The following is a 57,671-nucleotide window of genomic DNA, read 5'->3' as shown; positions in this document are numbered from 1 at the left end:
TAATAGATAATCATGCCAAATGCCATTGATATAGCAAGGACAACTAGTTTTTTAATATGTTTATCGAGAAACGCGTAAACTTTCTCATGATATAGCCATGCGTAAACTCCAAAAAATATATAGAATTGATATGCAAAAATGTTGATGCTGACTGCCTTGAACCAGTAGGGCCATGAACTAGTATCAGTTTGGCTCATACCGAACTTAACCCAAAAGTCTGTCAATAATTGGATGATAAAACTGATTGATAGAATCAGCGAGTGAAAATTTGTAAAACGCTGGAAAATATAGACTATTACGGGAAATAACAGATATAATTGCATCACGAGCAACATGTAATAAAGGTAAAAACTGCTGCCATGCATAACAATTGTAAAGTATCTACTGCCAAATGAGTTAAGTGAATAGTTCGGATTACCAACCAGTATCATTAGAATCATTAAGAGAGCATTCCATGATAGATAAGGCCAGATACTACCACCAAATCTTTTTTTAAGGAATTTTGACCAGTCATTTTTTTTAAAGTATGTCAAAGTTAAAACGACACCACTAATAAAAATAAAACCCATTCTGGTATAGTGAAACATGACACGGACACTGCGTACAGTGTAGTAGGCATCACCGTCTGTCATTGCTGAAGTGAATTGATTAACGGTATGGTTAAATAAGACCCCTAGCGTAAAAAAAATACGCATAAAATCAATTTCATATAAATGCTGACGTTTTTTTGCAGTAGTAGTATTAGCCAAAATAAACCTCTTTTCTAAATAAATATATGTGAAACATGAGTTACATATATATTCTAGAGGAAACATGAGACTTTTTTTGAAATGATATTTGCTTGTTTTTCAAATAAAACATGAATTTTTAGAGAAAAAATGTGTGACACAAGTCGGTAAAATTTGATTATTAACGCGAAATTACGAATATCGCATGTTCTTTGCTATAAGTAGTTCAAAGTAAAACGGAGAATTTTGACGTATTTAACACGTTTATCCGAAATAAATAAGGGGTTAGGCCAAAAGTTGAATTTTGGCCTAACCCCCTGGTAGCTATTACACATAAATGTATTCTATCAGTTCTATTTTTGTCTAACTACATTGAAACACTCGTGCTAAATGCCATGCTGATACTATTTTTTAGACGTTAATAACTTTGTCCAAGAATGCCTTTGTTCGTTCATTTTGTGGATGATCGAAGACATCTTCAGGCTTTCCTTCTTCTACGACCACACCATCGGCCATAAAGACAACACGATCGGCCATTTCTTTTGCAAAGCCCATTTCATGGGTAACAACGACCATTGTCATCCCTTCCTTAGCCAGTTTCTTCATTACTTCTAAAACATCGCCGACCATTTCAGGATCAAGAGCTGATGTTGGTTCATCGAATAACATAATATCGGGATTCATTGCAAGTGCCCGTGCAATCGCAACACGTTGCTTTTGTCCACCAGAAAGAGATTGCGGTTTAGCATCGTATTTATCTTCCAAACCAACAGTTGCAAGCAATTTTTTTGCTTGTGCAGCAGCATCTTCCTTTGAAAGCTTGCCCAATTCAACGGGAGCCAGTTCAATATTTTGGCCAACTGTCAAATTGTTGAAGAGATTAAAATGCTGAAAAACCATTCCGATATTTTCGCGTGCCTGATCAATATTGGTCTTGGTATTACTAATATCCTTCCCATCAATTGATACTTTTCCGGAAGTAGGGGCCTCAAGCCTGTTCAGACAGCGTAAAAGTGTACTTTTACCTGAACCTGATGGTCCAATCAGCACAACAACTTCATTATTAGCAACTTTGAAATCAATACCTTTTAGAACATGGTTATCACCAAAACTTTTATTTAGATCTGATATATCTACTTTTAAATTTGCCATTAGTCATTAATCCTCCGTTCAACCCACTTAGATAGTAATGTTAGCAATGTGATAATTAAGAGATAGATTACTGCAATGATTGCCCAGACTTTGAATCCTTCAAGGTTACGAGCAATAATAATCTTACCTGTCTGAGTTAATTCTAGAATTCCGATAATTGATAGAATCGAAGTATCCTTCAAGGTAATGATAAATTGATTGATGAATGAAGGAATCATTATTTTGATACCTTGTGGCAAAATGACTTTGCGCATTGCTTTGCCAAAAGGCAATCCTAGACTTCTTGCAGCCTCCATTTGTCCACTGTCGACGGCATCAATCCCACCTTTAACAAATGCGGCAGTATAAGCTCCTTCGTTTAACGTCAAGGTTATAATACCAGCTACAAAGGCTGGAATCTTGGTACCAGTCAAACTTGGTATACCATTGTAAATGAACAAGGCCAGCACTAGCAACGGCAACCCTCTGAAAATATAGATAATTGTTGTAGAAGCGCCACGTGCAAATTTATTGGGTAAAACGCCAAGTAATCCGACAAGAATCCCAAAGATTGTTGCACAAATGATAGAAACAATTGTTAACTTAAGTGTTTCCAAAATACCGTTTAAGATGGCTTGTTGGTTTTGACGCAAAAGACCTAAGAATGTTCTGTCTTCAGAGTTTGATTTACTTGTCTTGCTTGTGGCTGTTTTACCAGTATACTTCTTGATAATTTGATCATATTTGCCATTTTTCTTTAGCTTAGCCAAGCCAGCATTGAACATCTTTAGTAATTTTTGGTTTTGGCCTTTTTTTACAGCAAATCCGTATTGACCAACATCTGCAGGTTTTGTGACAACTTTTAGTCCTAAACCTGTTTTAACACCATAATTAAGTACGGCACTGTCATCAAAACATGCTGCAGAGTTTCCTGTTTTAACATCATTATAGACATTATCAGAATCATCAAATGTAACGACTTTGAATCCATATTTATCTTTAATTGAGTTGGCATATGAGGCACCTTGTGTACCAGTCTTGACGGCAACCGTTTTGCCTTTCAGCCCCTTAAGACTTGTGATTTTGCTACTAGGGGCAACTGCCATGACAATTCCAGATTCATAGTAAGGTGTTGAGAAATCAAGAGTTTGTTTACGTTCATCGGTAATCGTCATTCCAGCGATCACACCATCAATCTGTCCAGAGCTGAGAGACTGGACGGCGGCATTGAAACCAAGTGGTTTTATATCGACTTTAAAACCTTCCTCTTTAGCAATAGAGCGGATTAATTCCATATCAATTCCTACATATTTGTTATTGGAATTTGCATAAACAAATGGTGGGAAGGTAACATCTGTACCAATTGTATAAGTGGTCTCAGCGTGCACTGTAGGAGCTTGCCATGCAAACAGTCCTAGTGACGCAAAAAATAACGCAAAAAAAAGCTTTAATCTAATTTTCATTTAACTTTCCCCTATCTTTCGATATTATATGCCAATTATATCACATACATGTAATTAAAAATAATTGTAACAAATTAATCGTAAATAAAAAGGTGTGAAATTACATTATTTAGAACTGTATTGTGTACAATCATTTGTTTAACGAACCAGTTATGACATTATTAGGGAAGGAAAAATTGTGGCTGCGAGGCGCATAGCGAAGAATGTTTAGAATGTTATAATTTTGATGATTGCAGATCGGTAGAGATTTACTTTTCATTTTACAAATGTAACGGTTAAAGCAAGTCTATTTTTAAAATGATAAAGCACTTGACTTTTGATTAGAATAAAGTAATAATAATTGACAATTAATGACAGAAAGGATGACTGTATTATGATTTTAAACATTCAAAAATGGCAACTTTGGCGTAGCTAGAGCAAGTTGAGTGTTTTTGGTGGACATAGACTTGCTTAATTACTTTGTAGTTTTAAGAGAGTCTATGCCAAATACAGTTATTCAAGGACTGATGGTGCATAGTTATGTGCTGTCAGTCTTTTTATTTGAACGGGACTCTCTTTTTATAAAAATAAAAAGGAGTTTTTATTATGACAAACAATGGTTATTATGGAATTTTTGGTGGACAATATGTACCTGATGATGTTGCAAAAGCACTGAAACAACTTGAAGATGCCTATCTGAAATATAAGGATGATGAAAAGTTCAGAGCGGAGTTGGCATATTATTTAAAGGATTACTCTGGACGTGAAACACCGCTTTACTTTGCTGAGTCATTAACCGAGAAATTGGGTGGAGCAAAAGTATATTTAAAGCGAGAAGATTTGAATCATTTAGGAGCTCATAAATTAAATAATGTGCTAGGACAGATACTTCTTGCAAAGCGAATGGGTAAAACAAAGGTTATAGCCGAAACGGGTGCGGGACAGCATGGTGTAGCAACCGCAGCAGCGGCAGCAAAATTTGGCATGGATTGTGAGATATTTATGGGAGCGGAGGATGTCCGCAGACAGAAACTGAATGTTTTTAGAATTAATTTATTAGGAGCCAAGGTTCATTCGGTCGAGGAAGGTAATGGTACCTTGAAAAATGCAGTTGATGCTGCTTTTGGTCATTATGCACAGCATTTAGATGATACTTTTTATGTATTGGGTTCGGCTGTTGGACCATATCCCTATCCAGCAATTGTCAAAGACTTTCAAAGCGTTATTAGTAAGGAAGCCCGTAAACAGATTTTGGAGAAAGAAGGTCGGCTCCCAGATGCAATAATTGCTTGCGTTGGCGGTGGCTCTAATGCCATTGGAGCATTTGCGGAATTTATTGATGATCCTGAAGTTAAGTTGTTTGGTGCTGAAGCGGCTGGTAAGGGTGTCAATACACCGGACAATGCAGCTACGATGACAAACGGAACAGTTGGTATTTCTGATGGGATGAAAACGTATGTTTTGCAAGATGGAAAGGGAAATGTGTTACCAGCATACTCAATTTCTGCAGGACTTGATTATCCTGGAGTCGGACCGGAACATGCCTATCTTAAGGATACGAAACGTGCACAATATGATGCAATCACAGATCAGGAGGCAATTGATGCATTTATTCTGTTATCTAAGACTGAAGGAATAATCCCAGCATTGGAGAGTTCCCATGCAGTTGCTGAAGCTGTGAAAATTGTTCCTAAAATGAGAAAAGACCAAATTGTGATTATTAATATTTCTGGACGTGGAGATAAAGATGTTGAGCAAGTTGCACATTTTTTGGGAATTGAATTATAGGTAAAGGGAAAAAGTGCTATTGTGAAATAATCATTTAAGCATAATTTTAAATTTTACAAATTGAGAATTTTTTTATTATTATTAAGATTTATTTCAATTTATCATTGACAAGCAATGTAAATGGCGTTAAATTATTCTTAAATTAAACGGAAGGAGTTCTAATCATGAGTAATAGTATGTGTAATAGTTTCACAATTGAATTTGCCCTACTACTATGACCCAGGACTCTGACATTATTAGTCGAGTCCTATTTACCGTTGTAGGAATGGGGCTCGAGAGAAAGGCGTCTCATTCTAATTGAATGAGGCGCTTTTTTTGTCCGAGTAAAATTAATTAAAAGCAAATGAGAGGAATAAAGTAAATGAAAACAAAAAAAATTGCAGTTTTACAAGGTGATTATATAGGACCAGAGATAATGAGCGCAGGACTTGAGGTATTGGAAGCTGCAAGGCAGGGGACGGATTTTGAATATCAAATACATAAATATAATTTTGGTGGGGAGGCAATTGATAACTGTGGTGAGCCATTACCACAAAGTACAATCGAGGGATGCAAGAGTTCTGATGCAATCTTATTGAGTGCAATTGGCGGTCCTAAGTGGGACAAAGCAAGTGTCAGACCAGAAGCAGGATTATTAGCGATCAGAAACGAACTGGGATTGTTTGCGAATATCCGTCCAACTAAGATCAATCCAATTCTGGCTAGAAAATCTCCAGTCAAAGAAGAAGTAATTCAAAATACCGATTTTGTAATTGTTCGAGAACTGACGAGTGGAATATATTTTGGAACTCCTAGAAAAAAAGATGAACATAAAGCAATTGATACTTCAAGTTATACGGTGGAAGAAATCGAAAGAATTATGCATACAGGTTTTGAAATGAGTATGCACCGCAAGAAACATGTAACTGTTGTGGATAAGGCAAATGTTCTAGCTACCTCGAAGTTATGGCGTCAAGTAGCACAAAAAATGAGCAATGAATATCCGCAAGTTGAAGTGGATTACTGTTATGTTGATGCTGCAGCAATGAAAATTATTACGCAGCCAAGTTCCTTTGATGTAGTTATCACGGCAAACTTGTTCGGAGATATTTTGAGTGATGAGGCATCTGTTTTAACGGGATCACTTGGAACAATTCCTTCCATGAGTACTGGAGTTAATGGACCGAGTTTATATGAACCAATTCATGGTTCGGCACCAGATATTGCTGGTAAAGGAATTGCCGATCCAATCTCAATGATTCAAAGTATCGAAATGATGCTACGCGAGTCATTTGCTGAGTACGAGATAGCCGATAGAATTGCGAGGGCAGTTGAACAGACTATTGAAACAGGTATTGTAACCCCTGATCTTGGAGGTAAGGCAACGACTAAGAAAGTCATAAAACAAATAATTGAAAATTTGAGAGGATGAATAAAATGGGAAAAACATTATTTGATAAGCTTTGGGAAAAACATGTAGTTAGTGGGGAAGAAGGAGAACCGCAATTAATCTATGTGGATCTGCACCTTGTACATGAAGTTACATCGCCACAGGCATTTGAGGGGTTGAGAACGAACAACCGGACAGTAAGACGCCCAGATCGAACATTTGCAACGATGGATCATAATGTACCAACAAAAGATATTTTCAATATTAAAGATCAGATTTCACGCAAGCAAATTGAGACACTTCGAGCAAATTGTAAAGAATTTGGACTTAGATTGGCAGATATGGGGAATGAAGATCAAGGAATTGTTCATGTGATTGGACCACAACTTGGACTAACACAACCTGGGGAAATCGTAGTTTGCGGAGATTCACATACTGCAACGCATGGAGCATTTGGCTCAATTGCATTTGGAATAGGAACTTCTGAAGTTGAACATGTTCTAGCTACACAAACAATTTGGCAGCTTAAGCCTAAAACAATGGGAATCCATTTGTATGGCAAATTGCAAGAAGGTGTTGCTGCAAAGGATATTATCATGGCCTTGATTGCACAAAATGGTGTCGATTTTGGGACTGGGTATGCGGTTGAGTTCTTTGGTGAAACGGTAAAGCAGTTATCAATGGAAAATCGGATGACTATTTGCAACATGGCAATTGAAGGTGGAGCAAAGATGGGGATGATGCGCCCAGATCAAACAACTTTTGATTATCTGAAAGGCCGCAAATATGCACCTAAAAATATGGATAAAGCGGTTGAATACTGGAAACAATTCTATACGGATGATGTTACCGACTACGATACTGTAATTGAATTTGATGTTAGCACACTAGCACCCTATGTTTCGTGGGGAACTAATCCTTCAATGGCAGTTCCAGTAAATGCAACTTTACCAAAAATTACAGATATGAATGTTCAACGAGCATATGATTACATGGACTTAAAACCGGCAATTAAGGCAACTGATATTCCAATTCAGTGGATTTTTATTGGATCATGTACAAATGGCCGTTTAGCCGATATTCAAGAAGCTGCACGAGTCATGAAGGGGCATCACATCGCTGAAAATGTAACTGCGTGGATTGTTCCAGGATCAAGAACAGTAAAAAATGAAGCTGAAAGGTTGGGGCTTGATCAGATTTTTAAAGATGCAGGATGCGAGTGGCGTGAACCAGGGTGTTCGGCATGTTTGGCAATGAATCCAGATAAAATTCCAGTGGGGATCCATTGTGCCTCAACAACTAATCGTAACTTTGAAGGTCGGCAAGGAAAAGATGCAAGGACACATCTTGCAAGTCCAGCAATGGTTGCAGCTGCAGCAATTCATGGACATTTTATTGATATTCGCCAAGAGGAGGCAATCTAATATGGAAGCAATCACAATACACAAGGGAACGACTATCCCTTTGATGAACAACAACATTGATACAGATCAAATTATTCCAAAACAATTCTTGAAGAACATTTTAAAAGTTGGTTATGGTCAGCATCTCTTTCACGACTGGCGCTTTCTAGATGATGGGACACCTAATCCAGATTTTATTTTAAATAAGGAAGAACGTAAAAATGCAACTATTCTAATCAGCGGTGACAACTTTGGTTGTGGTTCTTCACGTGAACATGCTGCATGGGCTCTCAAAGATTGGGGTTTAAAAATCATAATAGCTGGTGGTTATAGCGACATCTTCTTTATGAATTGTACAAAAAATGGAATATTGCCAATTATTTTGCCGCAGAGTGCTAGGAATACTTTGGCACAATTAGCACCTGATGATGAGATTACAGTTGATCTGCCACAGCAAAAAGTGATCTGTCAAGATAACGTGTATTCATTTGAGATTGATGCAACCTGGAAACAGAAGTTTATTGATGGAATAGATGACATTGAACTAACACTGAAACAAGAAGAAAAGATAAGAAACTTCGAAAAAAACATGCCAGTGTTTGAATAAAGGGGGAAGTATATATGGAAGAAGCAATCAATTCACAGAATATACAAGATGATAAAAAAGCAAGGCAATTAAAGATAAGAATGAATCAAATACAGCCAACAACAACCTTTTATAAGATTTTCGTTTTAGTTTCAGCCGGTATGTTTCTAGATGCGATCGATGTCTACTTAGCGAGTGGAGTAAGCAGCTACTTGTTGGAGACAAATTGGTCAACACTGAAACTTAATTCAATTTTTCTGGCAGTTGGTTTCTTCGGCTTGTTTTTGGGATCGGTTTTTGCAGGAGTAGTGGGTGACTTTTTTGGCAGGAAAAAGGCATACCAGCTTAACTTAATAGTTTTCGGTTCTTTTACCTTGATTGGGTCATTTGCACCCAACATGTACTTCTTGATTGTTTGCCGCCTGATTGCAAGTATTGGATTAGGAACTGAGATTGTTACCGGATATGCAATGATTAATGAATTTGCACCAGTCAAGAGTCGTGGAAAGTGGTGTGCAATGACCTCATTCATTGCTAACTGTGGTGCACCAATCACAATGCTGATGTGTACCTTGTTGATTCCCCATTTTACATGGAGAATAATGTTTATTATCTCTGGAATATCTGCTTTAATCTTATGGTATTTTCGGCGTAAATTACCTGAATCACCTCGTTGGAGCATTGCGCATGGTCGAATGGAAGAAGCTCAAGGCGTTATTAATGAGATTGAAAATGAGATGGAAGATGAAGGAGTAGGCAAAGCTCAAATTAATTCCAAGATAAATAGTACCTTGGTTGCTGATGAAATTAATAGCCATTTTGGACGCAATCTCCTTGTTGCAATTTTTGCCGTTTCAGCAACAATTGTCTGCCAATATACGTTTACCTCTTGGGTACCAACACTTTTGGTCAAGCAAGGAATTAATATCGTTTCTTCATTAGGGTTCACAACAGTAATGATGATGGGAGCCCCGGCAGGTGCATTTTTAGGATCACAATTAGTTGATAGGATTGGTAGAAAGCCAACAATTGTTACAGCATTTATCTTAGCAGCAGTTTTAGGAATTATTTATTCACGTCAGACTAGTCCAACAATTGTTATGATACTTGGATTTTTATTGACCACTTGTTTTTATGTGCTGATGGCATCTGTTGTTGGCGTTTATGTTTCAGAATTATTTACTACTAAGTATCGTTTTCGTGGTGCAGGAATTGCGAACGGAATCTCTAAGTTAATAACTGTTGGGATGCCAATTGGTGTTGCATGGCTGCTGAGTATCTCAAATACGATAATGATCTTTACCGTAATAAGTAGCTTTGCGGTCATTGCAGCAATTATTGTATACTTTTTTAGACCTGAAACTAATAATCAAGAAGTGGACTAATGTTTTACAGTCCCTGCTAAAAAGTACCCTCTTTATTTCTTTAACTATTTGTTTTAAAATACTTAATTGTGACTAATAGTTAGTCGATTTTAGATTAAGTGAGGAAACCTTTTTTGTGTTCAGAAATAGCTACAATCATGAATAAGCCACCAAATGATAATTGTTTTACGTCATAAAACAATTAAATTTGGAGGAATAAGCATGTCTAATAATTTTTTACAGTCCAAAAAGAACTACATGAGTTGGCCGGTAATCGCACTTTTAGATTTCGTGACCATCATTAGTTTTGAAAACATTTTTTACCCTTTTCAGAATCAAGGACTTTCTGTTGTTGTATCTTGGATCTTCCTACTATTTGCCTATGTAATACCATATGAACTAATTGTCAGTCAGCTGAGTCTTACTTTTGACAATCAAAGTGGGGGGTTAGCTTCCTGGGTAAGACGAGGTGGTAATGATACATTAGGGTATTGGACTTCATGGATGTACTGGATTCAAAGTGTTCCCTATATAGTGGATGTTTCTAATTCGGTAATTGTTTCATTTAGCTGGATGATTCTGGGAAACAATACCTTAGGTGATAAGATGTCTACATTTGAATTTGGCTTATTGACTTTTGCTATAATACTAATATTTATCTTATTAGAAAATGCGATTAAAAATTCTTTAGAAATATTGTCACTAATTGGTGGCGGTGCAATGTTTGTTATGTCAATGTTGTTTGTTTTGTTGGCAGGTTATGCATTGATGCATGGCACGCGTATCGCAACACAGCCATTTAATTGGGGAGCATTCATGCCAAACTTTAGTTTGAAATATTTCTCGACTACAGGATTACTGATTTTTGCAATGTCTGGTGCCGAACTGGCGGCTCCATATATAGTACAAATGCGTGATCCTAAGCACGAATTTCCTAAGGCAATGTGGTTACTGGCATTAATGACGGCATTTTTAACTATCTTTGGAACATTGTCATTAGCAGTCTTTTTCGATGCGAATGCAATTCCACACGATTTCAAGATGAATGGTCCATATTATGCTTTTTCAATGCTCGGTGCAGAATTGGGATTAGGCAAGCTTCTAATGTATATCTTTGCAGTCGTACAAGCAATCTTCATGATGGCACAATTAGCGGTTTTGTTGGATGCATCAAGTCGTGTTTTTGCAGGAGATGTAGCTGATAGGTTCATGCCAAGTTGGTTAACCAAGAAAAATAAAAAAGGATTACCAGTCAATTCATACCTGATGACTACAGGATTGAGTTTGTTCTTGTTATTATTGACGGGAACATTACCAAATATTAACACTATCTATAATTGGTTGTTAAATATCAATGGAATAGTTTCACCATATAAAACGTGCTGGGTGTTTTTTGCATTTTTAGCAATTAGATGGCGTGATAAAGAATTTCATTCAGATTATATATTTATTCGGAATCGTAAACTTGCATTAACTGTTGGCGGATGGTGTTTCTTATTTACGTTTGTATGTGCCACATTAGGTTTCATTCCGCAGGATGCTGATTTCGGAACTAAGTCATTCGATCACCAATTGATAATGAACTTTATCACTGTCTTTGTTTTATTTGGGGTCGGATTCTTGCTGCCGCATCTTAGGAAGCGTGAACTCAATGACAATGAGTAATTGGATTTAAAATAAGAGATTAATTTGTTCACTATTGATACTAAAATAAAAAAAGGATTGATAATGTTAGCTCATGCTAATTTTTATCAATTCTTTTTTATTAAAGCCATTGCTTATTTTTTTAATTTTCTAAAGAGTTTCCACCAAATATAAGTTAGGCAGCTAAACCATGTAATTATAACAATATACATAACGGGTAAGAACCAATTGCCAGCGTTATAGCTGACAACTAACTTATTTTTACCCTTTTTTTGTCTCACAACAGGTGTACCAATCTTTATCAGATGATACTTGTGTTTTTTGCCTGTTATTTTTTGCCCATTCAAAATTAGTTTGGTATTACGGTATTTTATTATAGGTACACTAATCGTCTTTCTTTTTTTAGCGTACCAAGTAACAACTAACGAATTACTGCGAACCCTTTTTATAAAATGGGAATTAGCAGAAATAATATAGCGACTATACAATGCGTAATTTTTTTTGGTATTGTTATGATAACTTGGTAAATAATCAGGAGTCTTTTTCTGAACAAGCTTTAGTATTGAATTAAGATCTGTCGAATAGAGTGAATCGTGAATCTTTTTATCATTTTCAGAATTAAAAACAAGCATACCTAGATTCTTAAGAGGGGAACTACTGGTCGTCCAGTACTCATACTTTTTATTTGCAAAGGTAGTTGTTTGAAAAAGGCCCACAAGAACAATTAGCAATAGAATGCTATAAATTTTATTATTATTACTCTTGGATAGGTGATTTGACAGAAAGTATGCAAACAAGACACAGGCAAAAATCGTCACAATTACAAAAAAGCGGAAAGGAAATTGAAAAATTTCGAGTGGCCTTATTTTGTATTTAATTATCAAGTACCAAGGGAAAATACTGGTAGAAAGAATTGAAAATACGAAAAAATTGATACTGCAGATTTTAGCAAGCGGTGTATGACTATGCCACTTCTTTATGGACAGATAAAGCAAAAATACTATTATTGCCGTAAGTGGCAGCGAAGTAAAAAGCCAATAGCATCCGATTTCTGTAACAGAGTATGAATACATTTGTTTATTTATAAATGGCAATACTAGGTTATTCGAGTGACTAACAGCGAGTAAAACGGTCCATATATTCATTGTCAGCAACAAAAAGATAAAAATAGCGATACAGATTTTAAAAATATCTTTTTTTGGCGTTGATGATTTTAATAGTCCATAAGTAAAAAAGGGAATGTAGGTTATCACCAAAAGAATAGTACTTAGGACATGAATTTGGAGAAGCAATGAGACACACAAAGCGAGTTGAATACTATTTATCTTGTGGTCAGTGATGTACTTGAATGCCGGGATTAAAGCAAATGGGATGACTGCAGCTCCCCAGCTTGTGAATCCTTGGCGAAATGTCCAATCTTGAATAGAAAAGGTCGTTAAATAAAAGCAAGCCATCGGAACTGCTACTCGAATTTTTATACGAGCTGTGCGCATTAAATAATACATAGAGAAACTAGCAATTATATTTAGAACAAGGCGCGAAAAGATTTGGTAGTTATACCAAGTTCTTGATAATAGTAATAATATTCCCTGTAAATAAGCAAAAATTGGACCATATAAAGCATTAACAATTCGGCCAGATTGTTGAAACCCGTATGTAGAGATGAAGTATTGAAAGTTACCGTTTTTTATTTGCATAGCAGTATCATAAAAACGGTTGTAATGAAATAGAAAATCCGGACCTAAAATTATTCCACCGGAAAAACATTGTGGGAGAACTAACAGTATTGAAAACGAAATTAAACATCCAACTACCAATAGATGTTTCTGAAAACTTTTCATAAGAATTAAGCCTCTTTTAAGTTATTAGATTGTCCTAGCATGGAAATTATATGAAAAAGAACGGAAAACGGCAAGTAGCAAAATTAATAATTAATTGTTATTTATAGTTATTACGGACAATTTAATTTTTAAGTGAACCATTAAGGCATAATTTGTTATTTTATTTAAGATATTAAAAATTATTGTCCAATTGAATGATTGACACTCTTGCAAGAAATCGCTACGGTAAATATGTGTGAATTTATGAGAATTTTAGAAAGTGTGGTGAGGGAAATGTCAGATAGTCATAGGTGTAATGTAAACGATGATGAAACAAAAGCTAATGGTGCTGATGATTACGAACCCTCGCAGCATAAGCGCCTAAAATAATTCAATTGGGGAGAAATTATCAATGAAGAAAAATATGGAGCAAAGACTAAAATGTCTTGTAGATCAAAAGGAATATGACTTAGTAGATGGAGTTTTTCTAAAAGACTTAGATGGTTCTCTAAGAGCGCTGATAAGAAGAGACTATCCTAAAGCGGCCGATAGCCAATTTATCTGTAGTGAGCATTTAGTGCAATATCGTGTGAAAAAAATGGATCAGATGATTGCAAAAGATTACCGACAAAATGACAAGTTAACTAGAAAATTAACACGTGTGATGGAAAATGATGCCTATCAAATGGTAGATGTACGTGAACAACTAGAACATTCTTTGACTTTTGGACAAAAAATAGCTGATGGAGTTGCACATTTTGGTGGTAGCTGGGCATTTATTTTAAGTTTTGTTGGGATTATGATTTTCTGGATACTCTTAAATGTATTTCATTGGTTTGGCGTACATTTCGATTCATATCCGTTTATTTTGCTGAATCTGTTTTTAAGTATGGTGGCTGCCATCCAAGCACCACTGATAATGATGAGTCAAAATCGCTCATCTGAGTATGACCGGATGGAGTCGCGTAATGATTATCAGGTTAATCAAAAGTCAGAAGAAGAGATTAGAGTCCTGCATTCAAAAATTGATCATTTGATTCAGCAAGATCAACCTAACTTGCTGCAAATTCAGAAGATTCAAACGGAGATGCTGGGTTCTATTGAGTCACAAGTAAGTGAATTAAGAAGATTACAACAGTATTTTGAAGAAAAAGATAAAAAAGAATAGTATTAGCTCGGATTATGAAACACGGGGATAAATAGAGGGCTGGGTCAAAATATAATTTTTGATCCAGTTTTTTTTGTGTTAAAGAGTCAAAAGATAAAAAAATTTGCTTATTAAAAGTTCTAATGGTAATATGTATCGTATACGATATAAAAGAAAGGGAGAAACATGAATAAAAAAGATATTTTTTATGATGAATTGTGCCTATCCATTTATACAATGAATCGTTATTTTCACCAATTGTACCAAATAGTTTTAGGTGAGTATGAGTTAACATACCTGCAATATATGGTTTTATTGAATATAAAACAACAGGGTAAATGTACTTTAGTTGTGATTTGCCGCAATTTAGATTTGGATACAAATACCTTAACACCAGTTGTTAAGAAGCTAATGACAAAGAAATGGATAAAACGCGAGAAGTCTGTTTCTGATGGACGAAGTTTTGAACTGTTTCTTACTAGCAATGCAGAACAGAGGTTTGAACTGATTCAGATTGAGATTGCAAAAATTCAAGCAAAGTTGATAGGAAATGATCAACAGCAATTTACAAAAATACTGGGTCAGGCACACACTCTGAATAATCGAGTACTAGAACTTATTGATGAATTAGCAAACAAAAAATAAAAGGATGATAAAATATGGAAGAATTTGATATTATTTTTATTGGTAGCGGACATGCAAACTGGCATGCAGCAGTTGATTTACAGAAAAAAGGTAAGAAAGTTGCAATAGTTGAGAAAGATCTAATTGCTGGCACATGCACTAACTATGGCTGTAACGCAAAGATTTTGTTAGATGGAGCAGCTGACCTGATTCATCAATCACAGGCATACGCAGGCATGGGCTTAAAAGGTGATCTGCATGTTGATTGGCCAGAACTGATGGCATATAAACAAGCAACTATTATTCCAATCCATTTAATGCTAGCACAGCAATTTAAAGAAGTTGGGATCGAAATCTTTAATGGAACAGCTTCTTTTCTTGATCAAAATTCTATTAAAGTGGGCGAGAAAATTTTGAGTGCAGCAAATTTTATAATTGGAACCGGACAAGTCCCAAATCGGTTACCAGTTGAGGGCAATGAATTGCTGAATGATAGTCGTGAATTCCTGGACTTGCCAGAATTACCAAATCGGATAACTTTTATCGGGGCTGGAATTGTTTCATTAGAGTTTGCGATGCTTGTTAAAGCCGCAGGCACAGAAGTTTCCATTATTGAATTTGCTCCTGGAGCTCTTCGTGGCTTCAACCAAAAATATGTGGGCAAGCTGTTACAGCAAATGAAAGAACTTGGGATAAAAATTTATTTTAATGAAGCCGTCCAAAAAATTCAAAAAAGTGATAACCAGCTAATAGTCTCAACAGTATCTGGCCTGAAGATTAGGACTGACTATGTGCTTGATGCAACTGGCAGAGTTCCAAATATAGGTGGGTTGAACCTTGAAGTTGCTGGAGTAGAGTACAATAAGGCTGGAATAGTTGTTGATGATCACTTACGAACATCTGTACCACATATTTTTGCTAGTGGGGATGTCGTTGATAAGCAGATTCCCAGATTAACTCCAACAGCAACTTTTGAATCTAATTACTTGGCAGGTCTCTTATCAGGTGAGAATACTGAATCAATTAGCTATCCTGCTATTGCAAGTGTCGTTTTCACTCTTCCGAGAATTGCACAAGTCGGATTGAGCGAGATGGATATAGAAAACAAAAAAGATAAGTATCTCATTAAGGAGATACCCTATGGTAAACGGCTACGTTTTCAAACTAAAAATGAATCTGATGCAGAAGCTACCTTGATATTTAATCAGGATTCTTATTTAGTTGGGGCGAGTGTTTACGGTGACGAAGCACCAGAGCTAATTAATGTCTTAGCAATGATAATTGGTTTAAAACTGACTCAAAATGATTTGAACAAAGCAATTCTGGCATTTCCGAGTCAAACAATTGGGTTGATTAGCATGATGGTACCTTACTTAAGAAGATCCAAGTAGAATTAACTTTTCAAAAGGTGCAGTATGAACGCCTTTTGAAAGAGTTTACAACACATCAATAAATTAAATTATGAACATATAATCAGCAATGCAGACAGGATCTAATTAATTTCCTACAAAGGAGATTAAGTAGATCTTTTTTTGTCATTCAAGCTAAATAAATTCCGCATGTTTAGGTGGAGTAAAAAACTTTCACAACTAACTTGCAACGAAACCGTATAGTTTCTTTAAAGAGTATGAGTTAGAGAAAACTTAATTATCAACCAGATAAATTATTATATGGCATTTATTATGGGTGATGAATGCGCTGCTGATAATCTTCGCGAAATTGGCGAGGAGTCCGACCACGCTCGTTGCGAAAATGGCTATAAAAACTAGTTAAATTTTTGTAGCCTAACTCGTTACTGATTTCATCAATATTTTTATTTGATAGTGACAACATACGAGATGCCATTTCCATGCGTAGTGTTGTCTTCAAATTTGAGAAAGATTGTTTAAACAGTTTTCGACATAAGCGTGAAAAATAGTTTTGCTGATAACCAAAATGAGTTGCGGCACTTACAAGAGTTACATCATTGATGTGTTGAGTCAAATACGTGAAAATCGCTCCTGCTTGTGCATCTGGTCCAGCATGACGAATAGGGCCTTGGGGGAAAAAGGAATCTGTCTTCGAAACTTTTTGATGGTGTTTGCGTGATAGTTCAGTATATAACAAGCCCAGTAAGTTTTCTCGCTGGAATGTCAGAAATTTATCCGGTGAATAATTTTCTATAGTAGCAATTATATTCAAGTACTCATGAACAATTTTAGTTTCCAAATGCCGAAAAACTATATACTGATTTTGTTGTGAATCAACAGCGTTCATTAAATCATGAATCAGTGGATTATCGCCTACCAACATCATGTTTAATGGATTAGGTATTTGTAGCCATTCATCAAAGATTCTAATTTCAACAGGTTGATCGGTGGCTTTAAATATTAACTGATCTACTTGTTGAATCAAGATCAAATCAAATGGACGTAAGGGAATCTCGGTCGTACCTAGTGTTACTGCGCAAGTTGCTAGACATTCAACCATTTGCATGTGAACTTTAAAACAATTAGTTGCACTGCTTGTAATTGAGGGTAGTTCTAGTTGCTCAGATACTATCCCATCAATCTTTAAAGCGCTTTTAGTTGTATAGATTGTGGCCATTTTAAATCCCCTCTTTTTCATAAAAGATATATTCACCATAAGATTAAGATATATTTTCTACTGATATTGTGCAATACTTCACTATAAAATATAATCATAACTTAATGTAGGAGTGATTAATTATGACCAGATCAATTAAAACAGATGTTGTCGTCGCAGGTGCTGGCGGAACTGGATTAGCAGCTGCGCATGCTGCGGCTGAACATGGTTTACAAGTCTTAGTTTTAGAAAAACAATCTCAAATCGGTGGAAACACTAAAATTTCGAGTGGTTTCTTCGCCGTTGACTCCAAGGAACAACGTGAACGTGGAATGGTTATGTCCAAAGCTGAAGCTATTCGGCAGTTGACCAATTACAACCATAACATTTCTAATGGACCATTAGTTCATAAAATTGTTAACACTGCAGCTGATACCTTGGCTTGGATCGAAAAGATGGGAATGCATATCAAATTAAATGCTACCGCTGATACAACACAATTTGCGCACCGTGATCGTGATTATCAAGGTGGTGTTTATCATATGTATCAAGATAAGACTGGTAGTTATGAGCGTATTCAACAAACGCTGATTGATGAAGGCGTCAAATTTGAATTTAACGTCACACTGCAATCTATTGAACAAGATAGCACTGGACGAGTGATTGGCATCACAGCAACCGATGCTAATGGTGACGTCATCGAGGTTGAGGCACAAGCTGCTGTTGTTGCAACAGGGGGCTTTGGTGGTGATAGCGATCTAGTCGCTAAAATTATGCATACGCGCAACCTGCGCCAATTAGGAGTACCTAATAATGGCGAAGGGCTCAAGGCGCTTGTTGCTGCCGGTGGGATCAACATTGATGGTACAGCCTTAATTCATGCTGCTCAACTTGCTAAGTCCAAAGTTACTCAGAAAAGTTCAAAGGAACATTTGGCTGGTTTCTCTAACTCTGCTTTAACTCAATTATTATTGACACCATTATTCTGGGTAAGTCCAAAAGGTGAACGATTTACTAATGAAGATGTGGTTTATGATACTGTTGAATGGGCTAATGCTGGGTACTCTGTTGGTGGTAAGTATTATTTTGTAGTTGACCAAGCAACTCTTGATGATTTCACGAAAAATGGTGGTCAACTCGAAGTCTCCAAAGCTGGTCCAGGTGCCAATACTGAGCCTGGTGATTTTACTCAGCTCGCCAACGAGTCTGTTGCTGCTAGAACTGCTTTTAAGGGAAATACTTTGGCTGAATTAGCAGCAGCTGCTGGCATGGATGCAGATACCTTGGTACGGGCAGTTACTGCGTATAATCATAATGTTCATAATCGTGTCGATACTGATTTCGCAAAGTCTGGGCAGTCACTTGTCTATGCAGTGGAACAAGGTCCCTTTTATGCTTTTACCGCTCAAGTCGCTTACCTAGGTACTGTAGGTGGAGTTCGTGTTGATACTAATTTAAACGTTTTAGATGACAAATTCAAACCTATTCCTGGTCTCTATACGGGTGGAGCTAATGCTGGTGGTTATTATCAGGGCCACTGTTATCCTGCTTATGAAGGTTTAGCTTCTGGTTTTACTTGGACATCTGGACGAATTGCTGGGACAAGCGCTAGTGAATATATAAAAACTAAAAATGATAAATTGGTAAAAAAATAGGCTAGGAGGGCTTAATCTTATGGAAAATATTAAATCACACAGTTGGTTATTCAAGTTATCGATCCTATCTCTTTCGATTTTATCAATGACTGCACCGTCAGTTGCAATTGCCATTCCGTTAATGGAAAAAACATTTACGGAGCAAACTACCGCGCAAGTTGAAATGATCTCAACCTTACCTAATTTGGGTGTGTTACTCATGATTATGTTTTCAACTCTAATTGCCCATAAATTTGGAATTAAGCGCACGATCATGGGTGGTTTGATAATGTACTTAGTTGGAGGATTAACTCCTGTTTTTATTACTAATTACACGATCATTATAATTGCTCGCTTCATCATGGGCCTTGGTATTGGACTTTTTAACCCATTTGCTGTTAGTTTAATGTATCGTTTCTATAAAAAGCAAGAACTAGCAGATATGCTAGGCTATCAAAATACCTCACAGAATTTAGGAAATGCCGGTTTTGGTTTATTACTGGGTGTTTTGGTTCTTGCTGGCTGGAAAACAGCATTTGCAGGTTACTTAATTGCAATGATTCCTTTATTGATGTTTGGTCTTTTTGTTAAGATTCCGATTGAACATAGAGCTGGTGAAAATAAAAAGGCACCAAAACAGTCAACTAATGTTCATGTCTTTATGCTTGCGTTTTTAATGCTTATAATTTTTGGAATGTTCATGATGATGACGATTAAACTAGCTAGTTTTGTGACTGCACAACACATTACCACTCCTGCAATTGCTTCAAGTATTTTGGCCGGAATGGGAGCAGCTTCGATGTTTGCTAGCATGCCATTCGGGAAAATTAGTAAATTTCTTGGTAACTTTATTTTACCCATTGCTCTATTAGGTATTTCAATTGGTTTTATGATTGTCGCTACGGCAACTAGTGTCTTGGTAGTGACACTTGGTGTTATCATTTGTGGAATTTTCTTTGGCTGGGTTTTCCCACAGGCCTTTTACCGAGCAGCTCAAATAGCTCCAGCTAATTCTGGAAACTTATCGACCTCGATTATTTTAGTGGGTATTAACTTAGGTGCCTTTTTATCACCAACTTTAGTTAACGGTGTTGCAAACTTATTTGGGAACGATCAGCCTTACTTTGTCTTGATGTTGTGCAGCTGGGGATTCGCCATTTTGACTATTATTATGGCCGTTTATACTATAGTTGATAAACGGAATCACAAACTTAATCAGAAACCGGAGGAAATTTAGATGTCACTTAACCTAGTAGGATTAGTGGGAACGAACGCTCAAATCTCATATAATCGTATGCTCTTAACGTATATGCAACAACATTTTATTAACGATGCTACTATTACATTGGCTGAAATAGCTGATATTCCGTTGTTCAGCGAAGAAGGATTAGCCGATATTCCTGAGAGTGTTTATACTTTGAGTGATCAGTTAGCTGCCGCTGATGGGATCATCATTGCTACACCTGAATATGACCATGCGATTCCGGCAGCACTTAAAAGTACGATAGAATGGCTGTCGGCAGCTACACATCCGTTTACAACTCAGCCAATAATGATTGTTGGTGCTTCCCTAGGCCTTCAAGGAACGGCGCGTGCGCAAGATAATCTCCGGCAGATTTTAAATTCTCCCGGTGTTAATGCTTTTGTCATGCCAGGTTATGAATTCTTATTAAGTAATGCTAAGGATCAATTTGATAAACAAGCTCAGTTGACAAATGCCAAAACGATCGCCTTTTTGGAAGAATGCTTTGCACATTATCTGCAATTTGTTACTGATAATCGTGAAAATTTAAAACTTATTCGTGAAGCTTAACATTTATCTGATTTCAGCGGCTAACGCTAACAACAAAACTCATGCTCATTATTAACTTCAAATTCGTATAAGAAAGGAGCTGGTTCAAAAGTTATATTTTGAACCAGCTCCTCTATTTTTCCATATAAATGTGTTCCATAATTCAAGATTTTTCAGTCAATCTCGAATTAGTATCCAAATTATACGACTCATGTCGCACTCATTTTTTATACAAACTAAATATTAATTATTTTCTTGTGAATTCTACTTCATTTAATGCATGTTGAGCAGCCAAGTTAAGCAAACTCCATTGGCGATCAAAACCAGGTTGGAAGAAGAAATCGGCTTCAGCCAGATCTTCTAATTTTAACTGATGTTGAATGGCAAGCGCTAGAACGTTTCCTTGAGCAGTTATGTCATATGTTGATAATACCGCACCACCAAGGAGAAGATGACTTTCTGGATTGAAGAAAAGTTTTACGTAAACTTTGGTATTTCCCTTATCCTCAGGTACATAACTTGGACGTAGGGTATCTTCATAGAAAGAACCAGCTATTTCAACACCTGCACGCCCTGCAGTAAAACTATTTAACCCGCTTTGCGCGAAGTGATAATCAAAGACACTCAAAGCAGATGAACCAACTATTCCTGGAAAAGGAACGGATGGAGTTTTTTCAAAAATGTGTTTTACCAAATAACGAGCCTCACGACGAGCAACAGTAGCCAATGCTACCGGAATTTTTTTACTTGCAGCGACTGAATATGCTAATGTTGCATCACCAATTGCATATACGTCAGGAAGGTTAGTTCTGAGATATTCGTCATTTTTAATCCAACCGCGATCATCAAGATCGACTGTTCCTTTTAACCAATCAGTGTTAGGTTGGATCCCAGCAGCTTGGATAACTACATCACTTGGGAAATCTCCTTGATCACTTTTAACAGCTTGAACCTTATTATTTTGCCCACTGTATTCTGATATTTTAACCCCAGTATGAACTTCAACACCATTTTCTGCTAAATGTTTGCTGATAATATCTGTTAATTCAGAATCAAGATATGTTCCTAAAGGGCGGTCAATAACATCCAAAAGATTTACGTGTTTTCCAGCTTTGGTAGCAGCTTCAGCGGCCTCAACACCAATGTAGCCGGCACCAACAACTGTAATATTCTTAACACTAGGGTCTTCTAATTTAGCCTTTATTTTTGTTGCCCAATCATAGCCACGCATCAAGAAAACATTTTCTAGTTCTTTACCAGGTATTGGTAAGGACTTGGGAGTTACACCAGAACTGAGAATCAACTTATCGTAAGATTCTTCAGAACTCTTGCCACTTTTTAAATCAGTAACCGAAACAGTTTTTTTATCGCTATTTATCTTAGTTACTTCATGATTATTTAAAATATGGACATTTTCTTGTGGGAAACTTTCAGACCTGAAATTACGTACATCATTAACATTAGTTACACTATTTTCCAAGTATAATTCCATACCACAGGACATAAATGAAATAAAATCTCCCGCTTCGAATAATGTAATATCGACGTCCTTATAGCGACTGAGCAGTTCAAGAATAGACTGATGACCACCATGAGAAGCACCGACAATGACAACTTTTTTCTTCACACTAATTACCCCCAATTTCTGGGAATAATTTAACACAGCAACATTTTATTGTCAAAATAAACCCCTTAATAAAGGCCTTATTATAAGAGACTCTTATTGGTATTTGAGCTTTTACATTTTACAACTTCTTCTAATCAAATGGATATTTCATTCCCCAAGCATTGCGGACGCTATCCAGAATATGAGCAACATCTCGTGAAATTGCGAGTTGGCCATCATCATGACCATTATCAATATACCGTTGCATATCGCGGACTTCATAGCGCAATGCTTGGTTATCATCACCGGCCGTCAAAACCTCAGTGGCTTGTTCATGAGCGTCTGCAGTATATGTGACTTCAGCACCTGTAGCACGAGGGTAGTTATTGATTTCAACATATCCCTTTGTCCCGGAAACAACACCACGTTTTGGTTGCTTTGCGCGCATTGATAATGCCATCACGGCTAATTGTTCTTGATCATTTTTCAAGATGATACCAGATTGTTCATCGACACCGGTTTCAAAGAATTTAACTGTTGTTAAGGTTGTATTTGGTTGACTGGTTAAGAAAGTCCTTGCAAATGCAGTTGCATAACCTCCGATATCTAATAACGCTCCACCTGCGAGGTCTTTATTGAAGAAACGATTTTTAGGGTCATAGTCCTTCAAACTTCCAAAGTTCACTTGTACCAATTTGATATCGCCTAACTTACCAGCAGCGATAAGTTCTTTTACTTGAGCGAAAACAGGCATGTGATATAAGGTGAGTCCTTCGGTTAAAATCAGGTTCTTTTCTTTTGCGAGAGCCTCGACTTCATCGAACTGTTTAGCGTTAACAGTAATTGCCTTTTCGCAGAATACGTGTTTGCCAGCTTCTAGAGCCGCCTTGATATATTGGTAATGGTATGTGTGTGGAGTAGCAATATAGATTACATCGATATCAGTATTGTTGATCATTTCATTTGCATCAGTATATGTTTTCTTAATATTCTTTTCTGACGCAAATTTTTCCAACATTTCTTTGTTAACATCAGCAACAGCATAAACCTCACCGTTAACATCATTCAACGCGTCAGCCATTTCATGTGCAATCCAGCCAGTACCAATCATGCCCCAATTATATTTTGTCATATTAATCTTCCTTTCTAAATTCATGAACTTTTCCATTTTCATCAAAAGTTAAACCAAGTGTTACTAGATTTTCAAAAAAAGAAGTTGCAATAACCCCATTTTGTTGTGAAATCACGGAGTTAATCTCAGAGATGTTACTCCAGTCACTTGAATAACAGTCTACCAAGAGATTGCCCAAGGGTGTCCTTACATAACCTGCAATATCATTTGCACTCCTAATACTGCCTTTCAGATTTAATTTTTCAATTTGCTGCAATACCGTTATTTTTGCAGCATCGACTATTTCAAGTGTGAGCGGTACCTCGGGGTTGAGTAATTTTGTTACTCTTTGCAATGGTGCCAAAATAATATATTTATCGGCCAATTCAGCATTGATTTTCTCAAATAAGTGAATACCGCCATTGCTCTTTAAAGCATTAAGATTTGTGTCGAGCGAATCACATCCATCAAAGGCAAGATCGAGATGTTTGATTTCATGAGTATCTGTAACTGTCATTCCGAGCGATTCACAATGTTTTCTGGTGAGTTCAGACGGAGTACAAATAGTTAGATTCAAATCAGGTTTTACTGCAAGAGCATTAGCAAGATTGGCAACATTGCTTCCACCCCCTAAACTTATATTCATATTTTGTTTGATCTGTGTGAGTGCCTGTTTAATTACTGGTATCAACTTAATCACCTCATTTATTTTTTTTATAAAAAATATATTTATGAAATTAATTTACAGCAACATAGTATTACGTGAAAATTTATTTGTCAACACTTTAAATTGAATGTTGACTTTTTTATAAAAATCGTTTACATTTTGGTTGTAATTATTTTCACTAAATAAAAAAATAAGAAAGAGGATTTCAAAATGGATATAGTAAATATATTAAAAAAAGATATCATGATTATGGATCTAAAAGCAAAAACCAAGGAAGATGCATTACATGAAATGGTTAATTCATTTTTTGTAAAAGGCATAATTAGTGATCGAAAACTTTTTGAACAAGATATTTTTAAACGTGAGGAGGAAGCAACAACAGGAATTGGTGAGGGAATTGCAATGGCTCATGCTAGAAATGGGGCGGTAAAAGAAGCGGCTGTAGCCGGGACAATTTATGGTATTTGGAGGCCAAAAAAAATAGCGCTTTTCAAAGAATAAATGATACTATATAATTAATTCTATTTTATATAGTTATTTGGAGGACTGAGATTAATGAGTAGCGAAAATGTAGTTGATACAATATATAGTAACTTGAGTGCTATGACCCAGACCGACAAAAAAATTGCACAGGTTATTTTGAAGAACCCTGGAAATGCAGTGAATTATACAATTTCGGAGCTTGCAGCTAAAGCGGCTGTCAGCGAAGCCTCCGTTTCACGCTTTTGCAAAAATTTGCAGCTATCTGGGTTTCATCAATTGAAGATTGAATTAGCAAAGGTCTCCGATGATGAGTCTAGTTACTACAAAGTTATCAATATTGATAATATTCAACAGGCAATCGCTAACATTAGGGATAATAAGAATGCCGAGATTACTAATACACTGAATAGTGTATCCACTCCAACTATTAAAAAAATCATGAGATTAATTCAGAATGCAAATATCTTACAGATTGCGGCAGAGGGTAATACTTTTCCTGTTGTTGCAGATGCAGCTTATCGGTTTAATCAGATTGGGATTTTATCGATTTGTTCAGAATCGTGGCAGACTTCTATAGGTCAAACCCTTAATTTGACTAATAAGGATGTATTGATGGTTATCTCAAATTCAGGTGAGTCCAAGTCTTTGCTAAAGCAAATAGAAGTGGCTAAAAAACAAGGTATGAAAGTCATTGCAATTACCAATCGCAATGACTCACCAATCGCATTGGAGGCAGATATTCATTTGCGTACCGCAGTTAGACAAAGAATCTTGCAATCGGAGTATTATTTTTCGCGGGTCGCTGCAATGACAGCTGTAGAGACAATCTTTCTGCTGCTGATTGCTGAGAATCGCGAACGGTTAAGCAAGATTATGGATCATGAGACTATTATTTCAGATACAAAAATCTAAAAGTGAGATACCTGTTGAATTAAATTACCAAAGAAATTTTCATGTTATTTTATTGAATGAATTAATTAAAAAATGTTTTTATAAAATGGATCATATATAATGGAACTGCTTAAATTGTTTTGCTGAAAATAAACTATCCTAGTTGATTTACTCCTAGAAAGACTGAGGAGAAAGACGGTTTAGACATATGAAAGTTAAGATTCTCTCAACAAGTGATGTACACGGTTACATTTACCCAACTGATTTTAGCAATAGGACAGACTATCATCCATTTGGCTATCTGAAAGCAGCACAGGTTATTAAGAAAATTAAAGAAAAAACGGCTAATGATGAAGTTGTTATATATATTGAAAATGGAGATTTTATAGAAGGTTCTCCCATGTCTGAGTATACTTATCAAACAAGGGAAACAAAAAAATACAATCAAAAGTATTGTCAAATGATGAATTTCTTGGGTGCAGATGTTGGTGTTTTGGGAAATCATGAATTTAATTATGGTCTAGTGTATATTAAGAAAACTTGGGAAAATAAAGAGTATCCGATTCTGGGTGCAAATATCGTTGGAGCAAAAGCACAGTCCATTATCGATCAACCATATCGAATAATTGAAAAAGCAGGAATAAAGGTTGCAGTTTTGGGCTTGACTACTCAGTACGTTCCGCATTGGGAAAAAGCAGAAAATATTGAGAAACTAACTTTTTGTTCTGCTCTCGAAACAGCAAAGAAATATGTCCCAATTCTAAAAAAACAAGCAGACGTAGTCGTGGTTGCATATCATGGTGGTTTTGAAAAAGATTTGGAAAGCGGCAAACCGACTGAAAGGCTGACAGGTGAAAATGAAGGATACGCACTGCTTTTTGAAGTACCAGGAATCGATGCACTAGTGACAGGTCATCAACACAGAAAAATAGCTCAACTTGTTAATGGAGTTCCAACGACTCAGCCCGGATATCGCGCCGAAAATGTAGGACAGATTGTAATAGAGTTGGACAATGATAAAAAAATTATAAGCTCGAGTGCCGAGCTTATTAATACAACTGAGCAACCAGTAAATAAAGCGCTAGAATCCCTTCTAATTGATTGGCAACACGATGTTGAGGATTGGCTAGATGTGCCAGTGGCGACTGTTGAGGGTGATATGCATATTCATGATCATGTGGATGCAAGACTGTATGGACATGCGTACTTGGATTTGATTAATCGCATTCAGATGGATGCTACAGGAACAGATGTTGCAGGTTCTGCACTATTTAATGATGAGGTTAGCGGTTACGATGCTCAAATTACCGTACGTGATATCTTGAACAGCTATGTTTATCCAAACACTTTGGTAGTTGAACGAATTAGCGGTGCTGACTTGAAGGCGGCACTTGAGCGGTGTGCCAGCTTTTTTGAACTCCAGACAGATGGTTCAATAAGTATGACAAATGGACATAATGTAGTTAAGCCCCAATTATATAATTATGATTATTATTCTGGAATAGATTACACTTTTGATTTAACCAAGCCTTTGGGACAGCGGGTCGCTAGAATTCTGTATCATAATCGGGTACTTGAAGACACTGATAAAATCGATGTTGCTATCAGCCAGTATCGAGCTGTTGGCGGTGGTGAGTATCCAATGTTTAGTATGGATAAAAGTATACGTGTGTACGAAGATGATATGCCAAAGCTAATTGCCAAGTACTTGAGGGAGCACAAAGTGATTAAAGCGGTGCAGCCTAATAATCTGAAAATCATTAAATGACCAGATTTTTATGGGGGATTATCAAAAAAGAAATGATTGTATAATGTACGAAGATCAAATTTGAAAACTAACAAGAGTTTGCAGCATAAGATTTTTTGCTGTGAGTAAGTTGGGGTAAAAGGATAAATTTGACTTATGGAACACGGTTATCTGAAAAAAAGGACTAGATCAAAATTTAACTTTTGATCTAGTCCTTTTTTGTGCTGATACTGTAACCTATTAAAGCAGGTAAGAGTGGGATGTTATTGGTAAAAACCTTAAGCTCTTTGCTTATATGTTCCATTTACAGTACTAATAATTAACTTTTCACCATTTTTTATGAAATCTGGAACGGTGACGATAAGTCCTGTATCCATTGTTGCAGGTTTTCCGCCATTAGCAGCTGTGGCTCCTTTAATGTTTGGTTCTGTTTCAACAACTGTCATTTCAACAGTTGTCGGCAAATCAATTCCAATCAATTCATTGCCGCAAAAGTTTAATTGGACTTGTAAATCAGGGATTAAGTATTTACTTTCCGCCTCAATTAGTTGAGCAGGTAGTTCATATTGTTCATAGGTATCTAAATCCATAAAGAAAACAATACTATCTTGCTTGTATAAGAATTGAGCATTCTTCTTATCAATTACTGCTAATTTAACTTTTTCTGTAGGACGCATAGTAGTTTGAACAATAGAGCCCGAACGAATATCGTTCAGCTTCATCTGCATAACTGTGTTGCCTTTACCAGGTTTGTGATGATTAGTTTCAAGTACTTTTATGAGTTTACCATTCTTTTCAAAAATCATTCCTACCTTTAATCCAATTGCTTCTATCATTTGTATGACCCCTCTGTATTTTTTATATTATAGGATTGTTAATCCAAAAAGGTGGTGCAAGTGATAGAGCGAAAACGCGATGCGTCATTATTAATTCCACCAATTATTTTTATTATTTTATATTCTACCCTCAGTATAGCATAAAGAGTGTTAGGACATTATGAAAATAGGTAGTAAGGGGAAAATATTATAAATAAAGCGGCAAGTATTTTGTCTTTCGTGAGTTTTACGGTACGATAGAATACAGGAATTAGCTTAAATACTTAGGGAGTTTGAAGATGAGAGAAAAAATTGTTTATAGAAAAATGGCAGATACAGACTATCAAGAAGTTTTAGAAATGGTCATAGAGACATGGGATTATCGTGAATGGATTGAAAAACCCTTGGTCAAGCCAATGGCAGAGTTTTTCTTATGTGATTTATTAGTCGCATCGGATGATGTTTTTGTGGCAGTAATTGATAATAAGGTCGCAGGAATAGTTGCTACAAGTCATGAGCAATGGTCAAGATTGCAATATGTTTGGCAGAGGCGACAGTTAAAAGCATTGTTACAGTTAGCAGGATTCGAAGATAAGAATTATATTTTTGCACAATATATGGAAACTATGAATATTGATGAAGAACTGCTGGCATTAAGTGGGAAGAAATATGGTGGAGCTCTGAACTTATTGATTGTTAAAGAAGGATACCAAGGGCTAGGCATCGGGGGTAAATTATACAAACATTTTTATGATTATCTACAAAACTTGAATGTGAAAAATTTTTATTTGTTTACCGATAATTCGTCCAACTTTAGATTTTATGATCATAAGGGATTACATCGAGTTAACCAAAAGAACTTCTTCTGGAAAGATAAAGACGGGAAGCCACATAAGAATCCCGAGATATATTATTTGTATGAAGGCAATATTATATAGAAGAGTTGAGTATAAAATGTGTGCTTTAAACCTGATTCTTCGGTCTAAAGCAAATTTTTAGCAACTTATATCTCACCTCGTTCAAAATCTTTTTGCTATGGTACAATAACAGACAAGAATGGAGATGATTGGCTGATGGATTACAAAGAATTTGATTCAGAATTATGGCAGGCAATTGATGCTGAAGAAAAACGACAACAAGGAAATTTGGAGTTGATTGCTTCTGAGAATATTGTGTCAAAGGCTGTGCTTGCCGCCCAAGGAAGTGTACTAACTAATAAGTATGCGGAAGGATATCCAGGAAAGCGATATTACGGTGGATGCGAGTACATAGATGTTGTCGAGAGTTTAGCAATTGAACGTGCTAAGAAATTATTTGGAGCAAAATTTGCCAATGTACAGCCGCACTCAGGTTCACAGGCAAATGCAGCAGCATATTTGGCTATGATTCAACCTGGAGATACTGTTTTAGGAATGGACTTAGCTGCAGGAGGACATTTGACTCATGGTTCTCCCGTTAATTTTAGCGGTAAAACATATAATTTTGTTGGATATGGTGTGGATAAGAATACTGAAATGCTTGATTATGATGAAATTCTAGAATTAGCCAAGAAACATAAACCAAAGCTGATTGTTGCAGGAGCAAGTGCTTATTCGAGAATAATCGATTTCTCAAAGTTTAGAAAAATTGCAGATGAAGTTGGAGCAAAACTCATGGTTGATATGGCACATATTGCTGGACTTGTTGCGGCTGGTCTGCATCCTAGTCCAGTGCCATATGCTGACATAACAACTACCACAACACATAAGACATTGCGTGGACCTCGCGGTGGGATGATTCTGACAAATGATGAAGAATTGGCTAAGAAAATCAATAGTGCAATTTTTCCTGGAACGCAGGGTGGTCCGTTAGAGCATGTGATTGCAGGCAAGGCGGCAGCATTCAAAGAAGCGCTTGATCCTAGTTTTAAGGAATATTGCAAGCAGGTTATTGCAAATACGGCAGCAATGGCAGACGTATTTGAGAATGATGATAAGGCACGCTTAGTTTCTGGTGGGACTGATAATCATTTGATTTTAGTCGATGTACTAGGTTTTGGGCTAAATGGTAAACAGGCTGAAAAATTGTTAGATTCAGTCAACATTACGGTTAACAAAAATTCAATTCCATTTGAAACATTGAGTCCATTCAAGACCAGTGGAATCCGTGTAGGAACTGCTGCAATTACCAGTCGTGGCTTTGATGAGGGTGATGCAATAGAAGTTGCAAAGCTGATCGTAAAAGTATTAGGAACACCGGAAGACTCAGATGTACTGCACGAGGTTGCAAAAAAGGTGAAGGCATTGACGGATGCACATCCAATCTATGCGGATGGAGCCATCAGATGATTCGCACGATTAATAGGGATGTTAGTAAGCTGCGTGTTAAATCTGATGAGGCAAGTCTTTCTGATAAGCAGATAATTATTGATTTGGTAGATACCTTAAAAGCTCATGAAGATGAATGTGTTGGTATGGCAGCAAATATGATTGGTGAATATAAGCGGATAATCATTTGTCAGATGGGACCATTTGCAGTTCCAATGATTAATCCACGAATCACTAAAAAAAGTAAGCCGTACCAAACAAAAGAAGGATGTTTGTCTCTGATGGGAGAGCGACCAACAACTCGATATGAAAATATTACAGTTGAGTATTTAGACAGGAAATTTGTGCAACAAAGTCAGTCTTTTTCAGGGTTGATTGCACAAATCATCCAACATGAGATGGATCATTGCGATGGAATTATTATTTAGAAGAAAATATAGAACACAATCATATGGAATTAAGGAAGCTAGGGCAAACTTAAATGTTGACTTGGCTTTTTTATTTGTCCCTCATAAGCATGTTTTATGGGCCAAAATTCTTCGTTTAACTTTGAATTACTCATAGCAAAGTCAAAATATTCGGTATACTCATAATTTCATATTGATACTAAAATTTTGTCAGTACATTCTACACTTTCTTTTTTGAATATTTAACTTAGTGTTAATTTTTATGGTAACTTATTTATCACTGTTCTTTAAATATTTTTTTAACAAAAATCAAAAGAAGTCCAATTGTTCTGGTGGCTTCTTATTCAAATTATCGAATTTGATATTCATCATACTTTTTAGTGATAACGCATTTTTCGCTGCATGACCGCCAGAATTATTATTGAAGATAATGCAGATTTCTTGGACTGAATTTTGCTGAAGTAAAAGGGCATCTTTTAAATGACTTAGCTCACTGTCAGTGTAATCATAAAAGGTTCTGTATTTACGCCAGTCAGGTCCTTTATGCTGCCAGCCTGCTTTATTCCTGCCATGAAGTCGAACCAGCAGCAGTTTCTTATTAGTTATCACAGGCTTGAAAGGTATAGACAATTGTCCAACATCTGGTTCATCTACAGCAACCAAAGTTACATCATTTTGAGTGCAAAAGTTAATGAGCGAGTTGAATGTGTGTACGTTAAACCAGCTGCGATTTCTGAATTCAAAGGAGAGGGGCAAGTTGGCAAGTTCTTTTATCAGGTATCTTAAATAAGTTACGTTTTTTGTTGTTGCATCAAAGTATGGTGGGAACTGGCATAAAATAGTTTTAAGCGCATTGTTATCAACTAGTGGACTAATTGCCCTTTTAAATTCACTAATCTTCTCCGAGATTTCATCTGTGGTTAATTCTTCTCCGGGGTGAAGTGTAAATGAATGGTTAGCTTTGATGACGAATTTAAAGTTACTTGGAACCTGAGTAAGCCAGGCAGCAACGCTTGTAACACGTGGTATTCCATAGAAGAAAGTATCAAGTTCAACTGTTGGAAAAAATGCACTATATTCTTGCAGAGTCAGCGGATGATTGATATTTTTGATCAATGATTTATGTTCACTCCAGGAAGTTAGTCCAATAGTATACACTCTGAATCGCTCCTTTTCTTAATTGAATAATCAATTAATTGTAACATTTCTACCAAATTTAAATAAAAAATAAGCAAATTTTTTTAAGTTGCTTAAGAGATACTTTATAATACAATCAGAGAGCTATTTAGTGTTTAGTAAAAATAGTCTTGTTTTATCAATAAGAGGAGGCAACTTGAATGGCGAAAGAAACTAAAAAATATAATTATTTAATTGTTGGTGGCGGAATGGCTGCGGATCAAGCAGTGGCTGGAATTCGTTCGATAGATAAAGAAGGAACGATTGGGATCATCTCTGCGGATACGGATGAGCCCTATGCTAGGCCGGCATTGAGTAAAAAGCTTTGGGTAGATCCAGATTTTCATGACGAGGATATTGATTTTCATACAGCACAAAAATATAATGCACAGATAAGTTTAGCGACACGAGTGACAAAAATTGAGCCTGAAAATCATGCCGTAGAGACCGACAAGGGTGAGAAATATGTGTATGATAAGTTACTCCTCGCAACTGGGAGTGAAGCGAAAGCGCTTAATGGTGAAAAGAGTGATCGAGTAGTTGCATTAAGATCAAAACAGGATTATCTTAAAATTCGCAAATTTAGCGGTAAGGGCAATCATGTAATTGTTGTAGGAAATGGTTATGTTGGAAGTGAGATTGCTGCTGGATTGATTCAAAGTGATACTGAAGTTTCGTTAGTAATTACGGGAGACAGAATTTTTGATAAGAAATTTCCTGCATTTTTAAGTGAAAAATATGAACAAAAATATCTTGAAGCCGGAATGAAAATCTATCATAACAGTAAAGCATCTGATTATGAGCTCACCAAAAATGGAGTCAAGGTCCAGCTTGATGATGGAACTGAATTAGAAGCTGCTGGGCTTGTCTTAGGTATCGGAGCATTTACAGATTATAGTTTAGCAAGTGAAGCAGGACTTAAAGTAGATGAGCATGGGGTTGTCGTTGATGAACATCTTAAAACATCAGCCCCTGATATTTGGGCGGCTGGAGATATCATTTCTTATCCTGATCAGATTTTAGGCCGCCAAAGTGCTGGTCATGTGAGACATGCTATTAATTCAGGATTGTTCGTCGGAAAACAAATGGCTGGCGAGAGTGGAAGTTATGATTACACACCAGTTTTTTATAGTTGGGTTTTTGATATCAATTGGGAAGCATTCGGTAAGGTGGATTCAAGCTTAAAGATGTACGCAGAGAAACTTGGAGATGAGAAGTATATTATCTATTATTTTGACAAGGATGTCTTGGCAGGGGTTCTCTCATGGAGTTCCGGTGTAAGTCTGGATCATTTGAAAAGTATCTTAAAGAAGCGACCGACAGTTGAAGAATTGGGTAAAGTAATGAAGATTGAGGCAGTCGAGTAGCACTAGAATAACAATAGCTAGGGGTTGTGCCGTAATGATTTTTTGGCACAGCCCCTTCGTTGACTGTTATATGGAAGGTAGTATAAAAAAATTCGTTTGTTAATGACGGACAATGTAATTAGTGTGCAAAAATTAGTGATTGCTGGTATGCACATATATATTTTTTCATTATTGCACGAAAATTAAAAATAATGTGGTCTATTACTTTTGATTCTGTTAAACTGATTCGTGGGAAAGTCTCCCATCCGGCTGTAGTAACAGCTAATGAAGAGGGCTTTCCCTTTTGAATGTTCATAAAAAACTATTTGACAAACTCCTCGCGGATTAGATTTGTTGAGACTGATGCAAAATTGAAAAAGAACCTTAAAAATTCTAATTAGCAAAAGAACCCAAAAAAATGAGGCGAGGCACGAGTTAATTTATTTGGGGAGGGTATCAAAATGGTTGAGTCAATTATTACATTTCGTAATGTGACCAAGAAGTACAAAGATACAGTAATTTTGGAAAATATCAGCTTTAAACTAGAGAAAGGCAAGTTTTATACTCTGTTGGGTCCGTCTGGTTGTGGAAAAACAACCACACTGTCCCTAATTGCAGGATTCATTGAAGAGAGTTCTGGCGATATTTTGATGAATGAACAGAAGATAAATCATATTCCAGCTAATAAGCGAAAGATTAACACTGTTTTTCAAGATTACGCCCTCTTCCCACACTTGAATGTATTCGATAATATTGCATTCGGATTGAAGATTAAGAAGAAAAGTAAAAAGGAAATTAAGGAAAAGGTAAACGAGGCTCTTAAAATGGTGCGTTTACCTGACTTTGGAAATCGTGAAATTAGTGAAATGTCTGGTGGACAAAAGCAGCGGGTAGCAATTGCTAGAGCTTTGGTAAATGAACCAGAGGTATTGTTATTGGATGAGCCGCTCTCAGCATTGGATATGAAGTTACGAAAGGAAATGCAGTATGAATTACGCGAGCTGCAAAAAAGACTAGGAATAACTTTTATTTTTGTTACACATGATCAAGAAGAAGCACTTGCGATGAGTGATGAAATTTTTGTAATGAATCACGGCAAGATAATTCAACGTGGAACACCAACGGCAATATATGACGAACCACTGAATCGATTTGTTGCTGATTTCATTGGAGAAAGTAATATTGTTGAGGGAACAATGATAGCTGATGAACAAGTTAAATTTGCAGGAAAAACTTTTGAATGTGTCGATGGTGGTATGGAAAAGAATGAACCCATCGAAGTTGTTTTACGCCCAGAAGATATTGAAGTAACTACAGCACAAAAGGGGAAAGTTGTGGGGACAGTTATTTCACAGTTATTCCGTGGAGTCCATTACGAGATTGTTTGTACCGATATAGATGGAAATGAATGGAAGATTAGATCTACAAAAAAGGTAAAAGTAGGTGCAAATGTTGGTTTAGACTTCGAGCCTGAGGCAATCCACATTATGCGATTTAATGAAACCGAAGCTGAGTTCTATCAGCGCTTAGAAAATTATCAAGGGAGTTAGGATGATTTTGTGGCTAAGTATTCAAAATCAAAAAGTTGAGGGGGAAATAAAATGAAAGCAAAAGGGCTTTATTTCAGTTCGTATGTCCTGTGGCTGCTCTTATTTGTCCTAGCTCCTGTTGCACTGATTTTATATCAATCATTTATCGGCATTAATGGAAATTTTACAATTACCAACTATGAGAATTTCTTCAAAATAGGTGCTTATTTGCGTATGACCTTTAATTCAGTTTTTTATGCAGGCTTAATTACATTAATTACACTGTTGATTAGCTATCCAACAGCCTATTTTTTAACAAGGACAAAATATAAACAGCTCTGGTTGATGTTAATAATCTTGCCAACATGGATAAATATTTTGCTGAAGGCATATGCATTCATTGGAATTTTTAGCCAAGCTGGACCGGTTAATAATTCCTTAGAGTGGCTAGGCTTGGGCTCACACCAATTACTCTTTACTAATACCAGCTTTATGCTAGTTGCAGCCTATATTGAATTACCATTCATGATTTTGCCAATTTTTAACGCAATTGATGAATTGGATGAATCACTAGTCAATGTTAGTCGTGATTTGGGAGCTAACAAATTTCAGACTTTTTGGAATGTGACATTTCCACTGACCTTGAATGGAATAAAAAGTGGAGTTCAGGTTGTCTTTATCCCATCTCTCTCGTTATTTATGTTGACACGCTTAATTGGAGGAAACAAAGTGATTACACTTGGAACTGCAATTGAAGAGAATTTTCTTGTCACACAAGACTGGGGAATGGGGTCAACGATTGGGGTTATTTTGATTGCCGCGATGATATTAATTATGTTTCTCACGGGTGAAAAGAAAAGGAGGGGCAGGTAATGAATACTAAAAAGAGACATTATTGGCGTAATTTATATTTGATAGTTGCTTTTTTGATTTTGTATTTGCCAATTTTTTACTTGATTTTTTACTCCTTCAATAGTAGTGGTGGGATGAATCATTTTGCTCATTTTACATGGGCACATTATCAGGAAATTTGGTCGGATCAAAGATTGATTTTAATTACGGTACAGACCTTCTTTTTAGCTTTTCTGTCTTCATTACTTGCCACGATTATCGGTACAAGTGGAGCACTTGGAATATATTCGGTCAGGAATCCGCAAGTACGTACCTTGATTTTAGGATTGAATAATATTCTTTTAGTCTCCCCTGATGTAATTATTGGTTCAAGCTTTTTAATATTCTTTACTGTTTTGGGGATTAAACTAGGATTTATATCTGTCTTGCTTTCGCATATTGCGTTCAGTATTCCAATTGTTGTCTTGATGGTACTGCCTAAACTACAGGAGATGAACTCCTCATTTATTAATGTGGCACAAGATCTCGGTGCAAATCATTGGCAGATACTAAAAGGTGTAATTCTGCCGATTATAACTCCTGGGATGATTGCAGGCTATTTCATGGCGTTTACTTATTCACTAGATGATTTCGCAGTAACATTTTTTGTGACTGGAAATGGCTTTGAAACATTGTCAGTTGAAATATACTCAAGAGCGCGTCAGGGCATTAGCTTAGAAATTAATGCCTTAAGTGCATTAATGTTCTTGTTCTCATTGGTTTTAGTCATGGGGTATTATTTCATCAGCAAAGATAGTCCCAAGGGTAAACGTAAAGATCGTAAAGCTCAACAAAACTTGATTAGATAGTGGGGTAGAGTAGATGAAAAAAATAAATATTATGTTTTTCGGAATTATTTTGATCTGCCTTACACTTTTCATAATTTCATTTGAGCTTGAAAAGGACAGCAGCAGTGGGGAAAGTGATAAAACTGTTAATATTTTTAACTGGGGAGACTATATTGATCCCAAATTGATTACGAAATTCGAAAAACAAACTGGATATAAGGTTTCGTATGAGACTTTTGATTCTAATGAGGCAATGTATACGAAGATTAAGCAAGGGGGAACTGCTTACGATATTGCAATTCCCAGTGACTACACAATAAAAAAGATGATTGATAATCACTTATTATTACCAATTGATCACAGTAAGTTAAAGGGATTAGGCAATATTGATTCCAAATTTTTGAATCTTCCCTTTGATCCAGGCAATAAATACTCTTTACCATATTTTTGGGGAACGCTAGGGATTATATATAACGATAAATATGTAAAAGCTAGTGAAGTTAAGCATTGGGATGACCTATGGAATCCTAGATTCAAGAATAGTATTATGCTGATTGATGGAGCACGCGAGGTCATGGGGCTGACTTTAAATAGTCAGGGAAAGTCGGTTAATGATACCAATGTCAAAGACTTGCAAGCAGCTTATGAAAAGCTCAAAAAGTTATCACCTAATGTCAAAGCAATTTTGGCTGATGAAATAAAAGTCTATATGGCACAAGATGAGGCACCGCTTGCAGTATCATACTCAGGTGAAGCAATGGAAATGATGGATAACAACAAGCATTTGCATTACATAATTCCAGAAGAAGGTTCAAATATCTGGTTTGACAATATGGTCATTCCTAGAACGGCCAAAAATATAAAAGGTGCATATGCGTTTCTGAACTTTATGTTAGAGCCTAAAAATGCTGCTCAAAATGCGGAATATGTAGCGTATGCTACTCCAAATAAGGCAGCAAAGAAAATGTTACCCAAGAGTATGCAAGACGATAAAGTAATGTATCCAACGAACAAAACAATTTCACATCTTGAAGTGTATGATGCTTTGTCACAGAAAAATTTGAGTAAATATAATGACTTATTCTTACAATTTAAGATGCATTAATTTTGATTTTTAATAGCAGTGAGAATAATGAAGGAGAATAGTGATGGAAAAAAGACGTTTAGGCATAACCTCGGGTTTAGCCGCCTACACTTTATGGGGGCTATTAGGTGTATTTTGGGAATTGCTCAGTGTGGTGCCGGCATTGGATACACTTGCATATAGAATTGTGTTCTCCTTACTTACAATTTGTATAGTACTGACAGTCCAAAGGGATTGGAAAACAATTTGGTGGACAACTAAGCAATTAATTAAGAACCGTAAAATTTTTTGGATTATCTTAAGTTCATATTTAATTTCTATCAATTGGTTCATTTATATCTATATGGTTACTCATCACGAAGCAACGGAAGCAAGTCTGGGGTATTATATAATGCCGCTGATGAATGTTGTTATTGCGCTTATGTTTTTGCATGAAAAATTATCACGTTCAAAAGCAATAGCGCTTTTATTGGTCATTATTGGAGTGGTGATCCTTACAATTCAGACTGGTTCGTTACCCTTAAATACACTATTAATGGCAGCCTCTTTTTGCTTGTACGGATTAATTAAGAAGCAAGTTCAGTTACCCGCGACTATTTCATTAACGCTAGAAACCATTTTTGTGGCACCAGTCGCCATAGTATATCTTCTGATTTCACCTCATGTGATGACGCAGGATGGATTAGGAGTAACAACTTTGCTGATACTTAGCGGTATTATTACGGTGATTCCGTTGTTGTTATTCGCAGTGGCAACGAAAAATACGGACTTTATAACACTTGGATTCATCCAATATTTAAATCCAACTATCCAGTTGTTAATGGCAATTTTTGTGATGAATGAATCATTCAGTTGGCATAAAACAGTTGTATTTGTGTTTATATGGTTAGGAATTCTGGTGTTCATTCTAGGTAACATGCACGGACTGCAACGAGTTAAGAGAACCAAGTAATAAAGTGAAGTGTGACAGTTGGTGGAGTTAGATAGAACTCTGAACACTGAAAAAATCACGAAACTGACAAATTGAGTAAGGGCTGGGTCAAAAGTTAATTTTTGACTTAGCTCCTTTTTTGTTGCGGATAAACGTGTTCCATAAGTCAAAATTCTCCGCCTAATCTCGAATTGCTCATAGTAAAGTACGCGCTATATTTGCAATTTCTCATTAGTAGTCAGATTTTTACAGACTTATGTCACACTTCAAGTCTTTTTATTGGATCCTCAGTTATCTAAGTTTGATTTTTTGCAGTATGGATAATTAGAATGTATGCTTAGAAAAGAAATAAAAAGAAGCATAAGGAGTACATAATGGAGAAGTGGCAAGAACCTTGGGCACAAAATAAATATTGGGTGATGTCGCGATCGCAGCAATTTTACAATGAAATTAGGACTTTAGCGAAGGGAAATCATTGGGATGAAGAAAGTCAGAAAAGATATCAGCAAATTTTGAGGGAAACTGAGTCTATATCCCCAACAATCAAGACACTAACAACTGCATACCAACATGTTTGGGGTTATTTTAAGAACAAAGCAACAATTGAAGAAAAAAAGAAATATCAGTCATTGTTGATTAAACTTAGAGAAAAAGATGATGAACTAGGTCAATATTTGGTCGCACTGACAGATAAATATGAAGTTAAATATCTTATGGAGTCAACATTGATAAAAAAATTAAGAAGGGCGAATAATTAATGAGACTATGGCACGAAGATCTTATTAAAAAATTACCAAGGCAACAACTTTTGGGGCAGCATAGAGAAATTGCAGCACTTAGAGGAAATGGCTGGGGGAGGAAACATGCAACTGTAGATTATGTTTTTTCGTACTCACCATATAAGTTGTACCAATTTCATATTTTGGTAATGGATGAAATGAAAAGAAGAGGGTATCAACCGGATGTAGCCTGGTATGACAAAGATTATCGTGGCAAATCTTGCTCACCTTATGAGAATTTGGGCATGGTTAAAAAGACACGACCAATTTATCCAGAACATGATGAACAATATATGAAAGAATGTATTGATAATTTGGCTAATAAAGGAATATTTATAAATTATAAAAAATCACCGAATAGTTAAATTAAAAGGAGTTCAATATAAAACGGTAAATTCTGAATGTTAATGAGAAATTACGAATGTGTAGGTATTTTACTATGATTTTTAGGAACTAGACGAGGAATTTGAATTATGTAACATGTTTATAGAGAAAAAATAAGGAGCTAGTGCAAAATTAGAATTTGCACTGGCTCCATTTTTTTAACAATTTTGTTTTTAAAAGTAAAAGTAATAAAAAAAGTTAGATTAAAAGAAATACACTTAAAATTAAAAAAAAATTAGAAAATAAGTTGATTTACTAATTTTTGTTTGCTACTATCTTAATTATAAATTTCATTATATGAAACATTAATTCATATAATGAAATTTTATAGACTAGCTTTTCCTCGCTCTTTGAAAAATGTATATGAATTTAATTGGATGTTGTTTTTATCTAGAGTCACCGAAACTTGATTAGCAGTTGTTTTTACTAGCTGGCCTAGCACTGAGACTTGTTCTTTTTTAGTTCTAAAAATTGGTTTGGCAACTGTTAAAGCACCAACTATTTTTTTATTTGAAAATATTGGCGCAGATATGGAGACAACGTCAGGAGTTGTGATTTCATAACTTACTGACCAACCTGTTTTACGAACTTTTTCTAATTCTTTTTGTAGTTTTTCGGGTGTTAGTTTTTTCGGTTTTAATAGGTTGGTGAAAGGAGAAGAGAGAGTTTCATCAATTATTTTTTGGGGCAGAAAAGCAAGTATTGACCAATAAGATGCACCAGAGTACAGTGGAATTTTTTTGTTAAGCGAGACAGCAAAGCTTACTTTATTTTCAGGGATTACAGCATCAACATTTATAGCATAATTTGCTTCGCTCTTTATCAGATATACTGCTTCTCCTGTTTCTTTCATAAGTTCTTCAAGATAAGGATGAATCATTGTATACACATTGTATTTTTGAAATGCGAGATAGCTAAGAATAGTTAGAGCTGGTCCAATTTCGTATTGTTTTGAGTCCTTATCTTTTAACAAGTACTCATTTGCAACAAATGTCTCAAGAATACGATAGACGTTGATTACAGGAATTTCCAATTTTTGCGATATTTCCTTAGATGTCCAACGACTATGTTCTTGTGTGAAGAGATTTAATATTTCTAAAGCTTGATTAAGTGTTTTTAACAAAGTTCCACATCCCAAAACTAATTTTTTATAGTTTACTATTTATTAAAACTTTAATCAAAGAAAAAAATAGAGTATTCAAAAATGGAGTGATTTAAATGGTATTAAAACAAGTAATAGAAGTAAAAGAAATTATTGATGATGGTCGAGTAAGTGGAAAAGATATTGCAGCACTTTTTGAAAAATTTGAGTTTGTAAAAGTGAAGGTTACTGAAGTTAGTGGTGAAAAGGGCAAAACAGACTTTGTCAAGATAACAATTCCTGGTGCTAGTGGGAAAAGCAGTGGTGGCAATGCACCGACACTTGGAATAGTTGGACGATTAGGTGGAATTGGAGCCCGCCCAAGCAGAATCGGATTGGTATCGGATGGTGATGGTGCGATTGCGGCGATTGCAGCTGCCTACAAGATAGCATTGATGAAAACAAAAAAAGATGAGTTACCCGGTGATGTAATTGTGACGACACATATTTGTCCAAATGCACCAACTGCACCGCATTACCCAGTAGACTTTATGGACTCCCCGGTAACAATTATGGAGATGAACAAACATGAAGTCACGTCAGAGATGGAGGCAATTTTATCCATTGATACAACAAAAGGAAATGTAATTATTAACCATAAGGGAATATCACTTTCACCAACTGTTAAATCGGGATATGTTTTAAAAGTCAATTCAGATCTAGTTAGACTTATGGAAATGGCTACAGGTCAACTGGCACATACATTTCCCGTAAGTACACAAGATATTACACCATACGGGAATGATGTATATCATATTAATTCTATTCTCCAACCTTCAGTTGCGACTAAAGCTCCCGTTGTTGGTGTTGCCATTACAACGATAAGTGCAGTCCCCGGTTGCGGGACAGGTGCTAGTCATGAGGTAGATATTGCAGATGCCGTGCGTTTTGTTATTGAAGTTGCAAAGGAATTTACAGATGGCAAGATTGAGTTTTACGATGCAAAAGAATTCGATCATCTTGAGGAGTTATACGGTTCAATGAGCAGGCTGCAAACTCTTGGCAATAGAGTAGGCTAGTAGGTTAATCTAGGAGATGAAAAATTTTGAGCGAATCAATTATTGAGACTTCAAAAAAAATTTTGAAAAATAATCTTGGTGTAAAATCCACCGAAAATGTCTTAATTCTAAGTGATGAGGATAAGAGTGAATTGGGAAAAGCGCTATACAAAGCAGCAAAGTATCTAACTGATAACCCATTATATATTGAAATTCCAAATTCTAGTAGAGCTGGAGAAGAGCCTCCCTTAATTGCGGCAAAAGCAATGGAGTTATCTGATGTAGTTGTATGTATTACCAAAAACTCGGTAACACATACAAAGGCCAAGGAAAATGCAGTTTTAGCTGGAGCACGTGTGGCTACTATGCCAGGGATAACGTCTGAGATGTTTGCTAATGGTGCAATTACAGCAGATTATGATGAAGTTGAGAAACTGACGGATAATCTTATTGAAAAACTAAATGATACCAAAAATGTAAGAATCGTAAAAAATGGCCAACAATTTACTTTTTCAGTTGAAAACCGTGTTGGAATTCGAAGCGTTGGTGTCTATAAAAATTCTGGTGAATCTGGGAATTTACCTTCTGGTGAAGCATACATTGCACCAGTTGAAGGTTCTGCGAATGGAACTTTGATAGTTGATGGTTCATTTGTTGGAGTTGGGAAACTTAAAGAACCAATTAAACTCATCATTGAAAATGGACGTTTGCTAGATATTAAGGGGTATTGCAGTAAAACGATTCTTGATATTCTTGGGCCAAATTTGGGACGTAATGTCGCTGAATTTGGGATAGGAACAAATAGGGCGGCTAGACTTACAGGCAACATTTTAGAAGATGAGAAGGTTGCTGGTACAGTTCACGTGGCATTTGGTAGTAATAAGACATTTGGTGGAGAAACTGACGCGGGAGTTCATTTGGATGGGATTATTTTAGAACCGACATTCTATTTGGATGATGAGTTAATTATGAAGGAAGGAAAATTCATATAGAGAGGAATTTTAAAAAATGATTGGTTTGATACGAGTAGTTACCTTAGAAAGGCCTGAGGAAGTCAACCGACATGCTCAGGTTATCGAAAAGAAATATGGATTGAGTATTAAAAGTGCATGCATTCCGAATCAATATAACGGAATACATAATGATGAAACAGAAGTATTAGCAGTTCCCAAAATTCTTGAATTAGGGAAGCAATTCAAAGAACAAGGTTGTACAGACCTAATTGTTAGTTGTGCGGCTGATCCGGCTATTGAACAATTACGTGAAGAAACTGGATTATTTGTGATTGGTGCAGGAAGCAGTGCAGCGTTAATTGCACGTTCAACTGGTAAGAAAACAGGAGTTATAGGGATTACCTCGATCGTTCCTACCGTGATTGAAGAAAATTTGGATGAATTATTTGCGGGATACATTAAACCAAAAAATATTAATAATACTAATGATTTACTAACATCTGTCGGTCAAGAAAATTGTATAACAGCGGTTAAACAATTAATTGAACAAGGAGCTCAACAAATTTTATTCGCATGTACTGGCATGGGAACAATAAATTTAAAGAGTCTTTTGCAGGAGGTTATTGATGTACCAGTTATTGATGCTGTTGATGCTGAAGGTTCAATGGTTAATTTTTATTTAAATGGCAATGGATCCCAATTCAGGAGGAATAGATTATGAATAATGAAGAAAAACATCCAAAAGTATTTGAACTTGCAACGATGATTTTGATTATTTTAACTAGTGTACTTGGTGCAATAATTGGTATTCAAATTATTGTTACACTAGGAGTTACTCCTAATACAGCTATTATTGGTGCCTTGATTGCAATGTTGATATCAAGAATACCAATGAAATTTTTCAAAAAATATCAATCTATTCACCGCCAGAACTTAATTCAAACTGCAATCTCGTCAGCAACTTTTGGAGCAGCTAATAGTTTGCTAATTCCAATTGGTATTCCATTTGTCTTAGGGAAAACTGATTTGATTTTTCCTGCTTTAATCGGAGCAGCTTTAGCAATGTTCGTTGATTCATTCATGCTTTATCGCTTGTTTGATTCTAAGCTATTTCCAGCAAAAGAAGTGTGGGCTCCAGGTGTTGCTACAGCTGAATCTATTCTTGCAGGTCAAAAAGGTGGTAAACGCGCAGGATTACTGGGTGTGGGTGCAGTAATCGGACTTATTGGTTCAATGTTATCGATTCCAATGTCAGCCTTTGGTGTTGCTTTTATCGGTAATGAATTTGCATTAGGAATGTTTGGCTTAGGACTTTTAATTACACAATATGCAATGCCAGTGCTTAATTTGAATTTGAGCTCAATGTATGTTCCGCATGGGATAATGATTGGTGCTGGGATTGTTGCGTTAATTCAAGCAGGAGTCTTGATTTTCGGAAATAAAGGCAAAATTGATGTTGAATCCGAAGAAGAAATGACAAGATCATCGGCTTCTGCTAAAAAAACTTTAGGCTTAGGATACTTACTTTACTTTTTAATTTCATTGTTAGTGGCAATCATGGGAGGATTGTACTCCCATATGTCAATTGGAATGTTTATGCTTTTCTTATTTTATGCTGCTTTTGCTGCTATTGTGCATGAGATTATTGTTGGAATTGCTGCAATGCATTCAGGCTGGTTTCCTGCCTTTGCAGTTGCCTTGATCACTTTGTTAATAGGAATTTTGCTTGGCTTTCCGCATGAAGCATTAGCTATCATGGTAGCATTCAGTACGGCAACTGGTCCAGCTTTTGCTGATATGGGATTTGATTTCAAGACGGGCTATATTATTCGTGGTAATGGTAAAGATAAGCAAATTGAAAAAGAAGGGCGTAAACATCAGTATCATGCTGGATTGATTGCCTTTGGGATTGCTCTTTTAATTATTGCCACAACATATCATTTTTTATTCTCACAGAATTTATTTCCACCAGTGGATGCAGTTTATGTTTCAACAATCAAGGCGGGAGCTTCTGTTAAAATTGCTGAAGAAATGGCAATCTGGGCAATTCCTGGGGCGATTATTCAACTAATTGGTGGCCCAAGCAAACAATTAGGAGTGATGTTAGCAACTGGATTACTGATCTCAACCCTAAATGCATGTTGGGCAGTTCTAATTGGACTGCTGATTAGGATCGTTGTTGTGAAAATTTGGGGTAAAAAAATGGAAGCACCAATGGGAATACTTGCATCTGGTTTCATCGCAGCTGATGCACTCTACTCATTTGGAACTTCAATGTTTAAGACTATTAAATAAAGGAGTGGACCTTAATGAAAAAAGTTTATATGCTTACAATTGGTCAATCTCCAAGAAGTGACGTGGCACCAATGGTTGAGAAAATCCTTGGGCCAGAGTTTGATTTAGTTCAGGCAGGGGCACTGGATGAATTAACATATGAGGAAGTTCAAGAACAGCTTGCTCCTAAAGAGGGGGTAGGAAACGAATATACTTTGGTATCACGCATGCGGGATGGAAGAGCGGTACAAATGGATCGTAGTAAAGTGGAACCATTAATTCAAAAGAAAATTAATGAGGCTGAAAATAAAGGATATTCTTTAATTTGGCTTTTATGTACTGGAGAATTCAATAACCTCAAAACAACTAACAGTGTATTTTTGGAACCCGACAAAATCATCCCACAAGTTGTGAAATTAGTTATTGCTGACAGAAAATTAGGAGTTGTCGTTCCCCTACCTGAACAGATCAAGGAAATGGACGGCAAATTCCATAAAGCTGGGCTAAATCCCGTTTACATTGATGCGTCACCTTATACGGGAACAAAAGAACACTTTGCCGCAGTTGGACAAGCACTAAAAAGCAAAGTTGACTATATCTTGATGGATTGTATGGGTTATAACGAAAAATGGCAAAGAATTGTTGCTGAAAATTCTGGCAAACCAACAATACTGTCGAATGTATTGATGGCGAAGCTAACTTCAGAGTTTGTTTAATTTGAGATCATGGAGTGCAATATAAGGAAATTCTGAATGTTAATGCGAAATTACGAATGTAGTAAGTACTTTGCTATAATTTTTAAAAGCTGTACGAAGAATTTGAATTATGGAACATGTTTATAGAGAACAAATAAGAGCTAGGTCAAAATTAATTTTGATCTAGCTTTTTTATACTTATTTGTAAATCTAAGTTGATATTCTACCCTTGTGGTTTATATCGCACTCTCATTTTTTTGAACAATCGGGTATAATAAACTGTAGGAAATCTTCATTATATTATGTAGAGGAAATGGTCAGGTAATTATGAGTAATTTTGTGATTTCAATGTACGATAAAACACAATATGAGGCAGGCCCAAAGGCAAAAATGGATGTTGTTAAATTTTTGAAAAGGTCAGATTTTAAAAGTATCATCTTTTATTTTAATGGTGCCCGTAAAGCAAAACTAATGAGTATTAAGCAGGTTATGTGGGATATTCCGCGGGAAATAAAGAGGCAGGAAATGAATAACGTCCTGTTCCAATATCCTGCATTTAACGAACGAATAAATAACAAAATTGTTGAAGAAGTAAAAAAGAAAAATGGGACAAAAATATTTTTACTGCTTCATGACGTTGAGTCGTTAAGATTACATCGCAATGAACCTGAATATATTTCTGAAGAAATAGCTTTTTTTAATAAGTGTGACGGGATAATTGCTCATAACGAAGAAATGGTCAGGTGGCTCAAAAGAGAAGGTATGATTAAGCCAATTGTATCCTTGGAAATCTTTGACTATGACAATCCGCAGCAGATGGTAGGTCATGATAAATATGACAGAACTGTTTGTTTTGCTGGGAATCTTGGTAAATCAGAATTTTTAAAGAAAATGGAGTGTAAGACTCCAGTATACTTGTATGGCCCGAATCAAGCTGATGAGTACCCTGAAAATATCAACTATCAGGGTTCATATTCACCAGAAGAACTTCCAAAATATCTCAAACAAAGTTTTGGTTTAATTTGGGATGGTGATAGTTTAGCAAAGTGTAATGGAATTTTCGGTGAATATCTAAAATATAATAACCCCCACAAGGCATCCCTTTATTTGAGCTCTGGATTGCCTGTAATTGTTTGGAAAAAGGCCGCACTAGCAAGTTTTGTAGAGCAAAATGATTTGGGAATTACTATTGAAAGCTTGTCTGAACTTGATAGTGTTCTTACCGATATTACCGAAGAAAAATATCGTGAGTTATGCAAAAATGTCAGAATTATTGGACAAAGAATCCGAGATGGACGTTATATTACAGAGGCTATGCAAAAATTATTAGAAATTAACTAAAGGAGAGCCAAATGATACCTACGAAGATTCACTATTGTTGGTTTGGTGGCAAAGAATTACCAGAAGAATACAAGAAGTATATTGCAAAGTGGCGTGAGTTATGTCCAGAATACGAGATAATTCAATGGGACGAATCTAACTACGATGTTAAGAAAAATAAATACATGAAACAAGCTTATGATCGTAAGAAATGGAGCTTTGTCTCTGATTATGCAGGCTTTGATATTGTTTATCAAAATGGCGGGATTTATCTGGATACTGATGTTGAATTAAAAAAATCACTGGATGATTTATTGAAGACGAAAGCCTTTATGGGAATGGAAGAGAATGAAGGTGGAGTTTCTGTTAATCCTGGTCTGGGATTTGGGGCAGAACCGAAAAATCAGGTTATTAAGGACTTGCGAGATATCTACGATACAGTTGACTTCATAAAAAAAGATGGTGAGATGAATATTGTAGCCATTCCAGTCTATACTACAAATTATTTTGCCAAAAAAGGACTACTTAAAAAGAATGCGTATCAAAATATTGCAGGTGTTGATATTTACCCGACAGAATATTTTGCACCAATGGATTTTTTAACAGGAGAATCAAACGAAACGAAGAATACTATCAGCATCCATCATTATAGTGCGCTTTGGCAAGACGAACGTAGTCAGAAACATACGAAAATCATTAGGAGTATTAATAGGCGATTTGGGAAAAAAATAGGCATGAAAATTAACTGGTTCTTCCGTGTTTCATGGGGACTTGCCCGTAGAATTCGTAGAATGTTTAATCGTTGATTTCAAGAGGAGAATAATTAATGACCGAAGAAAATTATACGAAGACTAAAAAAATAAGTGTAATTGTGCCAGTTTACAATGTTGCAAACTATTTGAAGAGATGTGTGGATAGTCTACTTGTACAGACGATGAATAAAAATGATTTTGAAATTATCCTTGTTGATGACGGAAGCACAGATGGATCCGGAAATTTGTGTGATGAATACCAAGCAAACTTTGAGCAGATACGAACTTTGCACAAGCAAAATGGCGGTTTATCTGATGCTCGCAACTATGCTTTACAATATGCGCTCGGAGATTATTTATTGTTTATAGATTCAGATGATTTTGTCGAATCCGAGATGCTGGAGCGAATGTACGCTCAAAGTGATGATGGTTCAAAAAAAATCGTTGAGTGCAATTTCTTCTGGGACTTTGAGGATAAGACAAGACTGGATGTGCGTCAAGGTTATGATTCATTAGCCGATTATCTAGTAAACGGCAGGGTCGTAGCCTGGAATAAATTGTATTTACGGGAATGGATTGAAAGAACAAAGGTAACATTTCCAGTGGGCAAACTGTATGAAGATCAAAACTTTTTCTTCAAGGTAGTTGTATGGCTAAATGATATTTCCGAAGTTGCAATTGATACAAAGTGTGAAGTTCATTATGTACAGCGCAGCAATTCAATTTCTTATAGCGAGACTGGACGTATTGCTGAAATCATATGGATATACGATGATATTCTGAATTACTATAAAGAGAAGCAATTATTTAAAGAATACAATGATGAACTGGAATATCGTTTTTACCGAAATCTTTTTGGAAATGTATTGTTGCGCAAGGTAATTAAGCTAAAGGACAAGAAAATTAGAACTGACTTATTGGACCTGATTTGGCAGAAAACACAGGAATGGTTTCCAAACCGAAAAGACAATAAATATTTAAAAAAACTGAGTGCCAAAAATCTTTATCTTAGAACCATGAACCATGCATTTTATCGCTTGTTTTATCTTATATAAAGATGATTAGCCGATTTTGAAAAGGTTATGATAGCAGGAGTCAAAGGGAGGAAACGTAATGTGTACAAGTATCTTACAAATTGCGAATGATGGGACACATGTTTTTTCTAGAACAATGGATTGGAATTCGCTGCAAGCGGGTCCCGTCTTTGTACCACGTGAATATCGCTGGCGGACTGATTATAATGATCGTTCATTTCAAAATAAGTATGGGATACTTGGAACTGGTAGGAAAAAGCAATTTGAGTTCGATATTTCAGATGGCATTAATGAGTGCGGCCTAAGTGTGCAAAAACTGACTTTCAGTCATGGAGCAAAGCTTAATCAGAAGCTAGACACGGGCAACGTGGGATTGGCTCCCTTTGAGTTGCCTTTTTATTTATTAGGAAAATACAAGTCGATTAAGGAAATTATTACTGATATTGCGAATATTCAGTTGATGTCTGGTGAGAATGCAGTTCGTACCTATGAAAATCCACATCTTCATTATGCAATAACGGATAGAAGCGGTCAGCTTTTAATTTTAGAAACGGATCAAAACCCAATGAAGATGATAGTGAATAACTATGGAGTAGTAACCAATGCAGCAGATTTTGAGAAACAAGCTGCTAAGTTAGTTGATTATCTTAATATTCGCAGTGATTTGACAGCTCAAAGACAAGTGCCGCAGCGAATCAGTAACGGGAGCTTTGCTGGAAAGAAAGTACCATCGAGTTCATATACACCAACGGGTAGATTTTTACGGGCAGTTTACTATCGAGAAAGGACGGATATCCCTGAAAATGAGGCTGAAAACTTTGTAAGTAGCTGGCATATTTTGAATAGTGTTGTAGTGCCCAAAAGTAAGAAATATCAAGCTAATTACACAGTGTATCGGACAGCTTTTTGTCTAGAAACACGTAGATATTTCTTTGAATCATATAATAGTTTGCTGCCAATTGAGATTTCTTTGTCTGATGAAATGTTACTGAGAAAAGAAGCAAAAATTTATGAAGTAAATGACAGCCTTGCTCTTAAATAATGGTATACTTTTATTTCTTAAATATCAGAGCATGGATTCAATGCTTATCAAAGGATTTTGGAGTGAGGTTGGAAGATAAAATATTGAATGTTTTCGTAATTGGTATATCATAATTTACATATTATAAAATATGATAATCATAAATGGAGGCATATCATGCGTGTTGAAAGAGACTGTGTTGGTGAATTAGAAATAGAAGAAGATGCTTTATTTGGAATCAATGCTGCAAGAGCAGTACGCAACTTTCCAATTTCAAATGAACCGGTGAACCCGTTACTTATCATAAGTCTGATTGAGGTAAAAAAGGCGGCAGCAATGGCGAACCATATTTCAGGTGCATTGGATGGAACAAAGGCAAAAGCTATTATTGCTGCATGTGATACGCTGCTTGAGGAAGACTATAGACAAAATGCTTTTATAGTTCCTGCTTTTCAAGGTGGAGCTGGAACATCGGTCAATATGAATGTCAATGAAGTAATTGCTAATTTGGCAAATAAGCAGAGTAATTCACAAAAAATACATCCCAATGATGATGTTAACTTAGCACAGTCCACTAATGATACTTTTCCAACTGCCGGTAAAGTTGCACTTTTGAAGTTGCTTCCAAAAGTACAGTCTAAAGTACTTGATTTGATTGAAGCATTAGATAAAAAGGCAACTGAGTTTAATGATGTTGTCAAATTAGGCAGAACTCAGTTACAAGATGCTGTGCCGACAACTTTTGGAAATTCTTTTAGGGCATATGCTTCATTGTTTAAACGAGATTACAAACGTTTAGAGCATGTAAAGGATGATCTCAGTTTTGTCAACCTTGGTGGGACAGCCATTGGAACTGGCTTGAACGCTGATGATATTTATCAAAAGAATATTGTAGGGAAGCTTAGTTCAATTACAAGAATACCTTTGAAACCAGCGGATAACTTAATAGATGCAACTCAGAATTGTGATGTTTTCGTTGAATTTTCAGGAGTGCTGAAGACACTGGCCGTTAATTTGTCAAAATTCAGCAATGATTTGAGACTATTATCAAGCGGCCCACAAGCTGGTTTGGCAGAATTGAGATTACCGGCAAGACAGGCAGGTTCATCAATCATGCCGGGCAAAATAAATCCAGTTATTCCTGAGGTCGTAAACCAGGTGGCTTTCCAAGTCGTTGGCAATGACGCGGCGATCACAATGGCAGCTGAAGGCGGACAACTTGAGTTAAATGCATTTGAACCGTTGATCTTTAGGAATTTATTACAAAATGAGAGTTATTTGGAAAATACAATTACAACCTTGATTGAGAACTGTGTTGCAGGAATTGAAGTAAATCAGGATGTTTGCAAGAATGAAGTTGAAAATTCAGTTATCTTAGCAACTGCACTGACACCCGTTCTAGGATACCAAGTGACGACAAAAATTGTAAAACGGGCGTTGAGAGAGCATTCCTCGATTAGAGAAATTATACTGTCTGAAAATCTTATGGAAGAGGCAGACTTTGATAACTTAATGGGCTCGTCAAATTTACTTCATCAAGCCAAGAGTAAGAATTATAGTTTTGTAAAGTAGTAAGATTTTATTGTAGAAGAAAGTAAGAGAGTGCGACATAAGTCGTAAAATTTGAGTATCAATGCGAAATTAAGAATATATAGAGTACTTTACCATGAGTATTTCGAAGCGGACGGACCTGTGGAATATAATTAGAATAAATAGAGTAGTTAGATTAAAAGTTGACTTTTAATCTAACTACTCTATTTTTTATATCAGGATTAATTTTCAAATAGACTTTTAAATTCACCATATCTGTTTTTTTCTAAATCAGCTACTGGAATGAAGCGTAAGGCAGCCGAATTAATACAATAACGCAGACCACCTTCACTAACAGGTCCATCTGTAAAAACATGTCCTAAATGAGATGCTGCATCCTTACTTCTAACTTCAGTGCGGTGCATTCCCAGAGACCAGTCACTTTTTTCAGAAATATGTGTTCTATCAATAGGTTTAGTAAATGATGGCCAACCACATCCAGCATCGTACTTATCTGTCGAGCTGAACAGTGGTTCGCCACTGACAACATCGACATAAATCCCATCTTGATAGAAGTCATCGTACTTCCCTGTGAATGGCCGTTCGGTTGCAGCATTTTGTGTAACTTCGAATTCTTCAGATGATAATCGTGCCCTCAAAGCTTCTTTGTCTTCCATAGTATAGATTCCTCATTTCTATTGTTACTCACAATAATAATACATACTAACAAAAACAAAGTAAAGTGAGTGAATTGAATAATCAATGGATCATGTCGGACTTGAACCGATGACCTCCTACTTGCGAAGCAGGCGCTCTCCCAACTGAGCTAATGACCCAGAAATAACGTAATTTATTATAGCATATGAAAGCCATTAAGATAAGTTAATTATGAATGATATGATACTATAATTCTGAGTAGTGAAAATGAGGCGGGAGAAAGTATGGAAATATTATTTGAAATTTTGGGAGTAATTATCACAGTTATCATCGCAAATTTTTTGGCACAGAGGTTTAAAACAATTCCACAAGCTATGTGGCAGATTATTTTGGGAGTCTTAATTGCTGTTATTCCTGGATTAGCAAAAATCGAAGTTAGTTTAGATCCAGAGTGGTTTATGGTTTTAATTATTGCACCATTGCTCTTTTATGAGGGTCAACAAACAAAAGCTAGGATTGTTTCAAAAAATTTGAAGAAAATAGTTCAGTTGGCAGTGATTCTAGCAATTATTACTATGTTCTTTTTGACCATAATACTCAAATTTGCATTTAATTGGCCAATTGCACTGGCACTTGCTCTTTCTGCTATTGCGACCCCTACGGATGCAACTGCTCTTGAATCTGTTAAGGAAGGTTTGGTAATGCCAACAAAGATAGAACAGTCCTTAAGTTTTGAGGCGATGTTTAACGATGCATCTGGATTAGTAGCACTTGAACTTGCTGGAATTTGGGCAGTCACAGGACATCTATCACCAGGTGAGAGTATTTCGAAGTTTCTCTTTGTTTCATTAGGAGGTGCTTTATTTGGAATTATCAGTACATTTGTAATAGTAAGGATCCGGCAAAATCTGCTGAGAAGTCAGTTGAATGATTTAACGGGGCACATCATGTTACAGATTTTGACTCCAATCATTATTTATATGTTAGCAGAAGAAATCCATGTTTCAGGTGTTATTGCGGTCGTCATTGCTGGAATTTTCCATCGGGAAGAGCAAGATCGAACTTTACTTCAGTCTTCACAGATGATTAATTTGATTAATCAATTTTGGAAAATTTTAACTGATTTATTAAACGGAATTGTTTTTGTAATACTTGGAACTTCAATCGTTCAAATTTTTGCACGTGAAGCTGATGTGTCGGAATGGATAAAGCTAATCAGTCTTGCAATTACAATATATGTTGTGATGGGAATAGTTAGATTCAGTTATGTTTATCTGAAGGACAAGAAAATTAAAGACGCATTTATCTTTGCAATTAGTGGTGTTCATGGAACAGTAACTCTAGCATTAGCTTTAACTATCCCATTAACGATGAACCTGTCACGCAATTCAGCTGTTGTGCAGGAAATTCTCGGAATCGCGGCATTTGTAATTTTACTGAGTTTGTTAACTCCATTGATAGTGTTACGATTCTTCCTAAAAAAGAAGGAAACATCGTATACTGATGAAGAATTGAGCAAAGCACATGCGGAATTGGTTAATTCTGCAACTAATTATATTGAACAGCTTGAGGTTGAAAAAAATATGAAACAAAAACTGTTGTTGAGCATACGCTCGCAATTAGGATATGAGGATTCACAAAGGCTTGATCGTCAAGAATGGCATGATGTGATGAAACAGTTAAATCTTAAGCGTGATGAAGCGGTGAGAAAAGCAATTGGTGAAAATACTTTGTCAGCGGATGCAGTTAACCTCTGGGATAAAATGATGCTAAAAAATGCTGATATTAATAATAAAGCAATTAGGCGTAGTCGAATATACAAAGAATTCATTAAGCATAATTGGAGATACTTTTTAAGAAAAATCTTTAAAAGAGATAATGTTAGTAGGGAGATAGAACGTACGCAAGGTAAGATTCGTAAGTACAAACGGGAATTGAGTAAAACGGTTACTGAAAATAAAAAAAATAAGATTATGGAGAAAATAAAGATTTACAACAAGCGCTTACTTATATTAGAAAAGTATTCTGATGTTGACTACCGTAATAGATGGATAGGTGCATACAATGAACTTGAAAGCTTTTTTGAACCAATTGATAAAGAGTTTATCCAAAGGTTTGAGAATGAAACGGATGATAAAACAATTGTTGTTGCATTGAAACAGAGCATTCTGGCAGAACAAAATAGGATGGAAAAGCGACTAAGTTCTGAAGTAGAAGAGACCAATGAGTTGAGTAAGATTTTACAATACGAATTAACACAAATAAATCTAATGATTCAAAACGATAAGATTAGTTCGGAACTAGGTAAAAGATTATATTATGAGGTAGCGGCAGCTCAAAATTTGTTATTAAATTCGTAATTTATTACAAATATATGTGTAAATACTCGTAATACAAATTTTCCACTCATAAAAAGCAAATAAAACTGTAAATTTAGCGGCTTATAAAAAGCGAACTATCTATTATTTAGTTAACAAAATAGTTTGACTTTCAGCTGACAAATGACTATCATAAAAGTTATCCCATTTATGGAGGTAGTATTTTGCGAAGTAAACAGGTTTTCAAGGGTAATTTTTTTCATGCACCTACATATGGTAAAGCCGAATATTTAGAGAAGGCACTAATTACTGTTAATAAGCAGGGCATTATTGAGAGCGTGCTGTCACAGAGTAGTTCTGATTACCAAGAAGTATTAACAGAAGCAGAGGCTAGCAATCTGCTGGTTGATTTTGGAGATAAGTTTGTTTTACCAGGCTTTATAGACCTGCACATCCACGCACCACAGTGGCCGCAAGCAGGAGTTGCATTGGATGAACCTCTCAATGTTTGGCTTGATGAATGCACTTTTCCGCTTGAAGCAAGATACAGCGATCTTGAATTTGCTAAGAAGGTATATTCTGATTTGGTACGCCAATTGCTTAATCGCGGGACAACAACGGCCGTTTATTTTGCAACGCAACATCTTGAATCAAGTATAGAGTTAGCAAAAATATCTGCTCAATTAGGTCAAAGAGCTTTTGTTGGCAAAGTTGCGATGGATAATCCAGAACAGACGCATGATTACTATCGTGATGAGAGCAGCGAACAGGCAATTGCTGATACAGAATCGTTTATTGTGAGAGTTAGAGAACTCGCAAAAAACGTTACTCAAGGTGTCTATCCGGTTGTAACGCCAAGATTTGTGCCAAGTTGTACGGATGAGACTCTTAGAGGATTGGGGATACTTGCACAAAAATACGATGCTTATGTACAAACTCATTGTAGTGAGGGTCAATGGGAACATGGCTACGTTTTAGATAGATATGGTAAGCGAGATGCAGATGTTCTTGCTGATTTTGGTTTGGTGAATGATAAGTCTATCATGGATCATTGCAATTTTGTCAATGATCATGATGGTGAGCTTTTTGCTAAGCATGGCGCAGCGATCGCTCATTGTCCAATTTCAAATGCTTATTTTGCAAATGGAGTATTACCGGTCAATCGTTTGAAAAAACAAGGTGTGAAAGTTGGTCTTGGGACAGATATTTCAGGAGGATTTTCTCCAAGTCTGTATGATAATATTAAACAAACTGTTATTTCAAGTAGAATGTTGACTGATGGTGTTGATGTAACTATCGAACAGGAAAAAAGAGGCGTTTCAGACTCGCGAGTTTCTGTGTTGGAAGCTTTCTACCTTGCAACTCGTGGAGGCGGTGAGGCATTAAGTTTACCAGTCGGTCTCTTCAAAGAGGGGCAAATCTTTGACGCTCAAGTTCTTGATTCCAATCAACCTGCTAATAACTTGCCAGGTTTCGACATATACACAGAACCACTCAGCCGATTGGCTAAGTTATTGTACTTGAGTACCCCTGCAAATATTACGGAAGTATGGGTCCAAGGTAATAAAGTAAAAAATCCTAAGGAGATTTAGAAAAAATGGAAAAAACAAGTGAAATCAGATCCTCTAATCTTTCAATTGGAGTGGATGAAAAAATTTCATGGCAACAATCATTAATTTTAGGTTTACAGCATGTTTTAGCAATGGATGTTTATGTTCCACCTGTTATTATTGCGTCGGCCGTAGCAATGTCAGCAACAAATTCAGCTGCACTTATTCAATCAACATTCTTGGGTGCTGGGATTGCATCATTAATTCAGGTATTGTTTTTTCTACGGTTACCAGTGTGTCAGGGGCCATCATTTGTTCCAATTGGTGCTTTAGTGGGCATCATCATAAGTGATGGTGGAAAATTAGATACGGCGATGGGTGCAACATTAATTGGTGCAATTGCTGTTACTTTATTAGGGCTTACAGGCATATACAAGTATATTGTAAAGCACTTTATTCCATCAATTGTCAGTGGAACAATTATTATGATTGTTGGTTTAACATTATTGCCAACAGCTTTTACAAGTAATATTTATATCTCAACAAAAACATTATCAATGAATCAAAATGTCTTCTTAGCATTTATTACAGCCGCAATTATGATCATATTTTCTATGCTGGGAGTGTATTTTTCCAAATTTGGTAGAATTTTTAGAATCAGCTCGGTAATTATAGCTTTGGCCTGTGGTTCTTTTGCAGCATCTCTGATGGGTGGATTAGATCTTTCAACTGTTGCAAGTGCACCATTTTTCAGCTTACCACATATTGCATTCATTAATTATGGATTGTCATTCAATTGGTCAGCAATCTTGACAATGCTTGTTATTTATATGGTGTTACTGGCTGAAACAACAGGTACATGGTTTGCCGTTAGTGCGGTTATCGAAGAACCATTGAAGGATGAGCAAGTTAATCGTGGTGTGATTGGTGAAGGAATTGGATGCTTTATATCTTCATTAGTAGGTGCAACACCATTAACAGGATACTCCACTAACGCTGGGATCATTTCGATTACAGGCGTTGCGAGCCGCAGAATCTTTGTTGGCGCATCAATCTTCTTTATTGCTTTATCATTCTTAGGAAAATTATCGGCCTTGATCAATGCAATACCTTCAGCTGTTATTGGCGGGGTGTTCGCAGTTGTCTGTATGGTAATTATGCTGAGCGGTTTTAGAGTTATTAAAAATGAAGAATTTTCTGAACGTGAATTATATATTATCGGTGTTCCGCTGATATTTGCAATTGGCTTATTGTTCATGCCATCTTCATTATCAAAACATGCACCACAATTATTGCAATACTTATTGGATTCACCAATTGCGATTAGTGCGATCGTCGCAATTATAATGAATAAATTGATTCCTGCAAAATAAAAATGCTTTTTTGCAGAAACAAGAGGCTGTGACATAACTAGCCTCTGTATAAGCAAATAGGACGAGAAACCGAATTT

51 protein-coding genes and 1 tRNA gene (1 of these 52 running past the window's edge) are annotated in these 57,671 nt (G+C 36.1%); 39 read left to right on the top strand and 13 right to left on the bottom strand.

Annotated elements, in window-relative coordinates; all coding sequences use genetic code 11:
* The 3 genes from IV36_RS06645 to IV36_RS06635 all read right to left on the bottom strand — a co-directional run.
* Positions 1-749 carry the 5' portion of an acyltransferase family protein gene (locus tag IV36_RS06645; protein ID WP_056991425.1) on the bottom strand. It extends 448 nt beyond the left edge of the window, so 749 of the gene's 1,197 nt are visible here — the first part of the coding sequence; the start codon lies at positions 747-749; the stop codon falls past the left edge of the window.
* 390 nt (positions 750-1,139) lie between these two features.
* The gene (locus IV36_RS06640) at positions 1,140-1,880 is read right to left on the bottom strand and encodes an amino acid ABC transporter ATP-binding protein (RefSeq protein ID WP_056991424.1); all 741 of its coding nucleotides are present in this window, start codon (positions 1,878-1,880) and stop codon (positions 1,140-1,142) included.
* Positions 1,880-3,322: an amino acid ABC transporter substrate-binding protein/permease gene (locus IV36_RS06635; protein WP_056991423.1), complete on the bottom strand. Its 1,443-nt coding sequence runs from the start codon at positions 3,320-3,322 to the stop codon at positions 1,880-1,882. Before IV36_RS06635 ends, IV36_RS06640 begins: the two co-directional genes overlap by 1 nt.
* A gap of 585 nt (positions 3,323-3,907) precedes the next feature.
* Between IV36_RS06635 and trpB the strand changes: the two genes are divergently transcribed.
* The 6 genes from trpB (at position 3,908) to IV36_RS06605 (ending at position 11,476) form a co-directional block, all read left to right on the top strand.
* On the top strand, positions 3,908-5,089 hold the full coding sequence (gene trpB, locus IV36_RS06630; RefSeq protein WP_056991422.1) for a tryptophan synthase subunit beta: 1,182 nt from the start codon (positions 3,908-3,910) through the stop codon (positions 5,087-5,089).
* Positions 5,090-5,450: 361 nt separating this feature from the next.
* Complete coding sequence (leuB, locus tag IV36_RS06625) at positions 5,451-6,500, top strand: 3-isopropylmalate dehydrogenase (protein WP_056991421.1); 1,050 nt, start codon at positions 5,451-5,453, stop codon at positions 6,498-6,500.
* Positions 6,501-6,505: 5 nt separating this feature from the next.
* Positions 6,506-7,882, top strand: coding sequence for a 3-isopropylmalate dehydratase large subunit (gene leuC / locus IV36_RS06620; protein WP_056991420.1), 1,377 nt, complete (start codon positions 6,506-6,508; stop codon positions 7,880-7,882).
* 1 nt (position 7,883) lies between these two features.
* Complete coding sequence (gene leuD / locus IV36_RS06615; protein WP_056991419.1) at positions 7,884-8,468, top strand: 3-isopropylmalate dehydratase small subunit; 585 nt, start codon at positions 7,884-7,886, stop codon at positions 8,466-8,468.
* A gap of 14 nt (positions 8,469-8,482) precedes the next feature.
* Entirely contained in the window at positions 8,483-9,832 is a 1,350-nt protein-coding gene (locus IV36_RS06610) for an MFS transporter (RefSeq protein ID WP_056991418.1), read from the top strand.
* A 201-nt stretch (positions 9,833-10,033) separates the two neighbouring features.
* Positions 10,034-11,476, top strand: a complete 1,443-nt coding sequence (locus tag IV36_RS06605) for an APC family permease (protein ID WP_056991417.1) — start codon at positions 10,034-10,036, stop codon at positions 11,474-11,476.
* 113 nt (positions 11,477-11,589) lie between these two features.
* Here IV36_RS06605 and IV36_RS06600 read toward each other — a convergent pair whose 3' ends face one another.
* Entirely contained in the window at positions 11,590-13,296 is a 1,707-nt protein-coding gene (locus IV36_RS06600) for a hypothetical protein (protein ID WP_056991416.1), read from the bottom strand.
* Positions 13,297-13,687: 391 nt separating this feature from the next.
* Here IV36_RS06600 and IV36_RS06595 point away from each other — a divergent pair, with 391 nt between their 5' ends.
* The 3 genes from IV36_RS06595 to IV36_RS06585 all read left to right on the top strand — a co-directional run bounded on the left by IV36_RS06595 (position 13,688) and on the right by IV36_RS06585 (position 16,437).
* On the top strand, positions 13,688-14,443 hold the full coding sequence (locus IV36_RS06595; protein WP_056991415.1) for a DUF1003 domain-containing protein: 756 nt from the start codon (positions 13,688-13,690) through the stop codon (positions 14,441-14,443).
* A 165-nt stretch (positions 14,444-14,608) separates the two neighbouring features.
* Positions 14,609-15,067, top strand: coding sequence for a MarR family winged helix-turn-helix transcriptional regulator (locus IV36_RS06590; RefSeq protein WP_056991414.1), 459 nt, complete (start codon positions 14,609-14,611; stop codon positions 15,065-15,067).
* 14 nt (positions 15,068-15,081) lie between these two features.
* Positions 15,082-16,437: a dihydrolipoyl dehydrogenase family protein gene (locus IV36_RS06585; protein WP_056991413.1), complete on the top strand. Its 1,356-nt coding sequence runs from the start codon at positions 15,082-15,084 to the stop codon at positions 16,435-16,437.
* Between the two features lie 289 nt (positions 16,438-16,726).
* Here the strand turns inward: IV36_RS06585 and IV36_RS06580 are convergent, their stop codons facing one another.
* A complete protein-coding gene (locus tag IV36_RS06580; RefSeq protein ID WP_056991412.1) occupies positions 16,727-17,632 on the bottom strand; it encodes a helix-turn-helix transcriptional regulator in 906 nt (301 codons plus the stop codon).
* Between the two features lie 122 nt (positions 17,633-17,754).
* Here IV36_RS06580 and IV36_RS06575 point away from each other — a divergent pair, with 122 nt between their 5' ends.
* Genes IV36_RS06575 through IV36_RS06565 form a run of 3 tightly spaced genes read left to right on the top strand, consistent with a single transcriptional unit; the run spans position 17,755 to position 21,058 of the window.
* Positions 17,755-19,266: an FAD-dependent oxidoreductase gene (locus IV36_RS06575; RefSeq protein ID WP_056991411.1), complete on the top strand. Its 1,512-nt coding sequence runs from the start codon at positions 17,755-17,757 to the stop codon at positions 19,264-19,266.
* A gap of 19 nt (positions 19,267-19,285) precedes the next feature.
* On the top strand, positions 19,286-20,482 hold the full coding sequence (locus IV36_RS06570; protein ID WP_056991410.1) for an MFS transporter: 1,197 nt from the start codon (positions 19,286-19,288) through the stop codon (positions 20,480-20,482).
* Positions 20,483-21,058 (top strand): NADPH-dependent FMN reductase, encoded by a 576-nt coding sequence (locus tag IV36_RS06565; RefSeq protein WP_056991409.1) that lies wholly within the window; start codon positions 20,483-20,485, stop codon positions 21,056-21,058.
* A 226-nt stretch (positions 21,059-21,284) separates the two neighbouring features.
* Here IV36_RS06565 and IV36_RS06560 read toward each other — a convergent pair whose 3' ends face one another.
* From IV36_RS06560 to IV36_RS06550, 3 genes are all read right to left on the bottom strand, one after another.
* Positions 21,285-22,664 carry an NAD(P)/FAD-dependent oxidoreductase gene (locus IV36_RS06560; protein WP_056991408.1) on the bottom strand — a complete coding sequence of 460 codons (1,380 nt, stop codon included), beginning with the start codon at positions 22,662-22,664 and terminating at the stop codon, positions 21,285-21,287.
* 130 nt (positions 22,665-22,794) lie between these two features.
* Positions 22,795-23,775: a Gfo/Idh/MocA family protein gene (locus IV36_RS06555; protein WP_056991407.1), complete on the bottom strand. Its 981-nt coding sequence runs from the start codon at positions 23,773-23,775 to the stop codon at positions 22,795-22,797.
* Position 23,776: 1 nt separating this feature from the next.
* A complete protein-coding gene (locus IV36_RS06550) occupies positions 23,777-24,454 on the bottom strand; it encodes a ribose-5-phosphate isomerase A (protein ID WP_235810263.1) in 678 nt (225 codons plus the stop codon).
* Between the two features lie 177 nt (positions 24,455-24,631).
* Between IV36_RS06550 and IV36_RS06545 the strand changes: the two genes are divergently transcribed.
* From IV36_RS06545 to IV36_RS06535, 3 genes are all read left to right on the top strand, one after another.
* The gene (locus tag IV36_RS06545; RefSeq protein ID WP_056991405.1) at positions 24,632-24,922 is read left to right on the top strand and encodes a PTS sugar transporter subunit IIA; all 291 of its coding nucleotides are present in this window, start codon (positions 24,632-24,634) and stop codon (positions 24,920-24,922) included.
* A gap of 54 nt (positions 24,923-24,976) precedes the next feature.
* Positions 24,977-25,816, top strand: a complete 840-nt coding sequence (locus IV36_RS06540; RefSeq protein WP_056991404.1) for a MurR/RpiR family transcriptional regulator — start codon at positions 24,977-24,979, stop codon at positions 25,814-25,816.
* 187 nt (positions 25,817-26,003) lie between these two features.
* Positions 26,004-27,563, top strand: coding sequence for a bifunctional metallophosphatase/5'-nucleotidase (locus IV36_RS06535; RefSeq protein WP_056991403.1), 1,560 nt, complete (start codon positions 26,004-26,006; stop codon positions 27,561-27,563).
* A 257-nt stretch (positions 27,564-27,820) separates the two neighbouring features.
* Here IV36_RS06535 and efp read toward each other — a convergent pair whose 3' ends face one another.
* The gene (gene efp, locus IV36_RS06530) at positions 27,821-28,378 is read right to left on the bottom strand and encodes an elongation factor P (RefSeq protein WP_056991402.1); all 558 of its coding nucleotides are present in this window, start codon (positions 28,376-28,378) and stop codon (positions 27,821-27,823) included.
* Positions 28,379-28,656: 278 nt separating this feature from the next.
* On the opposite strand from efp, the gene IV36_RS06525 reads away from it, so the two are divergent.
* From IV36_RS06525 to IV36_RS06515, 3 genes are all read left to right on the top strand, one after another.
* Positions 28,657-29,295 carry a GNAT family N-acetyltransferase gene (locus tag IV36_RS06525; RefSeq protein ID WP_056991401.1) on the top strand — a complete coding sequence of 213 codons (639 nt, stop codon included), beginning with the start codon at positions 28,657-28,659 and terminating at the stop codon, positions 29,293-29,295.
* A 135-nt stretch (positions 29,296-29,430) separates the two neighbouring features.
* The gene (glyA, locus tag IV36_RS06520) at positions 29,431-30,684 is read left to right on the top strand and encodes a serine hydroxymethyltransferase (RefSeq protein WP_056991400.1); all 1,254 of its coding nucleotides are present in this window, start codon (positions 29,431-29,433) and stop codon (positions 30,682-30,684) included.
* Positions 30,681-31,091, top strand: a complete 411-nt coding sequence (locus IV36_RS06515) for a peptide deformylase (protein ID WP_056991399.1) — start codon at positions 30,681-30,683, stop codon at positions 31,089-31,091. Before glyA ends, IV36_RS06515 begins: the two co-directional genes overlap by 4 nt.
* A gap of 288 nt (positions 31,092-31,379) precedes the next feature.
* Here the strand turns inward: IV36_RS06515 and IV36_RS06510 are convergent, their stop codons facing one another.
* The gene (locus tag IV36_RS06510) at positions 31,380-32,228 is read right to left on the bottom strand and encodes a DUF72 domain-containing protein (RefSeq protein WP_056991398.1); all 849 of its coding nucleotides are present in this window, start codon (positions 32,226-32,228) and stop codon (positions 31,380-31,382) included.
* A 179-nt stretch (positions 32,229-32,407) separates the two neighbouring features.
* Here IV36_RS06510 and IV36_RS06505 point away from each other — a divergent pair, with 179 nt between their 5' ends.
* From IV36_RS06505 to IV36_RS06470, 8 genes are all read left to right on the top strand, one after another.
* Positions 32,408-33,613 carry an NAD(P)/FAD-dependent oxidoreductase gene (locus tag IV36_RS06505; RefSeq protein WP_056991397.1) on the top strand — a complete coding sequence of 402 codons (1,206 nt, stop codon included), beginning with the start codon at positions 32,408-32,410 and terminating at the stop codon, positions 33,611-33,613.
* A gap of 440 nt (positions 33,614-34,053) precedes the next feature.
* The gene (locus IV36_RS06500; RefSeq protein WP_056991396.1) at positions 34,054-35,142 is read left to right on the top strand and encodes an ABC transporter ATP-binding protein; all 1,089 of its coding nucleotides are present in this window, start codon (positions 34,054-34,056) and stop codon (positions 35,140-35,142) included.
* Between the two features lie 51 nt (positions 35,143-35,193).
* Positions 35,194-35,994, top strand: a complete 801-nt coding sequence (locus IV36_RS06495; RefSeq protein WP_056991395.1) for an ABC transporter permease — start codon at positions 35,194-35,196, stop codon at positions 35,992-35,994.
* Positions 35,994-36,821 (top strand): ABC transporter permease, encoded by an 828-nt coding sequence (locus IV36_RS06490; RefSeq protein WP_003691531.1) that lies wholly within the window; start codon positions 35,994-35,996, stop codon positions 36,819-36,821. Before IV36_RS06495 ends, IV36_RS06490 begins: the two co-directional genes overlap by 1 nt.
* A 13-nt stretch (positions 36,822-36,834) precedes the next feature.
* A complete protein-coding gene (locus tag IV36_RS06485; RefSeq protein WP_003691524.1) occupies positions 36,835-37,905 on the top strand; it encodes an ABC transporter substrate-binding protein in 1,071 nt (356 codons plus the stop codon).
* Between the two features lie 43 nt (positions 37,906-37,948).
* Complete coding sequence (rarD, locus tag IV36_RS06480; RefSeq protein WP_056991394.1) at positions 37,949-38,836, top strand: EamA family transporter RarD; 888 nt, start codon at positions 37,949-37,951, stop codon at positions 38,834-38,836.
* 353 nt (positions 38,837-39,189) lie between these two features.
* Positions 39,190-39,573: a YbgA family protein gene (locus IV36_RS06475; protein WP_056991393.1), complete on the top strand. Its 384-nt coding sequence runs from the start codon at positions 39,190-39,192 to the stop codon at positions 39,571-39,573.
* Positions 39,573-39,959, top strand: a complete 387-nt coding sequence (locus IV36_RS06470) for a TIGR02328 family protein (RefSeq protein ID WP_056991392.1) — start codon at positions 39,573-39,575, stop codon at positions 39,957-39,959. Before IV36_RS06475 ends, IV36_RS06470 begins: the two co-directional genes overlap by 1 nt.
* Positions 39,960-40,303: 344 nt before the next feature.
* Here the strand turns inward: IV36_RS06470 and IV36_RS06465 are convergent, their stop codons facing one another.
* On the bottom strand, positions 40,304-41,101 hold the full coding sequence (locus IV36_RS06465; protein WP_056991391.1) for an IclR family transcriptional regulator: 798 nt from the start codon (positions 41,099-41,101) through the stop codon (positions 40,304-40,306).
* A gap of 95 nt (positions 41,102-41,196) precedes the next feature.
* Between IV36_RS06465 and IV36_RS06460 the strand changes: the two genes are divergently transcribed.
* The 10 genes from IV36_RS06460 (at position 41,197) to IV36_RS06415 (ending at position 51,738) form a co-directional block, all read left to right on the top strand.
* Positions 41,197-42,138 (top strand): DUF1177 domain-containing protein, encoded by a 942-nt coding sequence (locus IV36_RS06460; RefSeq protein WP_056991390.1) that lies wholly within the window; start codon positions 41,197-41,199, stop codon positions 42,136-42,138.
* A gap of 26 nt (positions 42,139-42,164) precedes the next feature.
* Complete coding sequence (locus IV36_RS06455; RefSeq protein ID WP_056991389.1) at positions 42,165-43,109, top strand: aminopeptidase; 945 nt, start codon at positions 42,165-42,167, stop codon at positions 43,107-43,109.
* 16 nt (positions 43,110-43,125) lie between these two features.
* Positions 43,126-43,791, top strand: a complete 666-nt coding sequence (locus IV36_RS06450; protein ID WP_056991388.1) for an aspartate/glutamate racemase family protein — start codon at positions 43,126-43,128, stop codon at positions 43,789-43,791.
* A complete protein-coding gene (locus IV36_RS06445; protein ID WP_056991387.1) occupies positions 43,788-45,365 on the top strand; it encodes an OPT/YSL family transporter in 1,578 nt (525 codons plus the stop codon). The genes IV36_RS06450 and IV36_RS06445 overlap by 4 nt, the downstream gene beginning before the upstream one ends.
* Before the next feature lie 14 nt (positions 45,366-45,379).
* Positions 45,380-46,060, top strand: coding sequence for an AroM family protein (locus IV36_RS06440; RefSeq protein ID WP_056991386.1), 681 nt, complete (start codon positions 45,380-45,382; stop codon positions 46,058-46,060).
* 306 nt (positions 46,061-46,366) lie between these two features.
* A complete protein-coding gene (locus IV36_RS06435) occupies positions 46,367-47,380 on the top strand; it encodes a sugar transferase (protein ID WP_056991385.1) in 1,014 nt (337 codons plus the stop codon).
* Positions 47,381-47,391: 11 nt separating this feature from the next.
* A complete protein-coding gene (locus tag IV36_RS06430; RefSeq protein WP_056991384.1) occupies positions 47,392-48,165 on the top strand; it encodes a glycosyltransferase family 32 protein in 774 nt (257 codons plus the stop codon).
* A 20-nt stretch (positions 48,166-48,185) separates the two neighbouring features.
* Positions 48,186-49,166, top strand: a complete 981-nt coding sequence (locus IV36_RS06425; protein WP_056991383.1) for a glycosyltransferase family 2 protein — start codon at positions 48,186-48,188, stop codon at positions 49,164-49,166.
* A 58-nt stretch (positions 49,167-49,224) separates the two neighbouring features.
* A complete protein-coding gene (locus tag IV36_RS06420) occupies positions 49,225-50,187 on the top strand; it encodes a linear amide C-N hydrolase (RefSeq protein ID WP_056991382.1) in 963 nt (320 codons plus the stop codon).
* 156 nt (positions 50,188-50,343) lie between these two features.
* The gene (locus IV36_RS06415; protein WP_056991381.1) at positions 50,344-51,738 is read left to right on the top strand and encodes an aspartate ammonia-lyase; all 1,395 of its coding nucleotides are present in this window, start codon (positions 50,344-50,346) and stop codon (positions 51,736-51,738) included.
* Between the two features lie 200 nt (positions 51,739-51,938).
* On the opposite strand, the gene msrB is transcribed toward IV36_RS06415, so the two are convergent.
* The gene (gene msrB, locus IV36_RS06410) at positions 51,939-52,373 is read right to left on the bottom strand and encodes a peptide-methionine (R)-S-oxide reductase MsrB (RefSeq protein ID WP_056991380.1); all 435 of its coding nucleotides are present in this window, start codon (positions 52,371-52,373) and stop codon (positions 51,939-51,941) included.
* An 86-nt stretch (positions 52,374-52,459) separates the two neighbouring features.
* Positions 52,460-52,532: transfer RNA gene (locus IV36_RS06405), tRNA-Ala, on the bottom strand.
* A gap of 105 nt (positions 52,533-52,637) precedes the next feature.
* Here IV36_RS06405 and IV36_RS06400 point away from each other — a divergent pair.
* The 3 genes from IV36_RS06400 to IV36_RS06390 all read left to right on the top strand — a co-directional run bounded on the left by IV36_RS06400 (position 52,638) and on the right by IV36_RS06390 (position 57,594).
* On the top strand, positions 52,638-54,713 hold the full coding sequence (locus IV36_RS06400; RefSeq protein WP_056991379.1) for a cation:proton antiporter domain-containing protein: 2,076 nt from the start codon (positions 52,638-52,640) through the stop codon (positions 54,711-54,713).
* Positions 54,714-54,895: 182 nt separating this feature from the next.
* Positions 54,896-56,263 (top strand): guanine deaminase, encoded by a 1,368-nt coding sequence (gene guaD / locus IV36_RS06395; RefSeq protein ID WP_056991378.1) that lies wholly within the window; start codon positions 54,896-54,898, stop codon positions 56,261-56,263.
* Positions 56,264-56,268: 5 nt separating this feature from the next.
* Complete coding sequence (locus IV36_RS06390) at positions 56,269-57,594, top strand: uracil-xanthine permease family protein (protein ID WP_056991377.1); 1,326 nt, start codon at positions 56,269-56,271, stop codon at positions 57,592-57,594.
* Positions 57,595-57,671: the final 77 nt, after the last annotated feature.

This window comes from Liquorilactobacillus mali (assembly GCF_001437155.1).
In the GTDB taxonomy this organism is placed as follows: Bacteria; Bacillota; Bacilli; order Lactobacillales; family Lactobacillaceae; genus Liquorilactobacillus; species Liquorilactobacillus mali_A.
Note: the sequence above shows the minus strand (reverse complement) of the source record. Positions and strands in the feature narration are given on the sequence as shown.

Bases quoted from the DNA above. Each gene is read 5' to 3' on its own strand.
- IV36_RS06515 (WP_056991399.1), top strand. From the start codon at position 30,681: ATGATTCGCACGATTAATAGGGATGTTAGTAAGCTGCGTGTTAAATCT.
- IV36_RS06525 (WP_056991401.1), top strand. From the start codon at position 28,657: ATGAGAGAAAAAATTGTTTATAGAAAAATGGCAGATACAGACTATCAA.
- IV36_RS06500 (WP_056991396.1), top strand. From the start codon at position 34,054: ATGGTTGAGTCAATTATTACATTTCGTAATGTGACCAAGAAGTACAAA.
- IV36_RS06635 (WP_056991423.1), bottom strand. From the start codon at position 3,322: ATGAAAATTAGATTAAAGCTTTTTTTTGCGTTATTTTTTGCGTCACTA.
- IV36_RS06415 (WP_056991381.1), top strand. From the start codon at position 50,344: ATGCGTGTTGAAAGAGACTGTGTTGGTGAATTAGAAATAGAAGAAGAT.
- IV36_RS06420 (WP_056991382.1), top strand. From the start codon at position 49,225: ATGTGTACAAGTATCTTACAAATTGCGAATGATGGGACACATGTTTTT.
- IV36_RS06575 (WP_056991411.1), top strand. From the start codon at position 17,755: ATGACCAGATCAATTAAAACAGATGTTGTCGTCGCAGGTGCTGGCGGA.
- IV36_RS06565 (WP_056991409.1), top strand. From the start codon at position 20,483: ATGTCACTTAACCTAGTAGGATTAGTGGGAACGAACGCTCAAATCTCA.
- IV36_RS06470 (WP_056991392.1), top strand. From the start codon at position 39,573: ATGAGACTATGGCACGAAGATCTTATTAAAAAATTACCAAGGCAACAA.
- IV36_RS06430 (WP_056991384.1), top strand. From the start codon at position 47,392: ATGATACCTACGAAGATTCACTATTGTTGGTTTGGTGGCAAAGAATTA.
- IV36_RS06445 (WP_056991387.1), top strand. From the start codon at position 43,788: ATGAATAATGAAGAAAAACATCCAAAAGTATTTGAACTTGCAACGATG.
- IV36_RS06555 (WP_056991407.1), bottom strand. From the start codon at position 23,775: ATGACAAAATATAATTGGGGCATGATTGGTACTGGCTGGATTGCACAT.
- IV36_RS06490 (WP_003691531.1), top strand. From the start codon at position 35,994: ATGAATACTAAAAAGAGACATTATTGGCGTAATTTATATTTGATAGTT.
- IV36_RS06640 (WP_056991424.1), bottom strand. From the start codon at position 1,880: ATGGCAAATTTAAAAGTAGATATATCAGATCTAAATAAAAGTTTTGGT.
- efp (WP_056991402.1), bottom strand. From the start codon at position 28,378: ATGATAGAAGCAATTGGATTAAAGGTAGGAATGATTTTTGAAAAGAAT.
- IV36_RS06580 (WP_056991412.1), bottom strand. From the start codon at position 17,632: ATGGCCACAATCTATACAACTAAAAGCGCTTTAAAGATTGATGGGATA.
- rarD (WP_056991394.1), top strand. From the start codon at position 37,949: ATGGAAAAAAGACGTTTAGGCATAACCTCGGGTTTAGCCGCCTACACT.
- glyA (WP_056991400.1), top strand. From the start codon at position 29,431: ATGGATTACAAAGAATTTGATTCAGAATTATGGCAGGCAATTGATGCT.
- leuB (WP_056991421.1), top strand. From the start codon at position 5,451: ATGAAAACAAAAAAAATTGCAGTTTTACAAGGTGATTATATAGGACCA.
- leuD (WP_056991419.1), top strand. From the start codon at position 7,884: ATGGAAGCAATCACAATACACAAGGGAACGACTATCCCTTTGATGAAC.
- leuC (WP_056991420.1), top strand. From the start codon at position 6,506: ATGGGAAAAACATTATTTGATAAGCTTTGGGAAAAACATGTAGTTAGT.
- msrB (WP_056991380.1), bottom strand. From the start codon at position 52,373: ATGGAAGACAAAGAAGCTTTGAGGGCACGATTATCATCTGAAGAATTC.
- IV36_RS06460 (WP_056991390.1), top strand. From the start codon at position 41,197: ATGGTATTAAAACAAGTAATAGAAGTAAAAGAAATTATTGATGATGGT.
- IV36_RS06435 (WP_056991385.1), top strand. From the start codon at position 46,367: ATGAGTAATTTTGTGATTTCAATGTACGATAAAACACAATATGAGGCA.
- IV36_RS06425 (WP_056991383.1), top strand. From the start codon at position 48,186: ATGACCGAAGAAAATTATACGAAGACTAAAAAAATAAGTGTAATTGTG.
- IV36_RS06605 (WP_056991417.1), top strand. From the start codon at position 10,034: ATGTCTAATAATTTTTTACAGTCCAAAAAGAACTACATGAGTTGGCCG.
- IV36_RS06535 (WP_056991403.1), top strand. From the start codon at position 26,004: ATGAAAGTTAAGATTCTCTCAACAAGTGATGTACACGGTTACATTTAC.
- IV36_RS06610 (WP_056991418.1), top strand. From the start codon at position 8,483: ATGGAAGAAGCAATCAATTCACAGAATATACAAGATGATAAAAAAGCA.
- IV36_RS06485 (WP_003691524.1), top strand. From the start codon at position 36,835: ATGAAAAAAATAAATATTATGTTTTTCGGAATTATTTTGATCTGCCTT.
- IV36_RS06590 (WP_056991414.1), top strand. From the start codon at position 14,609: ATGAATAAAAAAGATATTTTTTATGATGAATTGTGCCTATCCATTTAT.
- IV36_RS06600 (WP_056991416.1), bottom strand. From the start codon at position 13,296: ATGAAAAGTTTTCAGAAACATCTATTGGTAGTTGGATGTTTAATTTCG.
- IV36_RS06475 (WP_056991393.1), top strand. From the start codon at position 39,190: ATGGAGAAGTGGCAAGAACCTTGGGCACAAAATAAATATTGGGTGATG.
- IV36_RS06585 (WP_056991413.1), top strand. From the start codon at position 15,082: ATGGAAGAATTTGATATTATTTTTATTGGTAGCGGACATGCAAACTGG.
- IV36_RS06595 (WP_056991415.1), top strand. From the start codon at position 13,688: ATGAAGAAAAATATGGAGCAAAGACTAAAATGTCTTGTAGATCAAAAG.
- IV36_RS06390 (WP_056991377.1), top strand. From the start codon at position 56,269: ATGGAAAAAACAAGTGAAATCAGATCCTCTAATCTTTCAATTGGAGTG.
- trpB (WP_056991422.1), top strand. From the start codon at position 3,908: ATGACAAACAATGGTTATTATGGAATTTTTGGTGGACAATATGTACCT.
- IV36_RS06440 (WP_056991386.1), top strand. From the start codon at position 45,380: ATGAAAAAAGTTTATATGCTTACAATTGGTCAATCTCCAAGAAGTGAC.
- IV36_RS06570 (WP_056991410.1), top strand. From the start codon at position 19,286: ATGGAAAATATTAAATCACACAGTTGGTTATTCAAGTTATCGATCCTA.
- IV36_RS06400 (WP_056991379.1), top strand. From the start codon at position 52,638: ATGGAAATATTATTTGAAATTTTGGGAGTAATTATCACAGTTATCATC.
- IV36_RS06495 (WP_056991395.1), top strand. From the start codon at position 35,194: ATGAAAGCAAAAGGGCTTTATTTCAGTTCGTATGTCCTGTGGCTGCTC.
- IV36_RS06540 (WP_056991404.1), top strand. From the start codon at position 24,977: ATGAGTAGCGAAAATGTAGTTGATACAATATATAGTAACTTGAGTGCT.
- IV36_RS06505 (WP_056991397.1), top strand. From the start codon at position 32,408: ATGGCGAAAGAAACTAAAAAATATAATTATTTAATTGTTGGTGGCGGA.
- IV36_RS06450 (WP_056991388.1), top strand. From the start codon at position 43,126: ATGATTGGTTTGATACGAGTAGTTACCTTAGAAAGGCCTGAGGAAGTC.
- IV36_RS06545 (WP_056991405.1), top strand. From the start codon at position 24,632: ATGGATATAGTAAATATATTAAAAAAAGATATCATGATTATGGATCTA.